This is a genomic window from Patescibacteria group bacterium, assembly GCA_024654625.1.
Taxonomy (GTDB): Bacteria; Patescibacteriota; Minisyncoccia.
This window is the reverse complement of the sequence record JANLHB010000039.1, coordinates 1-53,835: the sequence shown is the minus strand read 5'-3', so window position 1 is coordinate 53,835 and position 53,835 is coordinate 1. Positions and strand designations below refer to the sequence as shown.

Here is a 53,835-nt window from a genome sequence, read left to right as displayed (position 1 = left end):
ATGCCCTGTTAGCTCAGTTGGTAGAGCAGCTCCCTCTTAAGGAGATGGTCGGGGGTTCGAATCCCTCACGGGGCACAAAAAACAATGAGACAAATACGGAGTATTTGGCGATTATGTTTTTTAGTCCCGTGAGGGATTCGAAAGCCGGAGTCCGCGAAGCCGTTCTGAAGCGAAGCGAAAGAACGCGGGCCGAGGCAGGGTCGTAAAATTTTATGAAATAAAATATTTATGACCGAATCCCTCACGGGGATTCTAAAGCCGGAGTCCGCCGCGGCGGACGAGACGGGGTCGAGAAATCCGCCCGTGGCGGATATTCGTGACCGAATCCCCATGACAAAAAGCAGTAAAAGTGATTAAATAGTATAGACAAATGCCGGGGTGGTGAAATTGGCAGACACGCCAGCCTTAGGAGCTGGTAGGAGCAATCCTGTGGAGGTTCAAGTCCTCTCCCCGGCACCAGTAATAAGACGAATTAATTTAAAGTAATAATTGCGGGTATGGTTTAGTGGTAGAATACGTCCTTGCCAAGGACGAGTCGGGAGTTCGATTCTCCCTACCCGCATAGACAATAAACCAAAATAATATATCCTCAAGATCTCACCTTACGGAATTTGGATTATCTAAAAAAAGTGCAATATGTGTGTGGACATTACCATTGGCCGTTGACTTTTTATCATTTTTATGTATAATTTTAACAGAAAATAACGTTTCTTTAACATCTAAATAACCTAAAAACTTTCTGCATAAAAGGAGGATGTGATGAAAAACTTTATAAAGAAGATTGGATGGTTTTGGAAAATAACAGCGGCTATATACATAACGCTGTTTATAACAGGATTGTTGTTACTCCCCTACACAAAGACAATCAGTGGAATGACCTTAAACTGGGGGCAGGCACTGCTTCTAACGCTTGTACTCTACACCTTAGTAAGTCTCCGTAGAATAGGGCCAACGGAGCTCGGGGCGAGACTCATCTTTGGAAAACCCGTGAGCAACCTGTCTTCTGGTTTAGTGTTCTCCCCTATTGGGATATGCCAAATCAAAACAGAAACTTGTCTCACGATACAAGACGAGATTCCGGGTGACCCTACTAAGATATTCAGAGGGGATGGTCTTGTTCCCGATGGGCTTTTTCCACCCATACGGGTTCCGTTCGGACCCCCGATGACAGAGGAAGAAATACAAAAATTGGAAATCAGCAGACTAAAACAGCTAATCATCCCTCCTGTAGATGACCCACTTAATGTGAGAATAACCGCGGAGGTTGTATTAGTAATCCGCTGGAAAATCACTGACTATCTCCTCTTCTTAACTACCATTGGTAGTAAGGAGGAATCAATAAGGCAGATAGAAGATAGCGCTGTTGGCTGTGTCTTTAGGGAGGCCGCTAAAATCACGCCGGCTGTAATGTTGGCAAACATTGGGACATACAGTCAAGAGCTCCACATAGAGATCCAAGAACGGATAGACGGGTGGGGGGTAGAGTTGCAAACGGCCCAGATAAAGATGATAAACCTACACCACACACTAAATGACGCTGTCGGAGATGTTCCCGAGGCGACTTTAAAAGCAATTGCTCGCGTAAAAAGCGCGGGAGCAGAAAAAGAGGCGAAGCGTCTCTTAGGTGAAGGCGATGGATCCGCTGAGGAAGCTATTCTCAGAGGAAGGACAAAAGGATTAGTTAATATGAAAAAAGCCCTTGATGTTTCCTCTGATGTTATAATCGGGGCTGAGACAGCAAGAGCTATTACTGCCAACCCTGGACAGAAAACGATAGTGGTTGGTAGCGAAGGCTTCAAAGAAATAATGGCCGTAGGCTCTGCCTTAGGCTTAGGAGAAAAAAGGGATAGGAGGGAGTAATGAATATAGAGCTAATCATCTTTCTAGTCGTCTTGTTGATCCTTTTGACTAAAATATATGCCAGAGGAGCAATTCCGACGGTGCTAAAAGCCGTCAGCGGAAAAAAAGAAACTAGTACAAAAGCAGAGGAGAGAAAAAAGACGGCAATAGAGCGTTTCCGTGAGAGTGCCGGAATTCCATTAAGCTATATCCTGCTTTTTGGGATTCTATTCCACGTTTCATGGGTAAGACCATACCTCACTCACAATTGGATACTAACAGCAATGGCTATTGTTACAATGATGGCCATTGATATGCTTACCGGTGTGACAGCAAAAAGCTGGGAGGAGTCTATTCAGAGAAAAAAGGCTCGATTCCACCTCAACGCTGGACTCACCCTGCTGTTGATCTATATAGTGGCATTAGTGGGTGAGTGGAGCTGGAATACGAAGACAGATCAGACCCCAACGATACCCACATGCGCCAAAAACTATAACTTCTCTAAAGTAAAACCTTCCGGAAAGGTCATAGTTCGGTTCAGGCACGACTGCACAACGAAAGTGACACTCCCTCCTAACGTTGCCTATAGGACACGCCCTAACGCGGATTATAAGATCCGCTTCATAGATGGGGCTGAATTTATAGGCGGACCAGGCAGGCAGGTTTGGCTTGGAGCCAGAAAAGGCCTTTTCCAGGTAATAGGGCTGTCGTCAGGAGGGACTATAGAGATCTTCCTAGAAAAGGCGTAATGTAACACAAAGGCGGTGGGGAAAGTTAATTCCCCACCGCCTATTTTTTTACCCCGTCGCTCGCGAGCGACGGGGTTTTACCCTCCCAAAAGGTCTCACCTTTTTAACCTTAGATTCCTTTCCAGAAATTTATAATAATTCTAATTAGACCAAAGACCCCTACCATTATAAATAGGCCTACTACTCCCCATATAATATGCTGTTTGCCTTGTGCTCTCTTATCTTCATTATCAGCGCCAGCGATAAATTCTATAACCCCGTAAATAAATAACAAAAGAGCGACAGATATCATAAGCCCTATAAAAGGATTTAGAATCTTCACAGCGATGTTATTAATTAGAGTATCTGCGTCAGTAGTTATATGGCTCGCAGCTTGAGCTGTTTTATAAAATAAATTATTCATATTTATATTTTATACTAATCTACATAAAAAGAAAATCCCTCTTTAAAAAAGAGGGATTTTCTTTTTGTTATAAAATTATTTAATTTCTTATGGAAGCTGAGGTATATCAATAGTCCCACCTGTATCAATACCAAAAGTAGAGGCGATAACTCCAACAAGCCCCCATACGGCAACTATTGCAAAAAGGCCGATAACACCATAAATGATAGTATTTCGCGCTTCTTTTCTCTTCTCCTCGTCTGCACCGGCAGTGATATATTTGATAACACCGACGATGAATACAACTAAAGCAATTGCTATAAGCAAAGGAATAACAAGATTAATTATACTACTTATATTATCCAATATACTTTCTATGGTAGCCGCAAACGCTAATGAAGGTGCGAACATTAAACCTACTGGAATGAATTTTTTTAATTTTTGCATATATTTTTTTATTTTTAATTTCTAATTTTACCCCACCTTGGCGAGGTGAACCCATTCTTGGCGGAAAACATCGACCTGTTTATTTATTATTTTAACGACTTAACCGTTGACTCTATCACCATTGCGATGGTCCATGCACCCAAGATAACAGCTGTACCTATAATCGTCCACGTGAAAGTGGAGTGTGCCTTCTTTAACTTCTCTTCACTCCCCCTCGCTGACACATACAAGAAACCGGAATATATGATGAAGACTACCGCAACCATAAAGCCAATTTTCATAACAATCTCGGCAACAGCTTTCACAAGCGCTGAGACAGAATCGACTGCTAATGGATTCTTCAATGAACTGCTTCCACCACTTCCTGTTGTTACCCCTACCTCATCCGAATAAACAAAAAATGGTAAAAATAACGCTAAACTAATAATAGACCAAAAAATCTGCTTGGGCAATAATGTTTTTTTAATTTTGTGGATAAATCCAGTTAGAGATTTTTTTGTTTTTAGTATATTCATATTTATTATTTTTTTATTTATATTACTCTTTTATTTACAAGCTGGTATCTCATTCCAAGGGCCAAAACTCCACGAAGCACTCGCCCCCCAGTTAGTTTTCACAGTAAGCGCTTTTATTATCGTATCAACAATTATCCAGCCTGCAAATGCAACCACAAGCCCTATCACTGCCCATGTTAGATAGTTTTTTCCTTTCTCCAGTTGCCCCGGGTTACCGGCGCCAGTCACCATAAGAATACCTCCCCAGAGGATCATTACAACAGCAAAAGGCATCGCAAGTCCAAGCAATATAAAACTTATAACATTATTAGCAAGAGGAAATATGTGGCAGGCCTTACAGGAAGTACCTCCGCCTAAACCACAAGGTACGATAGATTGACCCGGCGCCCAAGCTGACACAAAAACGGGAATAAAGGTTAGCGAAAATACAAAAAGAAGTATCATTAAACTTAAAATTGAAGGTAAAGAAAATTTCATAAATTATTTTAACAATTTTTCCAGTCGTCCTTCGGCCTGACGGACCGCTTCATATATCCTCATCTTCCCTACTGCAGACGACTCTATCATCTCTTTAAATATGTCGTAGGTCGCCTTAGTGTCCGGTTCTAACCACCCCTTAGACTGAAGAGAAGCTTTATAAAATACAGCCATCTCCGGACTCTTAGCGCCTTCCTTTATAATATCACGGCGAACAGGCGGTAACAACAAATTCTCTTCCACTAATCTAATGGAAGGCGCTGATGAGAGTAAATATGCGGCAGAGAATGCGGCGCTTATGTTCTTAGAGGCTTTTGATACAACTACCGCTTCCATCCTGCCGAAAGTGGCGACCAGACTACCGTCTTTTATCTGGGGCACTAGAGCTGCATCAAAATTAAGATGAGGATTTAGATTCTTTATAACCACAAAATCAGAAGCAAATCCAAAATAATTGGCCAGCCTGCCGGAAGAAAAAAGTCTTCTGGAATCCTCCATCCCTCTGTTCCACACATAGGAATCTTTGGCTGGATCAGAAAATTGATTATAAAACTTCACTGCTGATTCTGCCGGCGGAAGAATCGAATTCCCTTTCTCGTTGAAAATAATTTCTCTGCTCTGTGGATCTACAATACTATTCCCTGTCTGAAGTATCAGCATAGAGACAAGCTCTTTAGCATTTTTAATATTTGAGAATTCACCAAGCGCCGCCCCGGATTGAGTGATATTCCCCGCGTCATCGTAACGACTAAAGATAGGCGCATTCACAAGAAACTCATCCCAGAATTCGGGCGGTATAGAAATACCGGCTCCTTGATACAGATCTTTATTCCAATACATCACGATTGGATCTATTGTAAAAGGGAAACCTATTATACCGGTAGAATTAATAAAAAGTTCCGCCTCAGAAACAAAAGCGTCTTTAAAATCTCGCTCTGTCAGTGTAGAACTATAAGGGGTTATGAAAATTTTATCTTCATGCTTTAAAATTAGGTCTTGAGGGAGAAGCCATAAGTCAGGACCACTAGAGCTTGCAAGCGCGTTTATAAGGTCGTTTTCAAAAGAAGAAGCGGGCTTCTCTATATATTGTATTGAAAAAATATTTTTATTCTGCTCATTTAAAACAGCTATTATGGGTTGCATCGCTTTTTTATCAATAGTGCCCCAAAATACAATATCTGCCTTTTGTGCGCCACCACCTAGTCCAAAACCAGGAATAAGGCCAGAAAACAGCAACACAGCTAAAACAGCCGCGATTACAAAGACTGTTATTAATATGATATTAAATTTACTCATCTTTTTAAAGCTAAACTCAAAAATTTAATTTCTTTAATGGTGGTAATAGAGGGGAATCCTACAGAAATTAAGATTTTTGATTTTAGCAAATTACATTTTTTTAAAAAGTAGCCCATAATGATGTTCTCCTGCAGGAAAGTCATCTTTAAATACGAAACCGGCCTCTAAAAACATTCTTCTCGCATCTTCCGGTTTAAGCTTCAATTGCTTCGGCGGTCCAAGCGGGACATCGCTTTGATCCCATTCAATAATAGCGACTTCCCCACCGCTCTTCAGTACCCTAGAAGCTTCCTTCACCATCACCTCCCTCTTATCAGCTTGAAATAATATATTGGAAAGTAATACAAAATCAGCTATCCCTGAAGAAAGATTTGAGCCGTTCTCCTCATCAAGGTCGCCGCGAACCACTTCTACATTCAGAAGACCTAAAGCCTCGGCTCTAGACTTAGTCGCCTCGAGCATCTCCTTCTGTATATCTAAAGCATAAACCTTACCAATATCCCCGACTTGCTTTGCAAGAGCAACACTCCAGTGCCCGGTACCGCAGCCAAAATCAACAGCAATTATTCCCGGATTAATATCTAATCTCTTTATTATTTGTTCTGGGTTTAAGAACATATTAATCTATATTATAAACTTTTTTCCCACCATTTGGCAATTCATGACCTTAATTAAATTCTCGTTATTTAATCATTTCAAAAATTTAAATGTAGAAAGGATTTGATTGAAAGTGTCTAAATAAAGTTCACTATCATCAGTGCCAATAATCATTTGTAAATCACCAAACGGTAAGATAGTAACTATTTCTTTTCTTCCTCCAAACTCATAAATGTTGCTAGAAATGGAAAGAATTGATTTTGGTAAGAAATGTCTGAATAATCAAATTTACTGTATGCATATTCTTCGTATAATCCCCACTGGACATAATAAACACGCTCATTAAATTTGCGAAAAACCAACCCTTGCTGAATTCTTAATGCTCCTTCTAAACCTGCTTCCTCTCTCTCTTTTGCACTATATTCTCTTGTGGCGATAACTCCCTCAAAACCATTTATAGAAAAAGTTTCAATCTCCTTAAATTTTTTCTCTTCGTAGTATTGAGACATGGATTCTTCCGTGGGAATTTTGCTGAGGTCTTCAGAATAAAATATACTAATCGAAGTCCCCCCCCCTAGACCACTCATAGTTTTTGCTCCCTCTATGCCTTCCATTTGCTTGTTGGTTGAGAAAATCATAGGCGCATTATAACTTGTTATTTGTGGACCACCCCTAAAAACATCCGGCGGTGACTCGTATGACCACCCTAACGGATACCTAACCTTTATCCCATATTCTTCATCTTCATAAACATCCCAATCAGCTGTTTTTGCTTTCAGCTCCTCTAAGTTTGGAATATCATAATGATTATCTTTCGGTTGTGATATATCTGACCGCTGTCCATCTCCTTTATTGTAGTAGATAAAATAACCGACACCAATGGTGATGATTATGAATATGGCTATATAAATATTTTTTTGCATATTTAATTTATTAATAAGCTAATAACCTTAAAAAGAGGAAAGTGCTTCATGTAAGTCAGCGAGCATAAAAGATAATCGTACTGATTGAGAATTCAGATTATTTTGAGAAATGATAAATTGAATATCTTCAATCAATATATTAGCGGTACCTGAATCTATATGTTTACCTGACTGAGCATTAAGCTCATTTATTACGGATTGAAGAATGTTTGTGGTAGTTTCTGTTTTACCCTGACTTAATTTCTTTTCTGCTTGATTTAAACTTTGGATGAGGCTATCCTCAATGCCGTCATTATCAATTAAATTTAATTTCCCGGCAATTTCTACTTTAACTATTATATCCTGAATTGTAACCGTGCGTTCAATTTTAACCGGACTATCTGGCTGACTATTATAATTTATTAGATACTCGGATATAAAGTGCTCCTGAGTTAGGCCGCTCTCAACACTAACAGATGAGTCGCCATCTATATCCCTGCTGTTAAAAGATAACCCATAAGGACCAGTGGCGGTTCCAACAACCTGAAGATTATAAATAGCATTTTCTGGCATGCTGATATACAAATTTTTTATTTCTACGCCTATTTGGCCAGTTTCATCGTTATCTAAACGCTCATGGTAGTAAATAGTGTTAGGGATATCGTTGTAAGTGATTTGAGTAATTGGATCAAAACCGGTTTTCCTGCCTTGGGAATCAATAATAAGCAATTCAGCTGGGGAGGCCAAGGTTATATTAAGAAAGGATAGATCAGTAGCTGGTTCAGGTTTGTATCGACGGAGGCCTAGGATTTTGTCACGATAAACATTATCAGAAAGTCTTGTTGGAGTATTTTCATTAAGCCAAAACGGATCATTAATATACCAACTATCATCGGCCTTACCAGTAGCCACGACAAAATGATTAATATTCGCATCTATATTAAATGTATAAATAATCACCGGTCTTTCATTATCCAAATCATAATTAAGAATATTTTTGCATTCTTCTAAATTCCCTATTGTGCAATCAAAAGTTTCCCAGTCTTTAACAAATGATTCCTTATCAGAAAAATTATCCATCGCTCCCCAAATTATGTTGCCTAATTGCTCAGTAGATGTAACATAGCCGTCTGTTCTATTCAGCCATCGATTTAATGAATGAGGGTTAGTTGGCTCAAGGGTATCAGGGGTCGTATTTGCACCATAATAATTCAGAAGCATTGTTACAGAAGCCAAAGCACACCCTTTTTGATATATTGTATTTGATGTAAGGTCGTAAGTCTCATTCGGCCAATCCGGGTCTTGTGGAGTATTAGTGGTATTTTGGTAATATTTCGGAACATCTAAAATAGGAGGTGATTCCCACCCATCTTGCTTTACCCAAGGGTAATTATCCTGCCCACCGGAGAAAATATAAGGTGTGTCGCAAAATTTATCAAAATTTGAATCATGACACCCTTCTGCGGGCTCGTCAAAACTACCCCAATAGTTTCCGCCGCCAGGAAGCTCATTGTCAAAAAGATTATTGGATTCTCCATAAATAATTACAGAGCTATTAAGAAAATTATTATGATATATTTTATTGTTCGGAGAATAACTAAATAGAAAATCTGAATTTAAGAATGTGTTATCCATGGCAATATTATTCTCAGCATAAAAACCAAATGATATTCCCTTATTATTATTAGAAATAATATTTTTCGAAACAATGCTATTAGAAGAAAACCTAAGGTCGATCCCCTCATAATTATCTGAAATCGTATTTTCTACAATAATATTCTGATCATTATTGTAATAATTCCTAGAAATATAAACAAAAACTCCAATAAAAAAGTTCGAAATATTAAGATTTTTTACTGTAACACCCGTTATTATAGGAAGATAAACACCAAAGCCCGTACCGCTTCCGATTACTGCATAACCATCTCCATCAAGGGTAATTTTAGCATCGTCTATCTGTATTGTCTCATTAACATCAGCGATAAGGGTGCAGGTTTTTGTGGCTGAATCCCAAATCCCAACTGAAGTGCAATCACCTCCTGTGGCGTTATCTTTAATAAATTTAGTGCTTTTTCGAGGTTGTATGAAGATGAGATGAGGATTTGATAAGTCCTGGGTGTAAGTATAGATGCCATCCTCGTTGGTTTTAAATTCCGTAAGATTATGATAATCATCTTGATATTTGTAATAAGTTGTCATAGGCTCAAGACCGAAAAAGATGAGTTGGGTGGAAGTAGATGAAAGAACCGGCTCTATCACGAGCGTTATCATCTCCGGCATTGACTCCATTATTATCTTTATATCTTTAGAACTACCTAGAGAAACATTTAAATACTCACTGTCTGTGATTTCAAAATAGATCCCCTCCCCTGATGTCATACCGGGCATTATTGGTTCTAGTAACGACTCTAGGATCTGAGCATTTACTGAAATAGGCACAACGAAGAAAGCAGTTAAAAATATTATTGAAACTGCTAAATTTGTTATTAGATTGGTTTTCATAAGCTTACATGCTTATTATAAACAGGTTAGCGACGCGATGCTATCCCCGGTTTTTAATTTCATCACTCTTACCCCTTGAGTTTGTCTGCCGAGAAGCGGAATATCAGATAAAGCGGTTCGTATAATTTGCCCTTTCTTAGAAATGGCAATTGCTTCTTCAAACTCCGCCCTTATCACAAGCGCCTTCATTAAAGGACCGGTCTTTTCTGTGACTTTAGAAGTCTTAATGCCTGAACCGCCGCGCTTCTGCACCTTGTATTCATCAGCACTAGTTCTCTTGCCAAAACCATTTTTAGAAAGCACAAGAAGTGATGCGTCTTTGTCGTCTTTCTTTATAACATCAGCGCCAATCAACTCGTCTTTAGGGCGGAGCTTTATAGCGCGCACGCCTCCTGCCGTACGCCCCATCTCGCGCGCATCTGACTCCTTAAACCTCACTGACTGGCCATCCTTGCTTGCCAAAATAATGTCATCTCCTTTTTCTACCAAATATGACCAATTAAGCTCATCGCCTGCCGTAAGCTTTATGGAAATGATTCCGTTTCTCCTTACATCGTGGAAACTCTCGGCATCAACCTTCTTGATAACTCCTTTCTTTGTCACCATCACAAGAGACATTTTCTTCTTTTTCATCTCTCTTGGGAAAGTAAGGACTGACGTTATATTCTCATCAGCGGAAAGAGCCAAGAAATTCATAATAGACTTGCCCTTGCTTGCCCTTTTGCCTTCCGGTATGTCATACATCTTTATCTGAAATGCTTTACCTTTATTCGTAAAGAAAAGAAGATCGTCATGAGTATTGGCTGTTATAAGATTAGTGACAAAATCCTCCTCTTTCGTATCAAGGTCTATAACCCCAGTTCCGCCTCTCTTCTGACGCTTATATTCTGAAGGATCAGTCCTTTTGATATAGCCTCCATGAGTTACCACCAGCACGCACTCTGCTTCAGGGATAAGATCTTCATGGGCGATAATTTTAGCTTGCCCTGAAACTACTTTAGTCTTCCTTTCGTCTCCATAATTTTGCGCAATATCAAGAAGTTCATTTTTAATAACTTTCAATATTTTCTTAGCGTCAGCTAAAAGCGCTTTAAGTTCGGCAATTAATTTATTCTTTTCATCAAGCTCATCTTCAATCTTCTTGCGCTCAAGTCCGGCAAGCGTAGATAACCTCATTTCAAGTATGGCATTGGTCTGAATCTCAGTAAGCTTAAACTGCTTCATAAGCGCCGTTCTTGCTTCATCTCTGTCTTTAGACGATTTAATCGTCTTTATAACAGCATCAATATTATCTAACGCCTTTTTTAATCCTTGAAGAATATGGGCTCTTTCTTCCGCTTTCTTTAAATCAAACTTGGTTCTTCTCTCAACCACCACTTGCCTGTGCAGTATAAAATTCTCAAGCATAGACTTCAGAGAAAGCACCTGCGGAACGCCATCAACAAGCGCAAGCATATTGAAATGATATGCTGTTTCAAGTTCTGTTCTTTTGTATAGATTATTAACCACCTTCTGTGGATGAGTTCCGGCTTTAAGATCTATTGCTATTCTAAGCCCGTCTTTATCAGACTCATCGCGAATATCGCGGATGCCTTCAATCTTTTTATCTTTCACCAAATCTGCCATCTTTATGATAAGCTCTGCCTTGTTTATCTGATACGGAATTGAAGATATGATTATCTGATAAGAGCCCGATTTTACTTCAACGATATCAGTCTCGCCGCGGACGATGATACCGCCTCTTCCGGAAGCATAAGCGTGGTGAATATCTTTAGCATTAAAAATAATTCCTCCGGTAGGAAAATCAGGTCCTTTTACAAACTCTAAAAGATCTTCTGTTGTCGCCTTTGGGTTGTCTATTAATGCTACCGTAGCGCCAATGACTTCTCTTAAGTTGTGAGGCGGAATCTTAGTGGCCATACCAACGGCAATACCCAACGCTCCGTTTATCAAAAGATTAGGTATGGCAGATGGCAATACTTTAGGTTCTTTAAGCGCTCCATCATAATTAGGGACGAAATCAACAGTCTCTTTTTCAATATCTTTTAAAATCTCACCGCTTATCTTGGTCATTTTTGCTTCCGTATAACGCATAGCGGCGGCTGAGTCGCCGTCAATTGAACCGAAATTACCCTGTCCGTCAATTAACCGATATCGCATTGAGAAATCCTGCGCCAACCTTACCATTGCCTCATAAACAGAAGTGTCGCCATGCGGATGATATTTACCTAGAACTTCACCCACCACCATCGCTGACTTACGATATTTAGCATTACTAGCCAAACCTAAACCATGCATAGCGTACAGTATCCTCCTTTGGACAGGTTTCAAGCCGTCTCTGACATCAGGGAGTGCGCGCGTAACAATTACAGACATCGCATAATCAAGATATGACTCGCGCATCTCTTTTACAATATCTCTTGGGACTATTTTCATATTACTAAATTAATTACTTATATATTTTAAACTCAATAACCTGTCTTTAAACACATCGTAAGTTCCGGTAAAACTTTCCATCACCAGAGCAAAAGGCGCCTTTATTTCAACTTTCTTTTCGTTATCTTGAACGGAAGGCAAATCAAAAGTAAAAAACCAAATAATTAGAACCACCGGCATTATTATAGCCATAACGGCTATAAGAATTTTTCGCCGGTATGACTCAGGTGTTTTTTGCAATTCTTCTATTCTTTCCAATAGGCTCATAAAATTACTCGGCGTTTAAAACGATAAACTGCATTTCTTTGCCTTCTAAATCTTTCTTCTTAAGCGTAAGCTTATCAATCGGCTTGCCATTACCGCCCATTTCATTAATAAATTTCTTAAATTCGGTTGATTTACTATCTCCATAATGCATAGGAATAACTATCCGCGGCTCTATCTGAGAAACTATTTTTGAGGCCATTTCGGCATCAATAACAGAATCACCGCCTATGGGAACAAAAAGAATATCAACTTCGCCAATATCTTCTTTTGATTCTCCTCTTAACTCAACTTCTCCAAAATCGCCAAGGTGGCAGATATTCATATTTTCCAAATTTACAACATAAGCAGTATTCATCCCTCTGTCTTTTCCAAACGAAGAATCGTGGTAAGTAAGCACCCCTTTTATATGCGTACCTCCTGACTCATATTCTCCAGGCCCTCTTAATACTACCGCTTTTTTTTCTCCGGCAGTAAAATTCTCCCACCCATTATGGTCTTTATGATTATGGCTTACAAATACCAGATTGGATGCGAATCTGGGCGACTTAAATTTCGATTCTTTTGACGGAGGGTCAAAAACAAGCACAGTCTCACCTGACTGCACCTTGAAACAAGATGAACCATAATAAGTGATTATCATTAGTTTGAATTATAACAAAATCAGGCCTTATTTGCAAAGAAATTTTCAACTAAAGCATCTAACAAAAAACCTTATTTTAAAAGACTTTTTGCCTTCTCAATAATCTCACCGGGGGTAAAATGCGCCTTTATCATATAACCATCAGCGCCTAAAGAAAGGCTTCTATCTTGATCTTCTTTTTGACCAAGATTGCTTAAAATAAGCACTGGTATATTTTTTGTCCTATCATCATTTTTCAGTATCTCAAGTATTTTAAATCCGTCTATATCAGGCAACATAAGGTCAAGAAGCACTAGACGAGGAATACCTCCTTTTATTTTATTAAAAGCTTCCGCTCCATTTCCGGCAACTTCCACCTTAAATTCCTGGCTTAATTTTTTAAAAAGAAGACCGCTTAAAAATTTATCATCTTCAACAAGCAAAATGTAATTCCCCAAATCTGCTATTTTATCACTTGAAAGTTCTTCTTTTACGGCATGTTTTTCATTTGCGGCATCTTTGCTATCTGGACCATTAAAATTAATATCTTTTACTTCACTACCTTCACCTATCTGTTTAGAGACTTTTTCTAAAACTTCCTGCGGTGTAAATTCAACCTTTATCAGATAATCTTTCACCCCGAGCGCAAGGGCCTTATCAATCTCAACAGGCTGGCCTGAATTAGATATAATAATGACTGGCAATGTCTTGATAATGCCGCTTTCGCTTAGATTCTCAAGCACATCAAACCCGCTCACTTCCGGCATAAGAATATCAAGAAGCACAAGGTCAGGCTTTTCTTCGCTTATTTTCGCAAGTCCTTCTTTGCCGTTATGAGCCTCTTTAACTCTATATCCGGCGCCGACAAGCTTTTCTCTAAGCAGGCCTGATAAAGTCTTTTCGTCTTCAATTATAAGAATATATTTCTGGGGCATATTTATCAGTTGATTAATTTTTTAATTATATTATTAACTATAATTGCTTTATCTATTAATTACAAGTGTGATTTATTATTTATCGGCAATCTTACAAAGAATGTTGCGCCTTCATCTAGTACAGATTCAAACCATATTCTGCCATTGTGTTTTTCAACAATATTCTTAGCGATATAAAGCCCTAATCCGGAACCGTCTGTATGCTTTTGCCTGGCATTGCTTCCCCTGAAAAATCTTTTAAACATACTGTCCTTCTCCGTATCAGGAATCCCGATTCCGGTATCTTTAATCTTTACTTCAATATCATCTTCTATAACACTCGTTTCAACAATAACTTTTCCTCCTTCCCCCGTATATTTTATTGCATTTTCTATCAGATTTTCCAAGACAATATAGATCTTCTCATCATCTATATTTATTACCGGCATATCAGAAGTCTTTATATAGTCCAAATGTACGCCTTTTTTATCAGCTTTGATACTAAGGCTTGAAATAATTTTCTCTATCATCGCGTCTAATTTTACAGGGGAAAATTTAAGAGCAAATCTGCCTTCTTCAATACGAGACACATTTAAAAGGTCCGCAATAAGCGCGACCATTCTATCGTTAGCAATATTGCCTTCAGTAAGCGCTTTTTTCTGCTCTTCATTTAATTTGCCAAAATCCCCATCCATAAGCATTTGCATAGTCCACTTAATGGCAGACAAAGGCGTCCTTAGTTGATGTGCCGCGATAGATATAAATTCTGATTTAGCTTTCTCAACCTCTTTAAATATTCTCATATCTTTAGATACCACAACAATACCGGAAATATTGTCATTTTCACTCTTGATAACCGATGCCGATATGCTTACAGGGATATCTTCCCCGCCCTTAGACTTAAGAGGAATCTCAATATCTTTTATAAACCCTTTCTCTAAAAGTTTCTTAAGTCCGGCACCCATAAATATAGCCTGAGCCGCTTCAACGCCTATTACCTTCTCTGCTTGGATACCTATCAACTCTTCGGCTTTGTATCCCAAAAGATCAAGCGTGGCTTGATTAACTTTAGTGATTTTGGCATCAGGACTTAAGACGACAAGACTATCCCCCATAGAACGAATTATATTCTCAGGAAATGTTCTTGCTTCTATAAGGTTATCTGTCATCTTATTGAAATTCTCCGCTAATATTCCTATCTCATCTTTAGCGTCTATGTTCGCTCTCACTTCAAGATCACCGTCGGATATTCTCTTGGAAACAGCTGTTAACGACTCTATCGGCTCAGTAAGTTGTCCGGAAAAATATAATCCAAAAAATAAAATAATTATAACCGTAAGCGGAACTATTGTTATTAGATTATTCTCAAGATTAGACAAAGGCTGGAAAACCTCCTCTCTTACTTTCTCTATCAACACAACCCACTCCCTGTCAGCAATACATATAGATACGCCTACAACCTCTTCATCTTTATAATTATTATAAATACCTGTAAAATCCTCTCCTTTCTCAAAACAATTATTCACCGGAATAGTATCAATATCCATGCCTGAGTAATGATCATCGCCTGCTTCATGGCTAGCGCCCCCCGGATGGACGAACATTCTTTTATTCCGATCAACAATATAAACCTCAGAATTATTTCTTTCTATGCCGGCAATGCCATTCCCACCGCTATTATTGCCTACATTACTGGACAGTATATGTTGGATTTTCTCTATATCAAAAATATTAATAATAACGCCTATCAATTCTCCCGTCTCCTTATCAGTCAATGGAGCAGACACAATCAAAGATTCGCTGACTTTATCAAAATGACCATGATTTATTTCCAATTCAGATATATAAATACCCTTTGTTCCTTTCAAAAAATAATTATCATTAGATTCGTCAGCGCCTATCTCCTTATCATCCGTAGAAGCTATAACTTTCCCGTTATGATCAGTGATGATGATACCAAGTATAGTATCATCAAGAGTTTTTTTATTCTTAATCAGATGATTATTAAGCTCTGATACGGCCTCAATTGATTCTTCTTCCGTTATTTCTTTCACTTTATCTCTTATAAAGCCGTCTGATGAAAAATCAAGAGTCCTAGACTCCACAGACTCAACATAAGCAAACACTTGCCCCTTGACAGACTGCGATACAAAAGATAGGTCGTCAAAAACTTGCTGATGAAGATTATTCTTGGCGCTGTTGAAAATAAAATAGTTAGTGGCAAGCAAAGGCAATACAGAAATAGAGATTATAAAAAGTATCATCTTGGTGCTGATTCTTGCGTAGATCGGGATCTCCCCAAAAACTATTTTGAATCCAGAACCTTTATATTCTTTTCCCTTGGGGACCTGCTTAAATAAATTACTGACAAGGCCGATAAAAATAACAAAGAAAGAGACGAAAATAACAAAATTAAAATACCACCATAAAACATTCCAATAATCATAGAAAAATGGAATTATGGCGGAATTAATCAGTATAGAAAAACCTATGATCAAATTCCATATAAGATTGCTGGTGCTGTCTCTGTATTTATATAATAAAAGTATCAATGAACCTAACAATAAAACACCTGTCGCCCCTATAAAAAAGCGGGCATTATGTTCAAGAGTCTCTGCAACTCCAGGAGAAAATACAAGGAAGATAAATATCGCCGGCAAACCAAAAAATACCCAAAAAAATATTTTTCTTCTATATTGATATATTTTTGCATCAAGAGTCACTGGCGGCAAAATAAAACCTAAAAGGAAAAGTGACCCCAGGAAAAGCCCATAATGCTCAGTCACTTCAAAAACATCTTCAATAAGAAACTGAAAATTCGCAGTGGATAATATATTTAAGAAAAATACAAAACCAAAAACATAAAAAGCTAAAGTTATAATAAATATCCTGGCATCATGATTCTTCTTGTATATCTGATACGCAAAATAGGAGACTATAAAAGCCATCATGCAAATTAAGATCACAACAATAGACCGAACTACCGGACTATAAAAAATCTCTTTTGAAAATGGACTATTAAGAAGTATAAGAAAACCCAGAAATGGCATTAAAAATGAAACAAATGCGACTACCGCTTTTCTTAAAATCTGTATGAACATAATTATGTTGATTATACAATATAAAAACTCGCGATAAAAATAAAAACTGGGTATAAAGAAAAACTGCCGTATTAAAATACGGCAGTTTTTCTAAATTCTGGTGGGCATGGAAGGGATCGAACCTTCGGCCTCTTCATTATCAGTGAAGTGCTCTACCACTGAGCTACATGCCCATATCGTACGATTTCTAATTCTAATGCACAACTTATTTTATAACAGAAAAATGGGATTATTACAAACAAAAGCAGCCCCGTCACTTTCAAGCGACAGGGCTGCTTAATTTTAAAATTCACTATTGGCTAGTGGCTAACCACTAATAGCTAAAACTTATTATTCTTTCTTTTGTTCCGTTCTAAGCCGAGACTTAAAGCTCATCGGCCAACACTCTATCCGCCAGAGGCGGAAAATCAACCTAATCAATCAAGCACATAATAAATTATGAACTCAACAAGATTTAATGAATATAATCCACGACCAGCTTCCGCTAGCCGTGCCTTGTTACGACTTCGTCCCTGTCACCGAACTTACCTTAATCCGCCATAAAGACGAACTTCGGGCACTCCCGGCTCCCTTGACGTGACGGGCGATTATCTTCGTTAAACTACGAATTTATGTTCCCACCGTACGGACGGATTTCCCGTATACGGCGAGCTCTAATGCATATGTTGTTTCAAGGTATACAACTTCTTCAAACCAGATTCTTTGAGGTGTTCACCCTTCTCAATCAAAGAAAACATTTTACAGAATATATCAAAGTCCTTCTTTTTTGAAGGAAACTTCAATTTATATTTCTGAAAAAATGGAATTATGATCGATCGGATATCATTTCTATTATAAACTTCGTATCTATAACAGTTTTGATGATTAGGTCGTGTATCTTTTTGAAAATACACACTTCCACAACCAAAAAAATCTTTTAATTGATACAAAATTCTTTTATCTTTCTCAATTAGTTTCAAATAGAATTTTGGTTCTATCTTAACTCTTCGAGTAAGAGAAATTTTTGATGGATTGCGTACATAGACAGTAAAACTGCCTTCGCCGTCCACCAAACCTACAATATAATCTGGGTTAATCTTTTGCATAGAGTGAGTGCCTTCTCCGCCTAAGGCGGATACTATGACTCAGCTGACTTCTGACGCTGCGTAAGTTTAATTATATCAGCCTTAAAGGCTGATAACAACGTCAGATCTCCACAGGTCACGCATATTTCTTTTCCAGACATTCCAACTGAGTTTTTTGTGTATTTTCTCTACGCTCACCACCCATTCGTAAATCAATACGCTCATTTTTATGTTGGACTATCTTTTGCTTTCAGATCCTCCACCATTTACCTCGCGGTAAAAGGCTATCTTTCTGCTACGCCCCGACGACGAATCAGGGGAATGGATTTTAACCATTTAGAATTATGCGCTGCTGCGCGCTTTTATTGTGAGTACAAGACTTGAGAACGTATTCACCGCAGTATAGCTGACCTGCGATTACTAGCGATTCCAACTTCATGAGGTCGAGTTGCAGACCTCAATCCGGACTGGGATCGGCTTTGATGGGATTGGCTCCGCGTTACCGCTTAGCGACCCATTGTACCGACCATTGTATCATGCGTGTAGCCCAGGGTGTCAAAGGGACATGCTGACTTGGCGTCATCCCCGCCTTCCTCCCCTCACCAAACCAATAAGATTGGTTAAATCCGAAATTCGAAATTCGAAACTTTTTGTTTCGTTTTTCGTGCTTCGTGCTTCGGATTTCCAAACTCTTCCGAGTTTGGTGAGGGGCAGTCTCGCCTGAAACATATAACAGGCAACGGGGGTTGCGTTCGTTACCCCACTTAAGGGAACAATTCAAACCACGAACTGACGACAGCCATGCATCACCTGCCCAACCGTCCTTGTGAGACGTCCGCCGTTTCTGGCGGACTTCGCTTGGGTTTCAAACCCTGGTAAGGTTCTTCGTTTATCATCGAATTAAACCGCATGATCCACCGCTTGTGCAAGTCCCCGTCTATTCCTTTGAGTTTTAGTCTTGCGACCGTACTTCCCAGGCGCTTCTCTTAACGCGTTAGCTTCGCCTCCCGGAGGGTCGATACTCCAAAAAGCTAGAGAAGATCGTTTAGGGCGTGGACTACTGGGGTATCTAATCCCATTCGCTACCCACGCTTTCGTTTTTCAGCGTCAGGAGTGCGCCAGTCTATTGCCTTCGCTTTTGGTGTTCCCCATGATATCAACGGATTTCACCCCTACACCATGAGTTCCATAGACCTCTCGCATCCTCTAGATTTGCCGTTTCTCTTGCACTTTTCCGGTTAAGCCGGAAGCTTTAACAAGAGACTAACAAAGCCGCCTACAAACCCTTTACGCCCAATAATTTCGGATAACGCTCGGGGCACTCGTATTACCGCTGCTGCTGGCACGAGTTTAGCAGCCCCTTATTCTTGAGGTAACATCATCGTAATTTCTCCCTCATAAAAGCAGTTTACATCCCGAAAGACTTCATCCTGCACGCGGCGTCGCTCCATCAGGCTTTCGCCCATTGTGGAATATTCTCGACTGCGGCCACCCGTAGGTGTATGGCCCGTGTCTCAGTGCCATCGGTGGGGGTCAGGCTCTCACCTCCCCTAGCCGTCATCGCCTTGGTAAGCCATTACCTTACCAACAAGCTGATAGCTCGCAGGCCGATCTCTAAGCGTCCGCCGAAGCGGACTTTACCCCGAAGGGACTATTGGGAATTAGTCCGCCTTTCGGCGGATTATGCCCAACTTAGAGGCACGTTCCTACGTGTTACTACCTCGTCTGCCACTGGCACCCGAAGGTGCCCGTTTGACTTGCATGCCTTATCCACGCCGCCAGCGTTCATCCTGAGCTAGGATCAAACTCTTAAAAAAGAAGTATTGATTCTCAAACAAAATATATGAATAAATCACATATCCTGAGTTCCGAAAAATAACTCCCGATGAAATCGGGATATATTTTTCGAGAATCCTCGATTTTACAATCGCATCAAAGATGCGAGTAAAATCGGGACTAGGATCAAACTCTTAAAAAAACCTAAAACATTCCGAAGAATGTTCGGTTGAATAGAACGGAACAAAAGAAAGAATAATATTCAATGAGGGCTCAGCTGAAAGCTGATTGCCCGAATTAATCCGCCCTAGGCGGACTATCATTGTTTTTTTGGACTTGTTATTTAGTGGATTTTTAAATTATTAAAGGACGACCTATACTTCTTATAGGCTCTAATACATTATATACATAAAAAGAAAGAGGTCAAGCGCTGGCGCCTGACCTCTTTTAATACATATTTTATTTGATTATACCGGCTATTTTACATTCTCTTTCATGGTAAAATACCTCAATATTTTAAGCTTCGCCTTCTCTTTTTCACTGAGACGCGGAATCGCTCTGCATTCGTCCTCGTTACCCGAAACAGGCACTGACAAGAAGGCGCCCTGCTCAAGCTCAATATACACACGGCCAGAGCATTCGTTTATCTGGATAAACTCATGTCCGCAGGCAGAAGAGGGGCATTTTATGCTCAACAAAACAGTGGGACAACATATTTCATATTCTACTTTAAGCTCATTGGAACTTCCTCTCCAACCGCAATCACACCTTACTTCAAAAATATCATGGCACACCTTGCACCTCCACTATTCTATTTTATCAAATTAAAATACTTGTATATTTTCAATCTGACTCAAATATACAACAAACATAACAAATTGTCCAATCTCGTTACTTCTTTCTGTTTTGGAGTTTCTGGATAGTTACAAGAAGGGGGCCAGCTAAAAAGATTGATGAATATGTTCCGGCGATTACTCCAATACCTAAAGTTAGTGCAAACATTTTTGTAGCGTTACCGCCCAAGAAGAATAAAAATACCAGTACGATAAAGGTCGTCAAAGAAGTATTGATAGAACGAGCTATTGTCTGACTTAAGCTTGTGCCCACTGTCTCTTCAAAATCATTTGAAATCTTCAGCTTTATATTTTCCCTGATACGGTCAAAGATGATAATTGTGTCATTTACTGAATACCCCAGGATAGCAAGCAAGGCTGTCACAAAAAGAACGTCTACTTCAGCGCCAATAAGCGCGAACACGCCAACAGGGACGAGGACATCATGTATAAGCGCTACAATGGCGACGAAGCCATATCTCCAAGAAGAGCCAGGTCGAGACACTCCACGAAAAGCAAAAGCAATAAAAAGAATTATAAGTAAAACTACCAAACCAATCGCAACCAAGGCCTTACGTTTCAACTCTTCTCCTATCACGGGACCGATAGAATCAAACCTCTTTTCAGTAAGTTCATATTCGTCGCTTACTTTCAGTATTGCTAAAAGATTCTGATGGCCTGCTTCTGTCAGGGTAGCCATACGTAACACGATACCCTTCTCTCCGGTAGGCTGAAGACGGAATGACTTAAATCCGGCTTCATCTATGCTTTTTCTTAGTAAATCAATATCTGGCATATCGCCGCTATATTCTGCCTCAATAAGCGCTCCGCCAGTAAAGTCTATGCCTAGATTCAAACCTTGTTTAAAAACAATAAAAATACAAGCTACTACAACTAAAGCGCTTGCGATATAAAATATTTTTCTGTATTTAACGATAAACATAATAATTTTAGCCATTAGTAGCTAGCCATTGGCCACTAGTATTTTTTACCCTAATGGCTATTGGCTAACTACCAGATAACTAGTTAAAACTTCCTCCCAATAAAAATCGACTGAATCTCGTTCCCTCTTTAATACCAAGAGATAGGAATAATACCTTTGAAACTGTAATAGCGGAAAACATTGAAATTAAAACTCCAAGCCCAAAGACCAAAGCAAATCCTTTAACTAAACTTGTGCCAAACCAAAAAAGAATAATGGCCGTAATAATGCTTGAAATATTAGCGTCACGAATTGAAAGCCACGCTCTTGAAAAGCCGTCTGATATTGAACCTTGAACCATCTTTCCGCCCTGAAGCTCTTCCTTAATACGTTCAAAAATAATTACGTTAGCATCAACCGCCATACCGACAGAGAGAATAAACCCGGCAATACCGGCAGAAGTCAAAGTGAATCCAAATACCTTAAATAGGAAAAGCATTAACACTGTGTAGATTGAGAGCGAAGCGACAGCTAGCAGTCCGGCTAATCGATAGTATAAGATCAAAAATATCGCTACGGCGACAATCCCATACACACCGGCCCTAATACCTTTCATTAAAGTATCCCCGCCCAGGGTCGCGCCGATCCCCTGTTCTGAGATAATCTCAATAGGCACAGGTAGCGCCCCTGAATTTAACCTCCCTACAAGAAGTTTCGCCTCCTCTGCTGTAAATCCGCCGGAAATCTCCGCCGTACCTGATGTAATCTCCTCGCGAACAACGGGTACAGAAATAGGAGCGCCGTCAAGATAAATTGCTATTCTTTTACCAACATTTTCTTTTGTTAACTTAGCAAAAAGAGTTTCTCCTTCCTTATTGAACTCCAAGCCAACTTTAGGTTCGAAGGTGGTACTATCAAATTCCAAAACCGCTTTCTTAATATATCGTCCAGTCAAATCAGAAGTGACAAAATACGGATCTTCATATAATCTTTCTCCAATTTTCTGCGCTTCAAATATCTCCTCCTGCTCTTTGGTATCACGTTCAGTCTTAAACTCAAGAAACGGAGTCTGCCCTATCATAGCTACAGCCTGTTCCAAGTCAGTAACACCGGGTAATTCCACCACGAGACGATACTCCTTCTCCTTACCGGCGCTAAAAACACCCGTCTCTTCCACTTGAACAAGAGGTTCAGACACTCCAAAGAGGTTAACCCTTCGTTCTATAACATCACGAAGAGCAGCCATAGAGTTATCTATATCGCTAGGGTCGATACTTGAAACATCAGCTTTATACAAAAGATGAGAACCTCCTTGCAAGTCAAGGCCAAGTTTAAAAGGAAGCCGTGGCGGAACGTCTCCACTTCCAAGCTCTGACGAGTAAGTAAAATAACCGATACTGATGCCGGCTAAGATGAAAAATATTGCCAAAATCCTTATCTTAAACATTGGTCTTTATTATACCCAGATAGAAATTTTAGACAAGACCTATAAATTTTTAAAATGGGCGGGCAGATTTTAAGTTTTTTGAAAAGCGTTTACTCTTTAGTAGAAAATGTATAAGAGAAGTGACGACCACCCCTAAGGCTATGCCTCCCAAGATATCATAAGGCCAGTGAATACCGCCAGCGACACGAGCTAAGCCCACAAAAAGAGCTCCTATAAAAAAAATCCAAGCATATTTCCTCTTCCAGAAGTAGACTGCCGTCGCGATAGCGAAAGAAAAAGCGGCATGCCCTGAAGGGAAAGAGTCATTAGCGCCATGCTCTATAAGTTGCCTCACTTCATCTAGCGCCAAGAAAGGTCTCGGGCTAAAATAATAGTGTTTTATAAATTGAACTAAAACCCACGCCACAATACCTGAAATAAATATGAAAGCTAAGTTTCTTATAACCTGCTTCTCGCTCTTATGATATAAAGCCAAAAACAGTGCGCTTAAGGCTAGTATAAAAATAAAATAATCAGCGAAAAATATGATGGCAAGATCAAGCCAATGATACTGCTCGGCGATACTATTTATATATCTAAAAATTATTTCATTCATGCTATTTTATTATATATCAAATTTACAATATTTTTTATCCTTTCGAGGATTAATTATAAATAAATGAGCGATTGAGTATAAAATTTATGGTTTCCTGCTTGCAAGGAGAAATTTTAACGAAATATAGCGAATATTATTTATTTAAGACGAGGACGGATAAAAAATATTGTAAATTTGAATGATATTACTTTTCTACTTATTTAATTCTACTAAATTTTTAAACACCATCGCCACAGTGATAGGCCCTACCCCTCCAGGCACTGGAGTAAAGAGTGAAGCTTTATCCCTACACGCAGGGTCTATATCGCCGACCAGTTTACCTGCTTGTTCTGAAGTGCCGGCATCTATCAACACAACCCCGTCTTTAATCATCTCAGGTTTGATCAGCCCAGGACTCCCAGCGCCAGATATGATTATATCAGCCTCTTTAGTGAATTTAGAAATATCCAAAGTATCTTTATTCAACACTGAAACAGTCGCGCCTTCATTTATGAGCCAATTAGCCGCAGGCTTACCCACCAAAAGACCGGCGCCAACTACAACAACATTTTTGTCCGCCAATTTGGCGGTTGAACCGCCAAATAAAAAGATTTCTTTTATTGCGCCTACTACTGGTGGCAAAACACTTGATTTACCTGATACAAATTCCCCTATCGCCCTTGATGACAAAACATCCACATCTTTTTGCAGTGGAATAGAATTTAAGATATATTGCGTATTTATATGGCTTGGCAAAGGAAGCTGAACTATGACCCCGGAACTTTTCTTACCACCGAATGGCGGATGGGTAATCTCCGATATTTTTTTACGTAATTTGCTTGTAGAAATATCTCCTCGCAATTTATAAACTTTTGTCTTTACTCCGATCTCTTCGGCAAACTTTTCTTTCTTTTCCACAAACTTAGAAGAGGCCATATCCTCACCAACCTGAATAATCGCAAGTCTGAGCTGTTTGTCAGTTGATTTAATTTCATCTTTAAGATTTTGCTTTATATCTTCCGCTATTTTTTTCCCGTCAATTATCATAAACCTCAGTTTATCCTATTTAACTAAAATAAAAAAGACCCGCGTAAAATCGCGGGTCTTTACATTAAAGAGCGTAAGACTACCAGCCCGCCAAAGACTCAATATCCTCCTTTTTGTAATCAAAATAATCCGTATCTTTCTTGTCGCAAAATAATTTCCTCACCCCATCTGAGATAACAAGCCAACCTCTTCCCTCTTCTTCTATGCTCCATATTTTGTCATTATAAAGTACATGTTTCTTGTATAATGATGCTTCTTCTCTTTTGGGCCATTTTATCCACCACACCGCAAACCTCCTTTTCTAAAGTTTATGTTAAGTTGCTGTCTTATTTACTAAGGAAAGAATGTTTTATTTATCGCTTTTTGTCAACAGATAAGATACGGGCGATTTTTTCCGCAATTTTTTTCATATCACCCTCTTTCGCCCCGCGAGTGGTTTCAGCCGCAGTCCCTAGGCGAATCCCTGACGGGTTAGCGGGTGACCGAGTGTCAAAAGGGATAGTATTTTTATTCACTATAATTCCTTCTTTCTCCAGTCTATCGCTGGCCTCCACTCCGCTTATCCCCTTACCATCCCTCCACACATCAACAAGCAAAAGATGATTATCCGTACCGCCTGAGATAATTCTAAAACCTTTTTTCTTTAATTCATCGGCAAGCACTTTTGCATTCTTCAGAGTCTGCTTGGCATATTTCTTAAAAACTGGAGAATCGGCTTCCTTAAGACAGACAGCTACAGATGCAATCTGATTCACATGCGGTCCACCCTGAAGCCCCGGGAAAATCGCCTTATCAATTTTATCCGATAATTTTTTACGTGAGAAAATTATTGCCGATCTCGGACCTCGCAAAGTTTTATGAGTAGTAGTTGTCACCACATCAGCATATTTAAAAGGTGACGGATGAACACCTCCTGCCACAAGCCCGGCAATATGCGACATATCCACCAGAAGATATGCTCCGCAAGAATCCGCGATTTCTCTAAATTTTTTAAAATCAATTTTACGCGAATAAGCGGTAAAACCGCACACGATAATATCGGGCTTCTCTCTCTTGGCAATCTTTAAAAGCTCGTCATAGTCCAGTCTCTCTGTTTTCTTATCTACGGTATAAGGAACTTGCTTCCAGAATTTACCGGTAAACGATGCCTTGTGCCCATGAGTCAAATGTCCACCAGAAGAAAGTTCCATTCCCATTATCTTACCTTGCCTGCCGGCAGGCAGGTTGCCCAAAGGGACAAGCGCGAAGTAAACCGCAAAGTTAGCCGGACTGCCGGAATAAGCTTGGACGTTTACACCCCACTTGGAGGCGAGGTCTCCAAGTCCAAATAATTTTAAAGCTCTTTTTATCGCAAGAGCTTCAACTTCATCAACAATTTTATTCCCACCATAATATCTCTTATCAGGGTACCCTTCAGCATATTTATTCACAAAGACTGACTCCAGCGCGTTTAAAACATCTTCTGATACATAATTTTCAGAAGCTATTAAATTTATAACTCGCTTTTGACGCGCTTTTTCTTTTTTTATCAGATTTAAAATCTTTTTATCCATAAAGATATTTTAAGATTATCAGACAAGTTCGCACAAAACAAGCTCCATCCCCATGAGTTCGTAGAGTTAATTATCCTGCGCTTTTCTTCTACTGAGTAAGTCCCTCCAACTGAAGCGCCAACGCTTGAACTAACTGTTCCAAGAGTTGTTGTAAGATAGCTTGGAGTTCTTCAATTTGTTTCATTAGTTGAGCTTTCAAAGCGTCTTCGGAAGCTGAAGCCACAGTTCCACCACTTGATGTAACAGTTGAACCATGGATTGCCATAATCTTTAATCTTGTGCTTGGGCCTGCTAGGCCATAGCCTGTTGAGGAAGGAGAACCTGAGCAGATGTTTTGGTATTTGCATTGAAAGCGTTCCACCGCTCTTTGAGTTAATGCGCCATAATAACCTGAGGTTATCCCTTCCGGATATATATCTTTTCCACCAGCTGGCGGATTGGCTAAGTATTGTTGGAGGAGTTTGACTTGATCGTTTTCATAACCTAATGCAAATGGACCGGTAAGGGTTGGAAGGGCAATTGATGATTGAGCGGCAGATATTGTGGCAGGAGTTGTTTGAGCAGTTATGGAAGTCTGGCCTTGTTTTGGAACAGCTTGAAGGATGAACGGATTAGAATAATTTGGCTTCTTGTCGTAAGAATAGATAGCGTAATAGTAAGGAGTGTTGTTTAAAAGATTGGTATCTGTGTATTCATTATCTGTGCCTTCGTAGATGACTGTGCCTTGTGACTTAGCTTGAGTGAAAGTGGAAAGATTTGGAATCGGAGCAGTGGAACGAACGATGGCAACACGGACAAAGTCTGTATCTGGTGGGTTCTGCCATGCGAGAGTGGCCTGATTTTCGGCTGATTGAGAAGTGAAACTCTTAGGAACTTCCGGCGGAGTGGTGTCGTAATAGTTACCGCCACCACCTCCGCCGCCGCCGCCGCCGGAAGATACAGTAACAGAACCTCCGCCGCCGCCACTGGTTGAAGTATTACCGCTGTCTGTAGTATTGCCGGAAGAAGGATCGGTGACATTATTAGCCGAAAGATTAACGGAAAGAGTTAAGGAATGAGTAGTGTCTGTAGCGATGTTAGAGACAATGGAAGTGTTGCCAGCATCGTCTATGGCTTTGACGGCAAAATAGTAGGTGGTGGAAGCGGTTAGACCGGTTGAGGTGTAGAACTCTGGTGAGCCGGCAATCTTTGGAGTTGGTTCGCCTACTGCTTGGGTGGCGGATGACCAGCTTGTCCCGCCTGGCGTGGATGATTCAGTAATTGGCGAGGTAGAGTATCTTAAGTCATATGATAAAGCGGTGCCGACTGAGCCATCGTCTCCGGGCGATGTCCAGTTTAGAGTGATAGAAGTATGATTGACGAAAGAGGTGGAGAGATTGGTTGGGGCTGAAGGTGGCGTAACATCAGTAATTCCTCCGGTAGTGAAAATTCTATCGGTTGAAATGGACGTATTACCTGAAGTATCTTTGGATTTGACTCGGTAGTGATAGAGGGTGGAAGGCGAGAGATTGTTTAGAGTCTGGCTGTGAGAAGTAACAGAGGTGGTGTTTAAATTAGTGGCGGTACCATAGGAAGTGGAGAGACCGTAGTCTATCTGGGTGTCTCCCGGTTCATTGGTAGCGTAAGTGATATTGGCAGAGTTGGCGGTGACTGAAGCAGAGATGTTTGAGATAACGGGTGGCGTGATGTCGGCGGGAACATTGTATTCATCATTGTCTGAAACAGAAGCGCAACCCGGATCGTTAGGGTAATCTGTTAAACCGTCGCTATCATTATCCATACCATCTGAACATTGATACAAAACAGAAACTCCTTCCACTTGCGTAGCATATGAATGAAGCCATTCTTCCAAATTCGTGTACCCGTCACCATCATCATCCATATTAGGATTATTAGGAATTATCAACTTGCGATAATTCTTAAGAAGGACGGGCCAACCTCCTGCATTTTTCTGGCAACGAACAGATCCATCCGAATTAACACAGTTTATGATATTACCGGTATTATTTTTCACTTCATTTATGATACGGATATCTACTGGATCCCTATCTGCTGGACGTGCGCCTACATTTAAAAGCACATTGTCTTTCACAATATTACTCGGAAGGACGCTAAGGCTAGGCACCCAAACAGGCGGAATAGAAGCATGGTTTATTATATCAGATGGTTTTACGGCCACTATTGACCAAGGATCTGAAGTGGCCCCTGGCGCGTCATTATCCGAAATATACACAGAAGCGCTTGATTCTGAATTATAAATGTAAATTGGCGCCACGGACGAATAATAATCCGCGCCTTTAAGATACACATTGCCGACGATACTTGATTTAAGCCCTGATCTTGCATCAGCGTGAGTCTTCATCAGGCCGGCGTTATAAAAAACGTTATTAGCAACAATCGTCTCGGACCCCATACTAAGAAGAGGATTCCTCTGATAGTTGTGAGCTACAAGATTTCCAAGTATTGATATATTAGATGAATCAATCCCTACGATCAACCCATAGCCATGCGGTCCTTTTGGATGAAGAGAGTTATGCAAGGCTTCGCTTAAAATTGAATTGCTTAACGTAATATCACGAACATTCGGATACCATGTTGAAAAAATCTCATCCATTGACCAGCTAAGCGAGGCATGATCAACGACCACATTATAGACATCATTCTCATTATATAAATCCACTACGGCCACGGCATCGCAATTATCCGGTCCGATAACACATCCTGATCCTAAAGTATCGCCTGGCCTTATTCTTATATGCTGAACTAAAACATCATGAGTCTCTATTATAAAAGGTGCGCCTCTTAGCATTATTCCCGGCGACGGCGCAGTCTGCCCCGCTATCGTTATATATGGATTTTTAACTCTTAACCCCCACGCCCCGAGGCTTGAGATGTCTATCACTCCCGATATTTCAAAAACGCACACCCTTGGCCCTGTCGCATCCACACACTCCTTCAGTGATCCTGCGCCGGAAGGATTAAGAGTTGTCACTTTATAGACAGAAGTACTTGGGACAGCAAGATTCCTGCCGCTTCCGGCATAAGTGTTTATCCCAAAACCTTTTCCTCCCGGAATAATAGGCAGGGGCGTACCTGGCGCAACTGTCTGTTTTGAAGGGTCGGCTGGTATAACCGGCGACGCTGTGTTATCTGATAAAGTTGTAAATATATAATCCGTATATGTGGTAGTGGTTAAAGAGGAATTATTCTGAGATTTTATTTGATAATGGTAAACGGTATTTGGAGTAAGGCCTGTTAAAGTCATGGAATGCGCCGTTACTTTATTCCAATCTACATCTGTATTGTTGTAAGTTGAATTTGATGTGTAATATGAATCTGCGGCGTAATTTATTTCAGTATGAGCCAAGTCATCGGTTGTGAATGTTATATCTGCCGTTGTTGGAAAAATGTTTACAGCTTGAATACTTGAGATTACAGGAGGGGTAGTGTCGCCCGATGGCGACACTGAATTAACTTCATTATCGTCTTGGTAAGATGAACATCCTAAATCATCTGGATAATCCGTTAACCCGTCTAAATCATTGTCCGTATCGTCATTGCATTGATAACCGCCGAAGTCATACAACGTCGCCACATCTGATTGAGTCAAAGCGCGATTATATATGCGAACATCATCCAATAATCCGGGGAAATAATTATCCTGCGGTAAATTATTGTAACCTCTGGCCCCTATATATGTTTTATAATTAGAATTTTCAACGGTGCCGCCAAAAGGGGTACTGCCTTTAAGTACATTATCAATATATAAAGTCAATTGAGCAGAGTCCTTAACGCCGACAATATGATGCCAAGCTCCGTCCTCATAAGGAGTATCCGCCGCCCCTATTTGTTTTGAAGCTCCGTCTGACGACATAAATGATATCAAACCGCTGCCGCCAACCTGGAGATTGAATGCGTATCTGCCTGAACCAATGTATTTTGAAATGATATTTTTAGTTTGGATTGATGACGTCTTAAACCATGCTGACACAGTAAAATCACCGGATCCAAAATTGAAGGCGCCTCCATCAGCTATTTGAACAGCATCGTCCACTCCATCAAAAGAAAGCCCTCCCGACACCTTGCCGGTCGTCCATACCGGAGAATTTAATAATGTCCCCGTATTCCCGCCGCCACTATTATCAACAGCAGTTACCCCTGTCGTCTCATCAAATTTCCAATAACCTAATAAACTCGTCGTTATATCCGCATTTACACCCTGGACAAATAAGGCTAATGAAATAAAAAAGCCGGCACTTATTAAAAAAGCCAACTTTCTCATTTCATTCGCATCTATTGTATGTCTGACAAATTGTCTAACCTTTTTCAAAAAAGTAAAAGACGAATCCATAATATTTTAATTATATATTAAAATATAAAATTAAAATATAGTTATCCACAATCCGTTCAATTAAACACAACTTCTTGATGTATAACACCTTCAGCACTTAAAAAATCATAGCCCTAAAAACTCTCTATACGTATCCTCATGGTGGGTGACCCGGCCATAACGCCTCATCCCCATAAGAACGCCAAGACCGGCAAATACAGTAAACATATGCGACCCGCCATAACTTAAAAAAGGGATAGTGGTGCCGGTTATAGGCAAAAGACCTATGTTCATACCTATATGAACAACAAAATGGCTTATTAAAAATATAGCAAAACCAATTCCAAAAAGACTCTCAAAATTAGAGGCGCCAAGCATGGCATTCTTTAAAATTCTCCATACGGCAATTCCAAAAAATAAGAACAAAATAGTCACCCCTATAAAACCCCATTCTTCAGCAAAGGCGGCAAAAATAAAATCCGTCTGATGCTCAGGCAAAAATGACAATCGGCTCTGCGTGCCAAAGCCAATTCCCTTGCCAAACAACTGCCCGGAACCGACGGCAATCATAGACTGATAAGCATTATATCCTGACCCTTGGATATCGGCCAACGGATCTATAAATGACTTTATCCTCGCCTTCTGATAAGGAGCAAAAATAAACATCCAAAAAGTGGCAAAAGTAATAGTAGCGGTAAAAAAAACCAAAAAAAGATGTTTTTTTGAAACCCCGGAAGCAAGAATCATCCCTAGCCAAATAAAGAAAATTATAATTGCCGAACCAAAATCCGGCTGAAAAAGAATCAGAACAAACGGAACAAAAGCGTAAATACCAGATATAATAATATGTTTAATATTTGCAATCTCAATATGGCGACGAGAAAAATATTTGGCCAAAATCATAATAAGGAGCAGCTTCATAGGGTCAGACGGTTCCACCGAGAAAAGGCCTAAATTAATCCAACTTGATGCTCCCTTCACAGCGGCGGCAAAAATTAACAAAACAGCAAGAACAAAGCAAGAGATAGCAAAAAAAATAGCTAATAATTTCCCATTTCTCAAGAAACGCCAATCCACGAAACTAAAAGTAAAAAATACTATAAAACTTACACATATCCAGATAAGTTGCCTAGTAAAGAAATAGTCGCTTTCAGCTCCGCCAAAACTCTTCATAGTGACAAGACCAACGCCTAAAATAGGCAGTATAGCGAGAAATAAAATCCAATCTATATGATTTTTATATATCGCCTTCATTGGTTAAATTGCTTCGTATCAAAATCTTATTGCTTGCCGGTTCAATACTAAACTGATGCGGCCAAGTAAAAGTTATTCTCTGTGAAGATTCTGGAGAAAGAGCGCTTATCCTCGTGACACTCGCGCCGATAGCATTATCTTCCGTATCAAAAAGAATGGCTACCGCCTCAATATCATCAATAGGTAAAAATGTTTTATTCGTAATCCTTGCTTCAAGTATCGGAAAAATTGAATTATTAAAACTTTTTTCTGAAACTGCAACCTTCACTCTTTCCTCTTCAATCCTTTTCCAATTTAGATTGTTAAATTCTATAAAAACACGCTTTGGAATCCTTTCACCTACAGTAATACCTGTTTCAAAGATTAGATAATCTTCATTTGGATTCATAAAAGTTTTGCCTTCTCTTATGGCAATAAGGATATTATTATCATCATAGAGCTTAAACGTATATTTCAATTCAGGTAAACCCGCAAAAAAATTCGGATTCCTTATAAGCGAAGCGACCTCATATACACCGTTGCCCAAAGGGAAAACATTGCTCCAGAGCGTGATAATTTCTTTAATATCGCCTAGGCACGAGCCACACACTCCTCCGCAATCTATGTTTTCTTCATTTTGATTTTTCTTGCCATCAAAACAATTCACTTGCGGTTTGAAATAAAAGAAACCGCCTATGGCAATGACAATAAATAATAAAACTGCAATAAATAGATAAATCAATTGTCTTTGCGAAGCCCAACTCATAAAGCTATATTAACATAAAATAAGCGCAAAAAAAACGCAGAATGTTGGCGGTCAGCTACTTTCCCCCATAAGGAGTATCATCGCCACTAGGGAGCTTAACTTCCGAGTTCGGAATGGGATCGGGTGTACCCTCCCTGTTAAACCACCAACATTCTGCGTTCTTTTTTAATATATATAAATTTACAAATTTCCTAGTAGGAAAACAACTATTAGTACTCCTCAGCTAAACGCATTACTGCGCTTACACTTAGAGCCTATCAACCTGATCATCTCTCAGGAGTCTTAAAGATTCTTAATCTTAGAGTTGGCTTCCCTCTTAGATGCTTTCAGAGGTTATCCTTTCCCAACATAGCTACCCAGCAGTGCCCTTGGCAGGACAGCTGGTACACCAGAGGTTAGTTCACTCCGGTCCTCTCGTACTAGGAGCAAATCTCTTCAAGAATCAAAACGCCTGCAGTAGATAGGAGACCAACCTGTCTCACGCATGATATCATTTGTCGCCAAATGCATTGGACTATAACTTTATCCAAATTTTTATCAAATTTGGATAGTCAACATTTAGTCTCTACGGGTGTACTTATTATAGGTTTTGTAAGGGGGTCAATCAATTTTGATTGACCTTATTTTTTCTGGGGTGACGAAGGTGGTGGCTGCCACATTCTTCCGGTTTTCAATCGGTGCTTTACCGTATCAGAAAGTGCTCGTGTTCGAATCACGTAGCAAAATTCTGATTTTTAAGCTACATCGTCTCCCCTTACAAAACCTACAATAATACTTCCCTCGGTATTGCCTCTTTATGAAAGAGGTTTCACCGATATAAGTTGACTGGTCCTCAAATTATTACTAAAAAGAGGCCGCCGTGATTTGATTGATTCTATCTTTTTTCATAAACGAAAAAATTTATAACACTACTTCTCAATGTCGTGAACTTGATTCAAACCGCTCAAAAGCCAAAAAATAGATTTTAGCATCTGGACGGTTTGAACCCAGCTCGCGTAACTTTTTAATCGGCGAACAGCCGAACCCTTGGGACCTTCTCCAGCCCCAGGATAAGTTGAGCCGACATCGAGGTGCCGAACTCCGCCGTCGATATGAACTCTTGGGCGGAACTAGCCTGTTATCCCCGGAGTAGCTTTTATCCGTTAATCTCCCACCGCATCTAATGCGGATGGTCGGTTCACTATGTTCGTGTTTCCACTCTGCTTGCGATGTCCCGCTCGCAGTCAAGCTAGCTTTTGCCATTACACTATCGGCACGATTTCCATCCGCGCCTAGCTAACCTTAATAAGCGCCTCCGTTACTCTTTAGGAGGCAAGCGCCCCACTTAAACTACCCACCAGATACTGTTTCCGTACGTTTTTGCCGTACAGGTTAGAATTTAGATCAAGAAAGAGTGGTATTTCACTGACGGCTCCATTGTCCCCAAAAGGACAACTTCAAAGCCTCCCACCTATGCTACGCATCCAAAATCTAAATTCAATATCAAGATATAGTAAAGCTTCCGGGGTCTTTTCGTCTAACTGCAGGTAGAGGGCATCTTCACCCCCATTGCATTTTCACCGGGCATATCTCCGAGACAGTTCCCCAGTCGTTACGCCATTCGTGCACGTCTGAACTTACCAGACAAGGAATTACGCTACCTTAGGACCGTTATAGTTACGGCCGACATTCACGAGGGCTTATACAACTCAGCACTCCGCGCTAGAATTTCCAATTTTCAATTTACAATTTCCAAATTTTGAAAATTGAAGATTGCTACTTGAAAATTCTGGTGCGAAGCACCAGTCGTATTTGACCTTCTCGCATTGGTCAGGCGTCACCCCCTATACATCCTCTTACGAGTTCGCAGGGAGCTGTGTTTTTGATAAACAGTCGCCAGGGATACTTTCGCTGCGCCCAACGCATCACGCTACGCATGATTGCGAAAGCACGAAATCACAAATCCGAAATACAAAACAAATTCTAATTTTATAAATTCTAATGTTTAAAACATTAGAATTTATATTTTAATAATTGTTTCGAATTTCAATATTCAAATTTCGAATTTTCAAATCACATGCAATGTGATGCGCTGGGAGGCCTTATTCCGAAGTTACGGCCGCTTTTTTGCCGAGTTCCTTGGAGATATCTCACCCGTTCGCCTTGGTCTTCTCGACCTGACTACCTGTGTTGGTTTACGGTACGGTCCCTCTATTTTTAATCTTAGAAGTTTTTCTAGGAAGGCTCTTCATGAGAATCCCTCAACCCGTGGGAAGAAGTTTCTCCTATCTTCGGAACTTGAATTAAATCAGTCTCCCGGATTTACCTAAGAGACGCTCCTTAAGATAAGAAACATAAATCCAATAATATGCTCTCATTTATTTCCTCCGTCACTCCATCGAAAAATAAAGGGGTCACGGAATATTAACCGTGTGTCCATCGACTCCGACTTTCGTCATCGCCTTAGGTCCGACTAACCCTGGGATGATCACCATTGCCCAGGAACCCTTAGTCTTTCGGCGTCCCGGTTCTCTCACCGGGATTGTGGTTACTTGTGTCAGCATTCTTTCTTCTAAACGCTCCACCGTGGGTCACCCCTTCGGCTTCAACGCAGTTCAGAATATTCTCCTACCATTCCAATGTAAACATTGAAATCCTCACCTTCGGTACCTTGCTTAGCCCCGAGTATTTGCGGCGCGATATCTCTTGACGAGTGAGCTGTTACGCTTTCTTTAAAGGATGGCTGCTTCTAAGCCAACCTCCTCGTTGTTAGAGAAATTTCACCACCTTAAGTGCACTTAGCAAAGATTTAGGGACCTTAGATTGAGATCTGGGCTGTTTCCCTTTTGACTAATGGAGCTTAGCCCCCATAGTCTAACTGCCTTAGATTTAGTCTCTGGTATTCGGAGTTTGGTAGGTATAACGAGATTGCTCCCTGTTTACACCTTCCAGTATCTCTACCCCCAGAGGGTAACTAAGACGCTAGCCCAAAAGCTATTTCGGAGAAAACCAGCTATTACCAAGTTCGATTAGCTTTTCACTCCTTACCACAGGTCATCCGATGGAATTGAACGACCAACCGGTTCGGGCCTCCTTTTGCATTTCTGCAAAATTCACCCTGCCCATGGCAAGCTCACTTGGCTTCGGGTCTTATACGTACTACATACAGCTCCTTAGTTCTGTATCAAGATCAATGAATTGATCAAGACAACAAAACTAAAAAGCTGTGTTCGCGCTATTAACACTCGGTTTCCCTAAAACTCCTCCCTTATGGGATTAGTTAAGCAATACGCATAAACTCGCTGACTCATTCTTCAATAGGCACGCCGTCACGGGCATCACGCTACGCATGATTGCGAAAGCACGAAATCACAAATCCGAAATACAAAACAAATTCTAATTTTATAAATTTTAATGTTTTAAACATTAAAATTTATATTTTAATAATTGTTTCGAATTTCGATATTCGAATTTCGAATTTTCAAATCACATGCAATGTGATACCCGCTCCGACTCCTTGTAAGCATATGGTTTCAGGTTCTATTTCACTCCCCTCACCGGGGTTCTTTTCGCCTTTCCCTCACGGTACTTGTTCACTATCGATCTTAAAGAGTATTTAGCCTTGGCAGTTAGTTCTGCCTGCTTCCCCCAGGCCATTCGTGTCCTGAGGTACTCAAGGTCAATAACAAAAGAGTTATTTTGTTTTCGCTTACGGGACTATCACCCTCTATGGTTTTGCTTTCCAGCAAACTCAACTAACAAAATAATTTATGACTCTCCTTCTACTCCGCAATTTAATATTAAAAAAGAAGTAGAACGTTAAAGCCTTACAACCCCAATTCATAACAAAGTTAAAAACTGGTTTGGGCTATTCCCTTTTCGCTCGCCGCTACTTAGGGAATAAAAATTTTTCTCTTTTCCACCGCTTACTGAGATGTTTCACTTCAGCGGGTTAGCTGGCGCTTTTAACGGCGCCTGACAGAGCTTTACTCTGACGGGTTTCCCCATTCGGACATCTCCGGATCAAAGGTCGCTTGGCACCTCCCCGAAGCTTATCGTAGCTTAGCCACGTCCTTCATAGCCTCTTTAAGTCAAGGCATCCACCATATGCTCTTATTTCCTACTAGGAAATTTATAAACTTTTTATATATTTATTCTAATTTTTACCTGCTATTCAATTTTAAAAGTTCTATCGTTCCGGAAAAATAAAAGCCGCTTATTCAAGCGGCAAAGGTTATAGCATAAACAGAAGGAATCACCTTGCCCACTTGTTGAAACTTTTATTTATCAGTATTCTCATAACTACCATACTATTATATATATGCCGGTTTATAAGTCAACCCCGTCACTCCTGCCTGCCGGTAGGCAGGCGCGAGTGACGGGGTTGGACTAAATCTTTCTATAATATAAGCAAAATTTGTTATTTACTTATATCACTCTTCAGCCTATCTATAAAACGAGCTGCGGCATCCTTTCCTCCCAAACCGAAAGAAAGACCGCCTGCAATTGCAAGCATCGCCACTAACCCAGTAAATAGAGTTTGAGCGAAAGGACCGGCAATTCCCAGCTGAGAAAGCATAACAAGAATTGCGAAAATCCAAATAGCCCATTTAGCTACTCCACCAAGAAGCTCAGGCGAAGGAAGGTCAGCAGCTTTAGCTGATCCTGCAACAATCCTCTTTACAGCATCAGCAACAAGAGCTGCGATAACAAGTATTATCGCCGCTACTATTACATTCGGCAAGTAAGCAAGAATCATTTGCAAGAAGATATTGACCTGACTTAGGCCAAATACATCAGCAATAGCCACAAAGAAGACGATGATTATAAACCATCTTACCAATCCTCCGATAAAAGCTCCTGAATCAAGACGGAATCCTGCTTTTGAAAGAGGTTCCTCTGCTCCTATATTCTGAAGCACTCTGTCAACCTTCAATGATCGTATAAGCTGAGATATCAATCTGCCTATAACTACCGCTATTATCCATCCAATAATGAATATAATAACAGCAATAATTAGCTTAGGGACGAAATTCAAAACTCCGATCCAGACATCCTGAAAAGAAGTAGACAATATATTACTCCAATCTTGTAACATAATTATATTTTATTTCGTTTTAATTAATAAAGTTATTCCGCCGGCCTATTAAATTCACAATTAAGTTGAAAAAAATAGAGCGGACAAATATGCATATTTACCCGCCAAAGGCGGGATAACTTCAAAAAACCGACCTTTTTTAAAGTTATATATATAATAACTTCTATTTGAATCAAATATAATACCAAGTTGTGGATAAAGTCTAAAAGGTTACATTAAGAAACTGATCCAATGCGCTTTGCAAATACAACTCCTAAAACGCCGATCAAACCAAACCCTCCTGCAAAAAATATCCATTTATTACTTTTTCCACTTTCATTTGAAAAAGAAACGGCATTCGCCTCTTGTTTTTTATTTAATGATATATCGTCGTTTTTAATTAAAACTTCTTCCGTTATTTTATCACTTGAAACTGCTTGGCGCAGTCCGCCATCTTCTGAACCAATAGTGCCAGAGTTTAAAATATCTTTTTCATAAATCTGAGACAGATTGCCTTTAGATGATCCAGCCCTAATATCAAATGAATAAAAAACAGAACCATTAGGATAAAGAATATCCGCTTTCTTGCTTTCATCTATATTTAATCTTGTCACCAGAGAAGAGAGCGGTAATTTGCTGCCCGCTCCGATAAAGCTATTTTTAGGGAAAGTAAAAAGCATATTCCCAGACCTAAGCAGCCAATAAGATATGTCTATTTCCCGATCAGAATCATTATAAAGTTCAACTATAGACTCTCCGCTTGAATCAAATCTAACGTCAGTGATTTTAAGATTACTCTCAGTAATTTTTACATTCATTCTGCTTGAGGCGGAATACTCGCCGGAAGAAACATCTAAAAACACGATATAATCACCGGGGTAATTATAAGTATGGGTTACATTTTTCCCATCCTTTGAATATCCATCGCCAAAATTCCACAGAAACCTTGCGTTTAAAAGAGGTTCTTTTTTAAGACCCAGAGCCAATCCTTTAAACTCAAGCACCCCTCCAGCAACGCCTGCTTCATCACCAGAAGAGAAAGCGTAAATTTGAGGAGCAACAGGAAAAGACAGAGCAACAATAGAAGAAGGTTTGGCCACTCCGGCAATCTCTTCAACAACTGAAGCTTCGCTATTTCCATATCCAGTGGTCGGAGATTTTGCCTCCCAATTCCCGTTTATAAACTGCAAAGAATTTCCATCTCCGCTTGCTCCCAGCTCTTTTGAATAACTAACCTGATCAATATCACTCAGAGCTTCATCTCTTATGATTAAAGTTTCTCCATCATTTTTTAAAGAAAACGAGCTGTCAAATAAAACCCCTCCAAATTCAGGCCAATCCGCTAAAAACTTTTCTGCGTTATCTGCTATGACAGCATACCCGCCAGATAGAACAAACGAAACACCGTTTCCAAAGAGATTCAATGAATGATTAGTATTGTCTTCATAAAGTTTCCAATCGCTTAAATCTATATCTTCATTTCCAATATTTTTAATCTCAATCCACTCTCTGCCGGAATCTGACCCTTCTTTCAAGTCATACATTATTTCATTTATAATTACCTCTCCCAAAACTATCTTAGGGATAAAAATAAATAATAAAATAAAAAGAAGATAGAAAATTTTCACACTAATCAAATTTTATTTTTTGTCCAGGTTTTAATATTCCGCTTTTATTTTTTTCTTTAGGCTCGCCGGTTGCCGCAATTTCATTTAAGGCTTCTCTTAAGGCGCTTAAATTGGCACTCGCCTTTTGAGGATGGCTCCTTTGATCATGACTTCTATTCTTATTGTTAATGAGAACATTCTCTCCGGATTTTTCTTTCAAAGCATTTAGAGAGATGGTTGGCTTAACGTACTTTCTTTCATATGGCTTTTTGTTATCCAGCCTTTGCTCGATGCGCTTATCTGCGCTTAAAGCGAATACTGGCTTTTTCTCAAAAGGTTTGTCATCTTTCTTAGCCATTATAGAACCAGGTTTACTCAAGACAGTCGGAGCGCCATCTTCGTGCCATCTCTTTATCATATCCTCCACTGTCTTTCTCGGAATAGCATAATTCTTCCTAGAAGCTTCAATTATCTTATCTTTAAAAGAATGCTCCAGCTTCGCAATCGGCGGTAAGGTGGAAGCGGAAAAAGGTCTTGACCCCACTCCATTTATCATCAACCTTAGATAGATCTGAGTAAATCCGAGATTTACGATATCTTGAGCTATAAACTCAGGCGCAAACTCTTTCTCTAAAATATCGGCATCATAAGCTCCGACACGAAATACTATCATCGTTCCCACGTTTCCGAACACCGCAGCGTTAACCTCTTCTGACATTTGCTCTATATATTGATGCGCAATAGTTAAATTCAATTTATACTTCCTCGCTTCGGATAATATATCAGCGAAAGATTTATTGGCGAAAGATTGAAACTCATCAACATAAAAATAAAATTGAGGAAGCTTTTTAAGTTCTTCGCTTGATACGTCGGCGCGAGACATAGCGGCAAGATAGATTTTAGTGATAAGCATACTACCTAAGAGATTCGCATTCTGCTCACCTAACCGCCCTTTTGAAAGATTGATAATAATAATCTTTTTCTCGTCCATCAATTTGCGTAAATCAAAACTGGTCCTAGGCTGTCCGATAATATTTCTTATCAAAGGATTTGAAGTAAATTGACCTATCTTGTTTTGGATGGCCGGTGTCGCTTCCTGGGTATATCTGTCTGTATATTTGGCAAACTCATCGACCCAAAATGATTTGACCGTGGGGTCTGTGATATTATCTACAACCTTCTTTCTATACTCCTTATCAGCAAGCATTCTGTTGATGCTCATCAAAGTTGAGTTTGGGTATTCTAAGAGAGCGAGAAGCGTGTTGCTTAAGATGTATGACATTCTGGCAGACCATGCGTCAACCCAGATCTTCTCAAATGTGCTCATAAGACCCGCCACCACCAAGTGACGTTTGTCGTAACCGACATCTTCTAGCACATTAAAAGAAATAGGATACTCTGTATCAAACGGAGCAAAATAGATTACATCATCTATGCGATCCTCCGGCACATAATCCAAGAGGAGCTCGGCAGTCGCTCCGTGAGGATCTATAAAAGCCATTCCCTCGCCGTTTTGAATATCCTGCACCGCCATATTCTCAAGCATGGTAGATTTACCCATACCGGTCTTTCCTATAACGTAAACATGCTTTGTTCTATCATCGCGCTTTATACCGAAACGCTGGTGTTTATTACGAAAATTAGCTTCGGCAAAATAAGTAATATCTTTATTGTTCATTTAGAAAAATTATACCACATCTGTCAAGAACATGTAAAATTAAATATTTTATGTCAACCTGCCACGTTGACATAAATTTAAACGCCTCAATCCAAAGCTTCACGAGTATATGTATTACCTGCGTCCCATAACATCCAGCTAGTCAATCCGGTGTCATAGACGGCCTGTTTCTGCGCGCGGACCATCTCCGGGGTATAATGAACAGGATAATCATTGTCTTGAAGCCATGGTCTTAGCTTAAGCGGAGTTGACGATGCAGTGATAAGCCTTTTTACCGCTTCATCCATAGAGAACTTCACTATCTCATACGGATATAGATTCACATTTTGATACCCCATAAATCCTTTTGGGTAATGCGACGGATACACCATCGGTGCTATAAAATCAAAATATGGTTCGGCATATTCCAATATCTGCCCGATATTTAAATCATCTCTATTAGTTGTTGTCATTCCAAAAAGATCCGCTGATAATACCACACCGGTATCTTTCAGATTTTCGTGGAGATAGATAAAGAACTCTCTCAAGACCTTAGCCTTACCAAAATTTATATCAGCCAAAACTTCCTCCTCACTAAAAGGATAATACATATCATCCATGTTCCCATCTGACGGAAAACGTATATAGTCAAAATTAAGCTCATCAAAGCCGGCTTCGTATGACTCCTTGCTTAAGGTTACAATATAATCCCACATATCTTTAGCGCCTGGATCTATATAACTTATCCCCTTTCTGTCTTTCCACAAAAGAGATTTATCACTCTCTTTTTTAACAGCCAAACTTGGGTGGAGTTTTGCGTAATACGGATCTTGAAAAACAGTGACTCTCCCTACTACATAAATTCCTTTTTTGTGGAGAGAATCCACAAACTCTTTCATATCGCTGACATGGCAACCTCCTCCGCCAAACCCATCGAGAACAGGATCACCTGCCTTAAATGAAATCGTGCCTGTATAATCTTTTATATCTATCACTATAGTATTGAGCTCAGTCTCTTCTACAAGCTTCACCATTTTGCTTCGGATACTCGGCGTACCAGCCACGCAAGCTGTCATATATACGCCCTTCACCGCATCAGGCGTATCAAGATGAGTAGCAACAAAAGGGGCTTCAGTGCGCCAGTCAGGATCATTTATATCGCTATCCGCCAGATTGATCTCATCCTTTTCTACCGAAGCTATATTATTTGAAACATATTTAATCGGCTTGAAAAAATACGGTGAGGCAAAAAAAAGCAGGCCGAAACCTAACAAAAAAAATCCTCCGCTTAAATATATTTTTTTCCTTGCCATTATAATCAGATTTTAAATCAAATTTATCAAAAAAGCTAATTTAAAAAAATTTAAAATTATCGGCTTAATTTTACATAAACAGCCTCCAAGGTATTGCTAAATATCTATTTTTATCTATAATGAGATACCAAGTATGAATACATTAGCAGAACCAACAAAAGAGGTATCAATGGGAGTAATGGACCTTCTACTAAGGAAGGAGCCTGCCCTTCGTCCCAGAATCAACGAATTAATCGAAGGAAAGGTTATAGGAAAGGAACAATCTTCCATTTTTGTAGATATTACTCCTTTTGGCACAGGTATAATATATGGCAGAGAATTCAATAATGCCAGAGATATCATAAAGATCCTAAAACCCGGCGATTCTATAAGCGCAAAAGTGGTAGAAATTGAAAATGAAGACGGTTATATAGAGCTTTCATTAAAAGAAGCTAAACAAGAAAAAATATGGGCTGAAGTTGAAGAAACTCAGAAAAGCAACATCGCTTTAAATCTTACTGTTACAGACGCCAATAAAGGCGGTCTTATCATGGACTGGAATGGAATTCCAGGGTTCTTACCGGCCTCACAATTAAAACCTGATCATTATCCGAGAATTGAAGATGGCGATAAAGACAAGATTCTTCAAGAACTTAAAAAACTTGTCGGCACTAAAATAGCTGTCACTATAATAGGAAGCGATCAGAAAGAAGGGAGAATTATTTTGTCAGAGAAGAAAATAGAGTCAGAGGAGCTAAAAGAAATAGTGGAAAAATATAAAGTAGGCGATATTATAGAAGGAAACATAACCGGGGTAGTTGATTTTGGAATTTTTATAAAAATTGAAGAAGGACTTGAAGGATTAGCTCACATCTCAGAACTTGACTGGACACTTATTGAGAACCCGGGAGACCTCTTCAAAGTGGGAGAGAAGATAAAAGCAAAGATCATAGAGATAAAAGACGGCAAGATCTCACTCTCGGTGAAAGCTCTCAAGCCCAACCCATGGGAGAAAGCGAAAGACAAATACAAGAAGGGTGACATCATCAAGGGTGTTATCATCAAATTCAACAGGCACGGAGCGCTGGCAAGTATTGAAGAGGGTGTAGCCGGCCTCGTCCACATATCAGAGTTCGGTACAGAGGAAGAGATGAAGAAGAAGCTGGAACTTGGTAAATCATACGCCTTCCAGATAACTCTCTTTGACCCTAAAGAACAAAAATTGACCTTAAACTACGCTGAAGAAGGCAAAGCGATCACCGAAACAGAACAACAGTAAAACGCCTGCCTGCGCATACAGGAGGCAGGGCTCAGTTCTAAGACTAAACTTCTGTGCACCACTTCTGTGCACCACTCGGTGGTGCACATTTTAGTTAGTCTAAAATTCGCCTGAAGCCCATTCTTTCATAGCAACTTCCCATTCTTTCGGAGAACTATAAATCTCATCGAAAATATCGCGACTCACAAACGGCAAAGAATCTTCTCCTAAATATTCTCTCAAACTTGACCATTTATAATTTCTTAAAAAATTAATAGCATTATTCTTATTTTTAATCCCCTTTTCTTTCCAATTTTTCTCTGAACCCAAAAGATCAAGGGCGTTTAGATGAACATACAAAGAAATATATAATCGATAGGAATCATCATCTATGTGCTTTATCTTATAAGCACCTTGAAATAAATTTCCATTTCTTGAATACAATTTATTGAAATAATGAGCATAACCCATTTCTATTTTTTGCATAAACCTAGCTATTCCATTGCTTGCAACCTGTTCTAAAATTAAATGAAAATGATTAGGCAAAAGTGAAAAAGCATGAATTTTTACAAGGGGGTCGCTGGGGATGTTCTGATAAGCATCTTCCAGGCTATAACGAGAGATATTTCTATTCGGTGTATTTTCTGTATTAAAAAGTATTAGATTTACAATAAATCTTTCATAATCTTTTTTAGAAAGAAAAATTTTTCGTTTCTCTGTGCCACGATTAAAACAATGATATATTTCACCTCTAGCTGGAGTAAATTCCCTCATGATTCAATCATATCATAAATACCTAAACTGTGCACCACCGAGTGGTGCACAAAACAAAACAATTTAGGTGATAAAAGTCTGTTTATTTTGACTTTTTAAGACACAAATGCTTTTATGGGTACAGATAGCATATTATCAATAAAAATCGAAAGAAATAAGAAAATATAAAAAAGGAGGGTATGTCATGAAGAGGATAAAAAACAGGTCAGAAGAAATGCTAAGACAAAGAGCACAAGGACCATTCGGCAGTCGGTCACTTCCCACCAGCAACACATTTGGTCCGACTGAAAAAGATTTAAGTAGATTTCTAACTACCAGGGATCTTTTATCCATCTCTTGTGGCCTTTGGACAAAGAATGAGATTCTTTTTCTTTTAAGGAATAAGGAAAATAAACTAAACTTACTTATTGGGAAAAGGGAGACTATAATATCCTGCCCAAGCGAAAGAAGAGATGAACTTATTCAAATACTACAAGAGAAATTCCGAAGCCTGATATTCGAAGAAGATGGCAACCTTCGCTACATAGCTATGGGCAACGTCGAGGGAGTTCACGTTCTCTTGTGGCATGATAGTGGAAATTGTACTCTTATTATGCATTGTACCGAGACGACGTTTAAATAGATCATTGCCCAAAGCACTCAACGAACCTTACTAAGGTTCGTTGAGTGCTTTTTTTACAATTTTTACAATATTTTATGTTTTGCAATTGTGCAACACTAAGTGTTGCACAATTTAGTTTTTAGTTATACACGCTCATTGCCTTTGGGTAGCCTTCGGTGACTATCATCTCAAGCGCTTCGTGGATATTCTTAGAGACTTTTTTTATAACCTCAAGCTCCTTCGGCTTGAAATCACCGATGATGAAATCCACCACCTTCTTCTCCCCTTGCGGTTTCTTCACCTTCCCCTTCGGGGTCGCCGGTGATATGCCTACCCGTATCCTCACAAACTCTTTAGTCTTTAGAGTGCGGACGATTGACTCAACCCCCCTGTGCCCGCCCGAGCCACGGTTAAAAGAGATCTTGAAGGTGCCAAGCGCCAAGTCCAAATCGTCATAGATAACAATCAAATCTTGCGCCTTCTTTTTGCTCGTGATAACCAGCTTCAAAGAGAGTCCTGACTTATTCATAAAAGTCTCAGGGAGTATCACCTCCACTTTTTCTTTTCCCATCTTTCCACCCGACACCACAGCCTTTAACTTCTTATCGACTTTAAACTCTGAAAACTTTTCTTTCTTACAAAAAGATTCCGCAAGAATCCTGCCGGTATTATGTCGGCTACTTTTATACTCATCACCCGGATTACCGAGCCCTACTATATAATGCATCTACTGATTATATTATTTTTTTCTCACTTAAGCAAAACACCAGAGCACTCAACTACACCTTGCGTCAAGCGTAATTAAAGTGTATATTTATCTTAATGGAAAAAATTTTTGAACAAAGAGAACCTCAAACCGAAGACAATTATCAAGAAAATTCAAGCGAACTGAAAAATGAGAAAAATTCATTTTGGAGAGGCGTTTGGGAATTTACAAAATTCATATTGATCGCCCTCGTTATAATCGTCCCGATAAGAATGTGGGTCGCGCAGCCCTTTATCGTACACGGGCAATCTATGGATCCAACATTCAAAAACGGTGACTATTTGATAGTAGATGAAATATCGTATAAATTCACCAAGCCTAAAGAAGGTGACGTAATAATATTCCGCTATCCGAATGATCCGTCAAAATTTTTTATAAAAAGAATAATTGGATTGCCAAACCAGACACTGGAAGTGGAAGGTAAAACAATCTCAATGGAAAACGGTGAATACTTTGTGCTTGGAGATAATCGCAAGGCAAGCTCTGATTCGCGAGTATGGGGACCGGTTGATGAAAGTCTTATCATAGGCAAGGCATTCTTAAGACTATGGCCGATAACAACTCTAAATATGTTCCCCGGACAAGATGAAGAGACAACTAAAAGATTACTAACCAATTAATATTAATAAATTGATTTGATTATGAGCGCCAAAGAAAAAGACAAGAAAGAAATTTTCCAAACACCTAAAGGGATGAAAGACATCCTGCCGGAAGATTACGAGTATTACTCATTCATTTATGACAAGATAGGGAGTATCGCAGAGTATTACGACTTTAAGCCTATTCAGACTCCTCATCTTGAGAAAATAGATTTATTTACCGCGGCGATAGGAGAAACAACAGACATAGTGGAAAAAGAGATGTACACACTAAAAACAAAAGGTAAAGACCATTTGGCCCTAAGACCTGAAGGGACGGCCCCGATAATGAGGTCATATATCGCAAACGGCATGCAATCCAGGCCCCAACCCGTGCTTCTCTACTATAAAGGATCCTTTTTCCGCCATGAGAATCCGCAAAAAGGGCGCCTCAGAGAATTTCAGCAATTTGGCCTTGAAATACTTGGGGAAAGAAAAGGTGTCGCCGAAGCCACGATAATAAAAATATTTTTAACAGCCATACAAGAGCTCGGAGGGAAAGAACTTATAGTTCACATAAACAGCATAGGAGATAAAGAATGCCGTAATACATACAAGAAAGAACTTATCGCCTATTACAGGAAAAAGATAAATCATATATGCCGTGACTGTAAGAATAGAATCAAAACCAACCCATTAAGACTCTTAGACTGCAAAGAAGATAAATGCCAAGAGATAAAAAAAGAAGCGCCCAAAATGCTTGATTATCTGTGCCAGCATTGCCGAGAACATTTTAAAGATACCCTTGAGCTCTTAGACGCTTTTGAAGTGCCGTATATTGTGGACCACACGCTTGTGAGAGGTATTGATTATTACTCAAGAACAGTATTTGAAATTTTCCCTGGTCCGGTCCAAAAAGAAAAAACCGAAGAATCAGAAAATGGAAAAGAACAAAACACTAAGAACAAAGAAACTGTATCAGCTCTAGCCGCCGGCGGACGATATGATGAACTTGGGAAAATACTCTCCAAAAAAGAAATCCCGGCATCAGGCGGAGCGGTAGGAATAGAAAGGCTTATATCCTTCCTCAAAGAATTGGGAATAAAGCCTAAAGCAAAGAAAAAACCGAAAATATTTTTCATTCAGCTTGGGACATCAGCCAAATTTAAGGCTTTTGAAGTAACAGAAAAACTTCGCAAGGCAGGGATACCAATAAGCCAGTCTTTTGCCAAAGAAGGGCTAAGCGACCAGCTAAAGATTGCATCAAAACTAAATATGCCTTATGCTATAATCCTAGGGCAAAAAGAGGCCTTGGAGGAATCTGTAATCTTAAGAAATATGGATAACCGATCTCAAGACATAGTCCCTATTAGCGATATAGTGGAAGCCATTAAAAAGAAATTAAAATAATATAAAAATTTTAAATAATATGATTGAAGTAAAGAAAAAAGAAAAAGAAACTACATCAAGTGTTATAAGAAGATTTTCACGCAAGATGCAGCAATCAAATATCATCTCAACGGTAAAATCCTTAAGATATAATACAAGAGCCAAATCTGGCTTTAAAAAGAAACAGGATGCACTAAAGAGAATTGCTAAAAATAAGGTGAAAGATAGACTTAGAAAACTTGGAAAAATCAAATAACAAAAAGCGGAAGGCGTTAAACCTCCGCTTTTTGTTTACCGGCTAAATAATCCAGACTGAAACAGCCGGCAAAGAAAAGATTGATAAAAATAATTTGCTTGTATTGCGCTTTCGGGATATTCTAAGTATTAATGATAGATTTTTCTAATCTTACAAAAAAACGCCGTCCTTCCCTGCCATGGGAAGAAGTTAAAAATATGATCCTAAAAAGAGACTATAATCTTAGTGTGGTTTTTGCCGGCAATTCTCTAATGAAAAAGCTCAATAAAAAATATCGCAAAAAAGACAAGTCTGCGAATGTACTGTCTTTCCCGCTATCTGCTAAAGAAGGCGAGATATTCATAAACCTTTCATACCCGCATTCCTTTTCATCAAAAAAAACTATGGCTAAACAAAAAAAACGCGATAGGATTCTCCATCTTTTTATACACTCCCTTCTGCATTTGAAAGGATTCTCTCATAGTGATAAAATGGAGATTGAAGAAGAAAAATTTTTGAAAAAATTCAGATAAACTAAAAATAATTATGGCAAGAAATATAATAGCAGGCCTTGATGTCGGCACTTCAATAATAAGAATCATAATAACAGAACAAAGAAAGGGCGAGCCATCACCAAGAATATTGTCTTTTCATCAGTGTCCTTCAGCCGGTATAAAACACGGCTATATAACAGACTACAATGAAGCCGTAGTAAGTATTAAAAAATGCATAAGTGAAGCGCAAATGAAAGCTGGCGTAACTATAAAACAAATTTATCTTGGCATAGGTGGTATAAGCCTGGACTCTCTAAGGAGCAAGGGCAGTGTGATAATCTCCAGAGCCGATAGTGAAGTGTCAGAACATGATGTTAAAAGGGCCATAAGTCAAAGCGAAGATGAACTTCCCAACATAATAAACAGGACGATCCTGCATACTATTCCTATCAACTTTAAAATAGACGGAAGTACAATCTTCGGGAGACCAATCGGCATGAAAGGCAAGAAGCTTGAAGTAGAAATGCTTTTTATAACAATAATGACACAACACCTGGATGATTTAATAAGAGCTGTTGAAGAAGCCGGTCTTGCGGTAAATGATGTAACGGCATCCCCTATCGCTGAAAGTCATTTTATACTGAATAAAAAACAAAAAGATGCAGGGGTAATTTTAGCCAACATTGGAGCTGAAACTGTATCAATAGTCGTCTTTGAAGAAGGCGCGCCTATCTCAATGGCAGTTTTCCCTATCGGCTCGGCGCACATTACCAACGATATTGCGCTAGGGATGAAGATCCCGCTTGAAGAAGCTGAGGGAATGAAAATTAATTATAACGAAGAAGCCCCTCAAAGAAAGAAACTGGGAGACATAATAGAAGCCAGGCTTCATGATATCTTTGAACTTATAGACAACCACCTAAAAAAAATAGGCCGAAACGGACTTTTGCCGGCCGGCATCGTATTAACAGGAAGCGGTTCAAACCTCACAAGCCTTGAGGATATCGCCAAATATACACTCAAACTTCCAGCAAAAATCGGTCTTGCCACATTGTCTGATCCAAAAAAACCAGACGGCCAAAAACAACTAAACGATCTTGGATTTTCTGTCGCTTACGGTCTATGTATTATTGGAAACAATGAAAGTGATTATGCCGGAATAAGCAGTGAAATAACAAAAAAAACAAAAAACATATTGGTAAAATACCTGCAAATACTCCTTCCTTAAAGCCATTTGCATTATAATTTTTTTTTGGTATTATAAGTTCTATATATGGCTAGAGTAAAACCAGAAGTAGAGGCATTTGCCCGAATAAAAGTAATAGGAGTTGGCGGCTCAGGCTCAAACGGAGTCGACCACATGATAAAAAACAAAGTAAAAGGCGTTGAATTTATCACTATTAACACTGATGCTCAAAGCCTACACCACAGTCTCGCGCCGAAAAAAATCCACATAGGTAAAAACCTCACAAGGGGTCTCGGCGCCGGTATGAATCCTGACCTGGGCAGACAGTCCGCCGAAGAAACCAAAGAAGAGATTCAAGATGCCATTAAGGGAGCTGATATGATATTCCTTACTTGCGGTATGGGTGGCGGCACAGGCTCAGGAGGCGGACCCGTAATAGCAAGAGTCGCTAGAGAACAAGGCATATTAACTATCGCCGTCGTCACAAAGCCTTTTGCTTTTGAAGGAGCTCAGAGAATTGCAATAGCTGAAACAGCGCTCAATAATCTAAAAGAAGCCGTGGACGCAATGATAGTCATTCCAAACGATAAACTTATACAACTCGTCCAAAAAGAGACCACTTTCTCTTCCGCTTTTGCAATGTGCGATGAGATACTTAGGCAAGCCGTTGAAGGCATTTCAGATCTCATAACCATGCCCGGAATAATCAATGTAGACTTTGCCGATGTAAAAGCAATTATGCAAGAAGCCGGATCAGCCCTTATGGGCATCGGACGAGGCCAAGGAGAAAAAAGAGCGGAAGAAGCCGCCAAAATGGCGATTAATTCTCCCCTTTTGGATGTTTCTATCCACGGAGCAAAAGGCGTTCTCTTTGCTATCTCAGGCGGAGATGATATGACTATGCATGAGATACAAGAAGCTGCTAATATCATTACTGAATCCATAGACCCAAGCGCAAGAGTAATATTCGGCGCGCTTAAAGACGACAAACTAAAGAAAAACGAAATAAAAATTACTGTTATTGCGACTGGTTTTCCCGAAGTAACGATGAGAAAACCTTCTCTATTTCAAAACAACACAATAGAAACTTCTAAAGAAAAAGAAAAAAAGGATGATATTAAAGAAACTTTAATAGAAGACCCTAAACAAAGCGAATGGGACTCTGTTCCTGCTTTCTTAAGGAGAAGAAAGGTTTAATAATTTTAATAATAAATATGAAAAATAATTTAACAATACCCGTAGCAATAATAGTGGCCGCTGTTATAATAGGCGGCGCGGTAATTTTAACAAAAAATAACGGCACTGATTCCGGAAGTAAAACAAAAAAAGAAACCGGCTCCAACATCTCTATAAGACCGGTATCAGAAGACGACCATATCTTGGGAAACCCTGACGCAGAGATAAAATTAGTTGAATTCTCAGACACGGAATGCCCTTACTGCAAAGTGTTCCACGGCACAATGAATCAAATAGCCAATGAGTACGGCAAAGACGGAAAAGTAGCTTGGGTTTATAGACACCTCCCGCTTGATTCGCTCCATTCAAGAGCCCGCAAAGAGGCTGAAGCGACAGAGTGCGCTAGAGAACTCGGGGGAAATACCAAATTCTGGGAATATATCAATAATCTTTATTCAGTAACTCCGTCAAATAATAATCTTAATCCAAATGAATTGCCGAATATTGCCGAATCGATAGGATTAGACCGAGTGCAGTTTGAAGAATGCCTTTCAAGTGAACGGAACGCTTCAAAGGTTGAGGAAGACGCGCAAGAAGCGATAGCAAACGGCGGAAACGGCACACCATTCACTATAATAATTGATAAAAATGGCAACCAAATTCCATTTTCAGGAGCATATCCTTACTTTGAAGCGGATACTCGCTTCTTTGACAGTCTTCCTGTCTATGAACAAGAAATATTCTGTGATGAAAACAAGGCTTGCGGGATAAAGGTGATGATAGAAAATCTGCTTGCCAAATAAATAAACTCTACGGACTATAACTAAAAAATCCGTTCGTCCGCCAGCTGGCGGACGAACGGATTTTTTAGTTAGATTAAAAGAATTATTATTTTCCTTTATCCTTCTCTAATATGTAGTTATAAGCAGAAAGGGCCGCTTTTGCCCCCTCGCCGGCCGCTATGATACATTGCTTATACAAAGTGCTCGAGACATCGCCTGCCGCATATACACCAGGCACAGATGTCTGTGTTGTCTTGTGGTCTATCTCCACCTCGCCATATTCATTCAGCTTAACGAAATTATCTAAAAAATTTGTCGCCGGCACCCAACCGATATTTACAAATACTCCTTGGACACTAAGCTCATTAGTGTCATTGTCAGAAAGGTCTCTATACAAAAGCTTCTCTACAAAATTAACACCTTGTATCTCTTTCGTTTCAGCCCGAAGAATAAACTCCACCTTACCCGTCTTTTTAAGAGCTTCCACTGTCGCAGGATCTCCCTTTATATCAGCGCCATATTCAAGCACATAAATCTTATTCGCATATTTCAAGAGATCATTTGCCGACTCAAGACCGGAATTACCGCTCCCTATTACTGCCACATCTTTACCGCCAAAAAGTGGCGCATCGCAAGTCGGGCAGAAACTTACCCCCTTATTCTCAAACTCTTTCTCGCCCGGGATTCCTAATAGACGCGGACTCTTTCCCGTTGCGATGATGATAGTCCTTGCTTCATATACATCTCCTCCTTTCAAATGCACAACAAATTTATCTTTGCCGTCCGGATGAACATCAATCTTTTCCACTATCGCGCCCTCTTCTATGAGCACGCCGTATCTATCTACCTGTTCTTTTATCTTCATTGTAAGATCTTTGCCGGCAATGGTCATAAAACCGGGAAAATTCTCTATTCTGTCAGTTTTTAAATTTTGCCCGCCTATCTCTTTGGTTAAAATTATAGTTTTAAGTTTTTTACGAGCGGCATATATTGCCGCCGTCATACCGGCAGTCGCCCCGCCTATAATCACTACATCGTATTTTTTTTCTTCTGTCATATTTTATTATAGAAAAATTCAAAAGTTATTTTCTGTAGAATTTCCCTATCTGCCTCTTTTTGAGGCAGAATTCGTTCTTAAAGAAAATGAGTTTTTAAATCTTTCTGAATTACCTTTTAATTTATAAAAGTGAGCCTGGGAGGGATCGCCGTGCACCACTAAAGGGTGCATGGCGCCGTGTCCTACTGAAGAGGACACGGCGAACCTCCGACCTTCACAACCCGCCTGCTATAAATGTGAGCCTGGGAGGGATCGAACCTCCGGCCTTCACAATGTCAATGTGACGCTCTACCACTGAGCCACAGGCTCGCACACCAAAAAATTATACCAAACCACGACTCAAATAGCCACTTTTCAACGGCCAAGTCTTAAGAGGGTTTAGCCGTTGAAATTTGCAGGTATGATGGGAGTCGCCCCGCAGTTACTAATTCGCCATGCTCATAAGTACTACTGGGCGCGGCTCGCGGTTTCGCTCCGATGGGTCGCTCAACATCGCTCCGCCGTTCGACTCCCCGACGCGAGGCAAGAAGTTGCCTCGCTTAGGGTCATCACACAAAGTAAAGACCGCCCTTTCGGGGGGCGGATTACTTTGTGTGATGACCCTACGGGGAGTCGAACCCCGGTTACCGGCTTGAAAAGCCGATGTCCTAACCATTAGACGATAGGGCCAAATTGTTTTACTTAAATAATCTTTCGATCGCGCTTCTCTTCTTCCATGATTTTAACTGTTTTTCTCTCTTAAACGCAAGTTTAAATTCATCATATTCTTCAATTAATTTTATAGAGAACGGGGCGCAATTTTTTGTAGATTTTACTCTGCCATTTTTATGTTCTATTAACCTCTTCCTTAAATCTTTAGTCGAACCAATGTAATATGACTTATCTTTGCATTCAAGTATATAAACGGATGATTTCATGTTTGTTAATGTAATAACCATTAGTCCCGATATTGTCCAAATCTTCGATTTGGGTACAATATCGAGGATTCTCGATATCACGAACAAATTGGAAATTTGTGTGATATCGGAAACGATAGGGCCGTATTAATTAGTCGTTATATACTAGCTATTAGAAAAATATATCATCTTTTGCAAAAAATGTAAAAAGTGATAAGTTTTAAGCATGGAAGAGTGGCTGAGTGGTTTAAAGCGCAGCTCTCGAAAAGCTGAGGAGGAGTAATCCTCTCGTGAGTTCGAATCTCACCTCTTCCGCAACGGCCAATTTTAATACCTATAGAAACGGTATTAAAATTGGCCGTTGCGGTGTGTATTAAACAAAGTTCGAATGTATTTTGCTGATAATCCTGATGCCGACTAATCGCACGCGCGGAGCGCGTGGT

At 39.7% G+C, this 53,835-nt stretch carries 42 protein-coding genes, 7 tRNA genes, 3 rRNA genes and 1 pseudogene; 15 read left to right on the top strand and 38 right to left on the bottom strand.

What is annotated here, in order from left to right; genetic code table 11:
* Window positions 1–2 precede the first annotated feature (2 nt).
* From NUV40_04255 to NUV40_04235, 5 genes are all read left to right on the top strand, one after another.
* Window positions 3–75: transfer RNA gene (locus NUV40_04255), tRNA-Lys, on the top strand.
* A gap of 297 nt (window positions 76–372) precedes the next feature.
* Window positions 373–459, top strand: a tRNA-Leu gene (locus NUV40_04250).
* 32 nt (window positions 460–491) lie between these two features.
* Window positions 492–562: transfer RNA gene (locus NUV40_04245), tRNA-Gly, on the top strand.
* 311 nt (window positions 563–873) lie between these two features.
* Entirely contained in the window at window positions 874–1,860 is a 987-nt protein-coding gene (locus NUV40_04240; GenBank protein ID MCR4343072.1) for an SPFH domain-containing protein, read from the top strand.
* Entirely contained in the window at window positions 1,860–2,588 is a 729-nt protein-coding gene (locus tag NUV40_04235) for a hypothetical protein (GenBank protein ID MCR4343071.1), read from the top strand. The genes NUV40_04240 and NUV40_04235 overlap by 1 nt, the downstream gene beginning before the upstream one ends.
* Window positions 2,589–2,697: 109 nt before the next feature.
* On the opposite strand, the gene NUV40_04230 is transcribed toward NUV40_04235, so the two are convergent.
* From NUV40_04230 to NUV40_04075, 32 genes and pseudogenes are all read right to left on the bottom strand, one after another.
* Window positions 2,698–2,991 carry a hypothetical protein gene (locus NUV40_04230; protein ID MCR4343070.1) on the bottom strand — a complete coding sequence of 98 codons (294 nt, stop codon included), beginning with the start codon at window positions 2,989–2,991 and terminating at the stop codon, window positions 2,698–2,700.
* Window positions 2,992–3,078: 87 nt separating this feature from the next.
* Window positions 3,079–3,417 carry a pilin gene (locus tag NUV40_04225; GenBank protein MCR4343069.1) on the bottom strand — a complete coding sequence of 113 codons (339 nt, stop codon included), beginning with the start codon at window positions 3,415–3,417 and terminating at the stop codon, window positions 3,079–3,081.
* Window positions 3,418–3,503: 86 nt separating this feature from the next.
* Window positions 3,504–3,932 (bottom strand): pilin, encoded by a 429-nt coding sequence (locus tag NUV40_04220; GenBank protein MCR4343068.1) that lies wholly within the window; start codon window positions 3,930–3,932, stop codon window positions 3,504–3,506.
* 30 nt (window positions 3,933–3,962) lie between these two features.
* Window positions 3,963–4,409 (bottom strand): pilin, encoded by a 447-nt coding sequence (locus NUV40_04215; GenBank protein MCR4343067.1) that lies wholly within the window; start codon window positions 4,407–4,409, stop codon window positions 3,963–3,965.
* A 3-nt stretch (window positions 4,410–4,412) separates the two neighbouring features.
* The gene (locus tag NUV40_04210) at window positions 4,413–5,705 is read right to left on the bottom strand and encodes an extracellular solute-binding protein (protein MCR4343066.1); all 1,293 of its coding nucleotides are present in this window, start codon (window positions 5,703–5,705) and stop codon (window positions 4,413–4,415) included.
* Between the two features lie 90 nt (window positions 5,706–5,795).
* Window positions 5,796–6,323, bottom strand: a complete 528-nt coding sequence (locus NUV40_04205; GenBank protein MCR4343065.1) for a class I SAM-dependent methyltransferase — start codon at window positions 6,321–6,323, stop codon at window positions 5,796–5,798.
* 182 nt (window positions 6,324–6,505) lie between these two features.
* Entirely contained in the window at window positions 6,506–7,225 is a 720-nt protein-coding gene (locus NUV40_04200) for a hypothetical protein (GenBank protein ID MCR4343064.1), read from the bottom strand.
* A gap of 27 nt (window positions 7,226–7,252) precedes the next feature.
* On the bottom strand, window positions 7,253–9,706 hold the full coding sequence (locus NUV40_04195; protein ID MCR4343063.1) for a C39 family peptidase: 2,454 nt from the start codon (window positions 9,704–9,706) through the stop codon (window positions 7,253–7,255).
* A gap of 15 nt (window positions 9,707–9,721) precedes the next feature.
* Entirely contained in the window at window positions 9,722–12,142 is a 2,421-nt protein-coding gene (gene gyrA / locus NUV40_04190; GenBank protein ID MCR4343062.1) for a DNA gyrase subunit A, read from the bottom strand.
* A gap of 9 nt (window positions 12,143–12,151) precedes the next feature.
* Entirely contained in the window at window positions 12,152–12,409 is a 258-nt protein-coding gene (locus NUV40_04185) for a hypothetical protein (protein MCR4343061.1), read from the bottom strand.
* A 4-nt stretch (window positions 12,410–12,413) separates the two neighbouring features.
* Window positions 12,414–13,049, bottom strand: coding sequence for an MBL fold metallo-hydrolase (locus NUV40_04180; protein MCR4343060.1), 636 nt, complete (start codon window positions 13,047–13,049; stop codon window positions 12,414–12,416).
* A 71-nt stretch (window positions 13,050–13,120) separates the two neighbouring features.
* On the bottom strand, window positions 13,121–13,963 hold the full coding sequence (locus NUV40_04175) for a response regulator (protein MCR4343059.1): 843 nt from the start codon (window positions 13,961–13,963) through the stop codon (window positions 13,121–13,123).
* Window positions 13,964–14,022: 59 nt separating this feature from the next.
* Window positions 14,023–17,043 carry an ATP-binding protein gene (locus NUV40_04170; protein ID MCR4343058.1) on the bottom strand — a complete coding sequence of 1,007 codons (3,021 nt, stop codon included), beginning with the start codon at window positions 17,041–17,043 and terminating at the stop codon, window positions 14,023–14,025.
* 98 nt (window positions 17,044–17,141) lie between these two features.
* Window positions 17,142–17,216 (bottom strand) — tRNA-Ile (locus NUV40_04165).
* A gap of 480 nt (window positions 17,217–17,696) precedes the next feature.
* On the bottom strand, window positions 17,697–18,128 hold the full coding sequence (locus tag NUV40_04160; GenBank protein ID MCR4343057.1) for an LAGLIDADG family homing endonuclease: 432 nt from the start codon (window positions 18,126–18,128) through the stop codon (window positions 17,697–17,699).
* Window positions 18,129–18,427: 299 nt separating this feature from the next.
* Window positions 18,428–19,924 (bottom strand): 16S ribosomal RNA (locus NUV40_04155).
* Window positions 19,925–20,359: 435 nt separating this feature from the next.
* A complete protein-coding gene (locus NUV40_04150; protein MCR4343056.1) occupies window positions 20,360–20,677 on the bottom strand; it encodes a hypothetical protein in 318 nt (105 codons plus the stop codon).
* A 97-nt stretch (window positions 20,678–20,774) separates the two neighbouring features.
* On the bottom strand, window positions 20,775–21,674 hold the full coding sequence (gene secF, locus NUV40_04145) for a protein translocase subunit SecF (GenBank protein MCR4343055.1): 900 nt from the start codon (window positions 21,672–21,674) through the stop codon (window positions 20,775–20,777).
* A gap of 64 nt (window positions 21,675–21,738) precedes the next feature.
* The gene (gene secD, locus NUV40_04140; GenBank protein MCR4343054.1) at window positions 21,739–23,085 is read right to left on the bottom strand and encodes a protein translocase subunit SecD; all 1,347 of its coding nucleotides are present in this window, start codon (window positions 23,083–23,085) and stop codon (window positions 21,739–21,741) included.
* Between the two features lie 49 nt (window positions 23,086–23,134).
* The gene (locus NUV40_04135; GenBank protein MCR4343053.1) at window positions 23,135–23,680 is read right to left on the bottom strand and encodes a phosphatase PAP2 family protein; all 546 of its coding nucleotides are present in this window, start codon (window positions 23,678–23,680) and stop codon (window positions 23,135–23,137) included.
* A gap of 192 nt (window positions 23,681–23,872) precedes the next feature.
* Entirely contained in the window at window positions 23,873–24,706 is an 834-nt protein-coding gene (locus tag NUV40_04130; protein MCR4343052.1) for a bifunctional 5,10-methylenetetrahydrofolate dehydrogenase/5,10-methenyltetrahydrofolate cyclohydrolase, read from the bottom strand.
* 79 nt (window positions 24,707–24,785) lie between these two features.
* Window positions 24,786–24,992 (bottom strand): hypothetical protein, encoded by a 207-nt coding sequence (locus NUV40_04125; GenBank protein ID MCR4343051.1) that lies wholly within the window; start codon window positions 24,990–24,992, stop codon window positions 24,786–24,788.
* Window positions 24,993–25,032: 40 nt separating this feature from the next.
* A pseudogene (locus tag NUV40_04120) lies at window positions 25,033–26,259 on the bottom strand (serine hydroxymethyltransferase).
* An 88-nt stretch (window positions 26,260–26,347) separates the two neighbouring features.
* Window positions 26,348–30,610, bottom strand: coding sequence for a fibronectin type III domain-containing protein (locus tag NUV40_04115; GenBank protein ID MCR4343050.1), 4,263 nt, complete (start codon window positions 30,608–30,610; stop codon window positions 26,348–26,350).
* A 105-nt stretch (window positions 30,611–30,715) separates the two neighbouring features.
* Window positions 30,716–31,843 carry a rod shape-determining protein RodA gene (gene rodA, locus NUV40_04110; protein MCR4343049.1) on the bottom strand — a complete coding sequence of 376 codons (1,128 nt, stop codon included), beginning with the start codon at window positions 31,841–31,843 and terminating at the stop codon, window positions 30,716–30,718.
* Window positions 31,827–32,588: a hypothetical protein gene (locus tag NUV40_04105; GenBank protein ID MCR4343048.1), complete on the bottom strand. Its 762-nt coding sequence runs from the start codon at window positions 32,586–32,588 to the stop codon at window positions 31,827–31,829. The genes rodA and NUV40_04105 overlap by 17 nt, the downstream gene beginning before the upstream one ends.
* A gap of 42 nt (window positions 32,589–32,630) precedes the next feature.
* Window positions 32,631–32,738 (bottom strand): 5S ribosomal RNA (gene rrf / locus NUV40_04100).
* A gap of 39 nt (window positions 32,739–32,777) precedes the next feature.
* Window positions 32,778–36,694 (bottom strand): 23S ribosomal RNA (locus tag NUV40_04095).
* Window positions 36,695–36,987: 293 nt separating this feature from the next.
* A complete protein-coding gene (locus NUV40_04090; protein MCR4343047.1) occupies window positions 36,988–37,665 on the bottom strand; it encodes a hypothetical protein in 678 nt (225 codons plus the stop codon).
* A gap of 215 nt (window positions 37,666–37,880) precedes the next feature.
* On the bottom strand, window positions 37,881–39,272 hold the full coding sequence (locus NUV40_04085) for a lamin tail domain-containing protein (protein ID MCR4343046.1): 1,392 nt from the start codon (window positions 39,270–39,272) through the stop codon (window positions 37,881–37,883).
* Between the two features lies 1 nt (window position 39,273).
* Window positions 39,274–40,929: a type IV secretion system DNA-binding domain-containing protein gene (locus tag NUV40_04080; protein MCR4343045.1), complete on the bottom strand. Its 1,656-nt coding sequence runs from the start codon at window positions 40,927–40,929 to the stop codon at window positions 39,274–39,276.
* Window positions 40,930–41,015: 86 nt separating this feature from the next.
* Window positions 41,016–42,221: a putative glycoside hydrolase gene (locus NUV40_04075; GenBank protein ID MCR4343044.1), complete on the bottom strand. Its 1,206-nt coding sequence runs from the start codon at window positions 42,219–42,221 to the stop codon at window positions 41,016–41,018.
* Window positions 42,222–42,354: 133 nt separating this feature from the next.
* Between NUV40_04075 and NUV40_04070 the strand changes: the two genes are divergently transcribed.
* The gene (locus NUV40_04070) at window positions 42,355–43,479 is read left to right on the top strand and encodes a S1 RNA-binding domain-containing protein (protein MCR4343043.1); all 1,125 of its coding nucleotides are present in this window, start codon (window positions 42,355–42,357) and stop codon (window positions 43,477–43,479) included.
* A gap of 99 nt (window positions 43,480–43,578) precedes the next feature.
* On the opposite strand, the gene NUV40_04065 is transcribed toward NUV40_04070, so the two are convergent.
* Window positions 43,579–44,232 (bottom strand): transposase, encoded by a 654-nt coding sequence (locus tag NUV40_04065; protein MCR4343042.1) that lies wholly within the window; start codon window positions 44,230–44,232, stop codon window positions 43,579–43,581.
* Between the two features lie 184 nt (window positions 44,233–44,416).
* Here NUV40_04065 and NUV40_04060 point away from each other — a divergent pair, with 184 nt between their 5' ends.
* The gene (locus tag NUV40_04060) at window positions 44,417–44,854 is read left to right on the top strand and encodes a hypothetical protein (GenBank protein ID MCR4343041.1); all 438 of its coding nucleotides are present in this window, start codon (window positions 44,417–44,419) and stop codon (window positions 44,852–44,854) included.
* 118 nt (window positions 44,855–44,972) lie between these two features.
* Here NUV40_04060 and pth read toward each other — a convergent pair whose 3' ends face one another.
* Window positions 44,973–45,560, bottom strand: coding sequence for an aminoacyl-tRNA hydrolase (gene pth / locus NUV40_04055; protein MCR4343040.1), 588 nt, complete (start codon window positions 45,558–45,560; stop codon window positions 44,973–44,975).
* 95 nt (window positions 45,561–45,655) lie between these two features.
* Here pth and lepB point away from each other — a divergent pair, with 95 nt between their 5' ends.
* The 7 genes from lepB (at window position 45,656) to NUV40_04020 (ending at window position 51,460) form a co-directional block, all read left to right on the top strand.
* On the top strand, window positions 45,656–46,219 hold the full coding sequence (gene lepB / locus NUV40_04050) for a signal peptidase I (GenBank protein MCR4343039.1): 564 nt from the start codon (window positions 45,656–45,658) through the stop codon (window positions 46,217–46,219).
* Window positions 46,220–46,240: 21 nt separating this feature from the next.
* The gene (gene hisS, locus NUV40_04045) at window positions 46,241–47,587 is read left to right on the top strand and encodes a histidine--tRNA ligase (GenBank protein MCR4343038.1); all 1,347 of its coding nucleotides are present in this window, start codon (window positions 46,241–46,243) and stop codon (window positions 47,585–47,587) included.
* Between the two features lie 19 nt (window positions 47,588–47,606).
* The gene (locus tag NUV40_04040; GenBank protein ID MCR4343037.1) at window positions 47,607–47,822 is read left to right on the top strand and encodes a hypothetical protein; all 216 of its coding nucleotides are present in this window, start codon (window positions 47,607–47,609) and stop codon (window positions 47,820–47,822) included.
* Between the two features lie 131 nt (window positions 47,823–47,953).
* Complete coding sequence (gene ybeY / locus NUV40_04035) at window positions 47,954–48,334, top strand: rRNA maturation RNase YbeY (GenBank protein ID MCR4343036.1); 381 nt, start codon at window positions 47,954–47,956, stop codon at window positions 48,332–48,334.
* Window positions 48,335–48,347: 13 nt separating this feature from the next.
* Window positions 48,348–49,523: a cell division protein FtsA gene (ftsA, locus tag NUV40_04030; protein MCR4343035.1), complete on the top strand. Its 1,176-nt coding sequence runs from the start codon at window positions 48,348–48,350 to the stop codon at window positions 49,521–49,523.
* 45 nt (window positions 49,524–49,568) lie between these two features.
* Window positions 49,569–50,678 (top strand): cell division protein FtsZ, encoded by a 1,110-nt coding sequence (gene ftsZ, locus NUV40_04025; GenBank protein MCR4343034.1) that lies wholly within the window; start codon window positions 49,569–49,571, stop codon window positions 50,676–50,678.
* Window positions 50,679–50,695: 17 nt separating this feature from the next.
* A complete protein-coding gene (locus NUV40_04020; GenBank protein ID MCR4343033.1) occupies window positions 50,696–51,460 on the top strand; it encodes a DsbA family protein in 765 nt (254 codons plus the stop codon).
* A gap of 85 nt (window positions 51,461–51,545) precedes the next feature.
* Here the strand turns inward: NUV40_04020 and NUV40_04015 are convergent, their stop codons facing one another.
* From NUV40_04015 to NUV40_04000, 4 genes are all read right to left on the bottom strand, one after another.
* Window positions 51,546–52,496, bottom strand: coding sequence for an FAD-dependent oxidoreductase (locus tag NUV40_04015; protein ID MCR4343032.1), 951 nt, complete (start codon window positions 52,494–52,496; stop codon window positions 51,546–51,548).
* Window positions 52,497–52,733: 237 nt separating this feature from the next.
* Window positions 52,734–52,805, bottom strand: a tRNA-Val gene (locus tag NUV40_04010).
* A 288-nt stretch (window positions 52,806–53,093) separates the two neighbouring features.
* Window positions 53,094–53,165 (bottom strand) — tRNA-Glu (locus NUV40_04005).
* Window positions 53,166–53,173: 8 nt separating this feature from the next.
* Window positions 53,174–53,413, bottom strand: coding sequence for a GIY-YIG nuclease family protein (locus NUV40_04000; GenBank protein ID MCR4343031.1), 240 nt, complete (start codon window positions 53,411–53,413; stop codon window positions 53,174–53,176).
* Between the two features lie 207 nt (window positions 53,414–53,620).
* On the opposite strand from NUV40_04000, the gene NUV40_03995 reads away from it, so the two are divergent.
* Window positions 53,621–53,707: transfer RNA gene (locus NUV40_03995), tRNA-Ser, on the top strand.
* The last annotated feature ends 128 nt before the right edge of the window (window positions 53,708–53,835 follow it).

Coding starts and splice junctions, on each gene's coding strand:
- NUV40_04075 (MCR4343044.1), bottom strand. CDS start 42,221: ATGGCAAGGAAAAAAATATATTTAAGCGGAGGATTTTTTTTGTTAGGT.
- NUV40_04000 (MCR4343031.1), bottom strand. CDS start 53,413: ATGAAATCATCCGTTTATATACTTGAATGCAAAGATAAGTCATATTAC.
- NUV40_04040 (MCR4343037.1), top strand. CDS start 47,607: ATGATTGAAGTAAAGAAAAAAGAAAAAGAAACTACATCAAGTGTTATA.
- NUV40_04235 (MCR4343071.1), top strand. CDS start 1,860: ATGAATATAGAGCTAATCATCTTTCTAGTCGTCTTGTTGATCCTTTTG.
- NUV40_04105 (MCR4343048.1), bottom strand. CDS start 32,588: ATGAGTTGGGCTTCGCAAAGACAATTGATTTATCTATTTATTGCAGTT.
- hisS (MCR4343038.1), top strand. CDS start 46,241: ATGAGCGCCAAAGAAAAAGACAAGAAAGAAATTTTCCAAACACCTAAA.
- NUV40_04170 (MCR4343058.1), bottom strand. CDS start 17,043: ATGTTCATACAGATTTTAAGAAAAGCGGTAGTCGCATTTGTTTCATTT.
- NUV40_04175 (MCR4343059.1), bottom strand. CDS start 13,963: ATGCCCCAGAAATATATTCTTATAATTGAAGACGAAAAGACTTTATCA.
- secD (MCR4343054.1), bottom strand. CDS start 23,085: ATGTTTAAGATAAGGATTTTGGCAATATTTTTCATCTTAGCCGGCATC.
- NUV40_04115 (MCR4343050.1), bottom strand. CDS start 30,610: ATGGATTCGTCTTTTACTTTTTTGAAAAAGGTTAGACAATTTGTCAGA.
- NUV40_04220 (MCR4343068.1), bottom strand. CDS start 3,932: ATGAATATACTAAAAACAAAAAAATCTCTAACTGGATTTATCCACAAA.
- NUV40_04225 (MCR4343069.1), bottom strand. CDS start 3,417: ATGCAAAAATTAAAAAAATTCATTCCAGTAGGTTTAATGTTCGCACCT.
- NUV40_04130 (MCR4343052.1), bottom strand. CDS start 24,706: ATGATAATTGACGGGAAAAAAATAGCGGAAGATATAAAGCAAAATCTT.
- NUV40_04210 (MCR4343066.1), bottom strand. CDS start 5,705: ATGAGTAAATTTAATATCATATTAATAACAGTCTTTGTAATCGCGGCT.
- pth (MCR4343040.1), bottom strand. CDS start 45,560: ATGCATTATATAGTAGGGCTCGGTAATCCGGGTGATGAGTATAAAAGT.
- NUV40_04060 (MCR4343041.1), top strand. CDS start 44,417: ATGAAGAGGATAAAAAACAGGTCAGAAGAAATGCTAAGACAAAGAGCA.
- NUV40_04200 (MCR4343064.1), bottom strand. CDS start 7,225: ATGCAAAAAAATATTTATATAGCCATATTCATAATCATCACCATTGGT.
- ftsA (MCR4343035.1), top strand. CDS start 48,348: ATGGCAAGAAATATAATAGCAGGCCTTGATGTCGGCACTTCAATAATA.
- gyrA (MCR4343062.1), bottom strand. CDS start 12,142: ATGAAAATAGTCCCAAGAGATATTGTAAAAGAGATGCGCGAGTCATAT.
- NUV40_04185 (MCR4343061.1), bottom strand. CDS start 12,409: ATGAGCCTATTGGAAAGAATAGAAGAATTGCAAAAAACACCTGAGTCA.
- NUV40_04090 (MCR4343047.1), bottom strand. CDS start 37,665: ATGTTACAAGATTGGAGTAATATATTGTCTACTTCTTTTCAGGATGTC.
- secF (MCR4343055.1), bottom strand. CDS start 21,674: ATGGCTAAAATTATTATGTTTATCGTTAAATACAGAAAAATATTTTAT.
- NUV40_04230 (MCR4343070.1), bottom strand. CDS start 2,991: ATGAATAATTTATTTTATAAAACAGCTCAAGCTGCGAGCCATATAACT.
- NUV40_04080 (MCR4343045.1), bottom strand. CDS start 40,929: ATGAACAATAAAGATATTACTTATTTTGCCGAAGCTAATTTTCGTAAT.
- NUV40_04160 (MCR4343057.1), bottom strand. CDS start 18,128: ATGCAAAAGATTAACCCAGATTATATTGTAGGTTTGGTGGACGGCGAA.
- NUV40_04240 (MCR4343072.1), top strand. CDS start 874: ATGACCTTAAACTGGGGGCAGGCACTGCTTCTAACGCTTGTACTCTAC.
- NUV40_04195 (MCR4343063.1), bottom strand. CDS start 9,706: ATGAAAACCAATCTAATAACAAATTTAGCAGTTTCAATAATATTTTTA.
- NUV40_04065 (MCR4343042.1), bottom strand. CDS start 44,232: ATGAGGGAATTTACTCCAGCTAGAGGTGAAATATATCATTGTTTTAAT.
- NUV40_04180 (MCR4343060.1), bottom strand. CDS start 13,049: ATGATAATCACTTATTATGGTTCATCTTGTTTCAAGGTGCAGTCAGGT.
- ybeY (MCR4343036.1), top strand. CDS start 47,954: ATGATAGATTTTTCTAATCTTACAAAAAAACGCCGTCCTTCCCTGCCA.
- NUV40_04205 (MCR4343065.1), bottom strand. CDS start 6,323: ATGTTCTTAAACCCAGAACAAATAATAAAGAGATTAGATATTAATCCG.
- ftsZ (MCR4343034.1), top strand. CDS start 49,569: ATGGCTAGAGTAAAACCAGAAGTAGAGGCATTTGCCCGAATAAAAGTA.
- NUV40_04070 (MCR4343043.1), top strand. CDS start 42,355: ATGAATACATTAGCAGAACCAACAAAAGAGGTATCAATGGGAGTAATG.
- rodA (MCR4343049.1), bottom strand. CDS start 31,843: ATGAAGGCGATATATAAAAATCATATAGATTGGATTTTATTTCTCGCT.
- lepB (MCR4343039.1), top strand. CDS start 45,656: ATGGAAAAAATTTTTGAACAAAGAGAACCTCAAACCGAAGACAATTAT.
- NUV40_04015 (MCR4343032.1), bottom strand. CDS start 52,496: ATGACAGAAGAAAAAAAATACGATGTAGTGATTATAGGCGGGGCGACT.
- NUV40_04215 (MCR4343067.1), bottom strand. CDS start 4,409: ATGAAATTTTCTTTACCTTCAATTTTAAGTTTAATGATACTTCTTTTT.
- NUV40_04020 (MCR4343033.1), top strand. CDS start 50,696: ATGAAAAATAATTTAACAATACCCGTAGCAATAATAGTGGCCGCTGTT.
- NUV40_04135 (MCR4343053.1), bottom strand. CDS start 23,680: ATGAATGAAATAATTTTTAGATATATAAATAGTATCGCCGAGCAGTAT.